Origin of the sequence: Streptococcus sp. SG1 (genome assembly GCF_030439935.1) — a bacterium.
Taxonomy (GTDB): domain Bacteria; phylum Bacillota; class Bacilli; order Lactobacillales; family Streptococcaceae; genus Streptococcus; species Streptococcus gordonii.
The window spans coordinates 173,015-230,685 of sequence record NZ_JAQFJC010000001.1 but is presented as its reverse complement, the minus strand read 5'-3'; the positions used below and the strand labels follow the sequence as shown (position 1 = coordinate 230,685).

Annotated in this window: 47 protein-coding genes (2 of these 47 running past the window's edge); 39 read left to right on the top strand and 8 right to left on the bottom strand. The window is 41.4% G+C overall.

Features of this window, described 5'->3' with window-relative positions; all coding sequences use genetic code 11:
• The 3 genes from PCY06_RS01075 to PCY06_RS01065 form a co-directional block, all read right to left on the bottom strand.
• Positions 1–48, bottom strand: partial view of a CsbD family protein gene (locus PCY06_RS01075; RefSeq protein WP_008808393.1) — the 5' end (the start) only. Its footprint begins 156 nt before the window's first position; the window shows 48 of its 204 coding nt (coding positions 1–48); the start codon lies at positions 46–48; its stop codon lies off the left edge, out of view.
• Positions 49–229: 181 nt separating this feature from the next.
• The gene (locus PCY06_RS01070) at positions 230–862 is read right to left on the bottom strand and encodes a DUF421 domain-containing protein (protein ID WP_105165080.1); all 633 of its coding nucleotides are present in this window, start codon (positions 860–862) and stop codon (positions 230–232) included.
• A complete protein-coding gene (locus PCY06_RS01065; RefSeq protein WP_082307200.1) occupies positions 859–1,311 on the bottom strand; it encodes a DUF3290 family protein in 453 nt (150 codons plus the stop codon). Before PCY06_RS01065 ends, PCY06_RS01070 begins: the two co-directional genes overlap by 4 nt.
• A gap of 288 nt (positions 1,312–1,599) precedes the next feature.
• Between PCY06_RS01065 and PCY06_RS01060 the strand changes: the two genes are divergently transcribed.
• From PCY06_RS01060 to PCY06_RS01040, 5 genes are all read left to right on the top strand, one after another.
• Complete coding sequence (locus PCY06_RS01060; RefSeq protein ID WP_048775562.1) at positions 1,600–2,148, top strand: DUF6609 family protein; 549 nt, start codon at positions 1,600–1,602, stop codon at positions 2,146–2,148.
• A 128-nt stretch (positions 2,149–2,276) separates the two neighbouring features.
• The gene (locus tag PCY06_RS01055; RefSeq protein WP_061601551.1) at positions 2,277–2,789 is read left to right on the top strand and encodes a GNAT family N-acetyltransferase; all 513 of its coding nucleotides are present in this window, start codon (positions 2,277–2,279) and stop codon (positions 2,787–2,789) included.
• A gap of 198 nt (positions 2,790–2,987) precedes the next feature.
• Positions 2,988–4,238 carry a dicarboxylate/amino acid:cation symporter gene (locus tag PCY06_RS01050; protein ID WP_061601550.1) on the top strand — a complete coding sequence of 417 codons (1,251 nt, stop codon included), beginning with the start codon at positions 2,988–2,990 and terminating at the stop codon, positions 4,236–4,238.
• Between the two features lie 14 nt (positions 4,239–4,252).
• Positions 4,253–5,191, top strand: a complete 939-nt coding sequence (locus PCY06_RS01045) for a RimK family alpha-L-glutamate ligase (protein ID WP_061601549.1) — start codon at positions 4,253–4,255, stop codon at positions 5,189–5,191.
• 278 nt (positions 5,192–5,469) lie between these two features.
• Positions 5,470–9,687 carry a GH32 C-terminal domain-containing protein gene (locus tag PCY06_RS01040; protein ID WP_082307199.1) on the top strand — a complete coding sequence of 1,406 codons (4,218 nt, stop codon included), beginning with the start codon at positions 5,470–5,472 and terminating at the stop codon, positions 9,685–9,687.
• A gap of 148 nt (positions 9,688–9,835) precedes the next feature.
• Here the strand turns inward: PCY06_RS01040 and PCY06_RS01035 are convergent, their stop codons facing one another.
• Positions 9,836–10,672, bottom strand: coding sequence for a helix-turn-helix domain-containing protein (locus PCY06_RS01035; protein ID WP_060970577.1), 837 nt, complete (start codon positions 10,670–10,672; stop codon positions 9,836–9,838).
• 86 nt (positions 10,673–10,758) lie between these two features.
• Here PCY06_RS01035 and PCY06_RS01030 point away from each other — a divergent pair, with 86 nt between their 5' ends.
• A complete protein-coding gene (locus PCY06_RS01030) occupies positions 10,759–11,793 on the top strand; it encodes a Gfo/Idh/MocA family oxidoreductase (protein ID WP_082307198.1) in 1,035 nt (344 codons plus the stop codon).
• A gap of 58 nt (positions 11,794–11,851) precedes the next feature.
• Here the strand turns inward: PCY06_RS01030 and PCY06_RS01025 are convergent, their stop codons facing one another.
• The gene (locus PCY06_RS01025; RefSeq protein ID WP_082307197.1) at positions 11,852–15,109 is read right to left on the bottom strand and encodes an LPXTG-anchored zinc carboxypeptidase; all 3,258 of its coding nucleotides are present in this window, start codon (positions 15,107–15,109) and stop codon (positions 11,852–11,854) included.
• A gap of 314 nt (positions 15,110–15,423) precedes the next feature.
• Between PCY06_RS01025 and PCY06_RS01020 the strand changes: the two genes are divergently transcribed.
• From PCY06_RS01020 to strH, 18 genes are all read left to right on the top strand, one after another.
• On the top strand, positions 15,424–15,690 hold the full coding sequence (locus tag PCY06_RS01020; RefSeq protein ID WP_011999901.1) for an ACT domain-containing protein: 267 nt from the start codon (positions 15,424–15,426) through the stop codon (positions 15,688–15,690).
• A 10-nt stretch (positions 15,691–15,700) separates the two neighbouring features.
• The gene (locus PCY06_RS01015; RefSeq protein ID WP_053794142.1) at positions 15,701–17,038 is read left to right on the top strand and encodes a PFL family protein; all 1,338 of its coding nucleotides are present in this window, start codon (positions 15,701–15,703) and stop codon (positions 17,036–17,038) included.
• A gap of 53 nt (positions 17,039–17,091) precedes the next feature.
• Positions 17,092–17,784 (top strand): histidine phosphatase family protein, encoded by a 693-nt coding sequence (locus PCY06_RS01010; RefSeq protein ID WP_082307196.1) that lies wholly within the window; start codon positions 17,092–17,094, stop codon positions 17,782–17,784.
• A 64-nt stretch (positions 17,785–17,848) separates the two neighbouring features.
• Positions 17,849–18,535 (top strand): histidine phosphatase family protein, encoded by a 687-nt coding sequence (locus tag PCY06_RS01005; protein WP_082307195.1) that lies wholly within the window; start codon positions 17,849–17,851, stop codon positions 18,533–18,535.
• 4 nt (positions 18,536–18,539) lie between these two features.
• Positions 18,540–19,337 (top strand): D-alanyl-D-alanine carboxypeptidase family protein, encoded by a 798-nt coding sequence (locus PCY06_RS01000; RefSeq protein ID WP_082307194.1) that lies wholly within the window; start codon positions 18,540–18,542, stop codon positions 19,335–19,337.
• Positions 19,338–19,455: 118 nt separating this feature from the next.
• Positions 19,456–20,040 (top strand): DUF3796 domain-containing protein, encoded by a 585-nt coding sequence (locus PCY06_RS00995; RefSeq protein WP_082307193.1) that lies wholly within the window; start codon positions 19,456–19,458, stop codon positions 20,038–20,040.
• Positions 20,040–20,252 (top strand): helix-turn-helix transcriptional regulator, encoded by a 213-nt coding sequence (locus PCY06_RS00990; RefSeq protein ID WP_045505620.1) that lies wholly within the window; start codon positions 20,040–20,042, stop codon positions 20,250–20,252. Before PCY06_RS00995 ends, PCY06_RS00990 begins: the two co-directional genes overlap by 1 nt.
• Positions 20,253–20,354: 102 nt before the next feature.
• On the top strand, positions 20,355–20,678 hold the full coding sequence (locus tag PCY06_RS00985; protein ID WP_061596137.1) for a PadR family transcriptional regulator: 324 nt from the start codon (positions 20,355–20,357) through the stop codon (positions 20,676–20,678).
• The gene (locus PCY06_RS00980) at positions 20,678–21,250 is read left to right on the top strand and encodes a DUF2812 domain-containing protein (RefSeq protein ID WP_061596136.1); all 573 of its coding nucleotides are present in this window, start codon (positions 20,678–20,680) and stop codon (positions 21,248–21,250) included. The genes PCY06_RS00985 and PCY06_RS00980 overlap by 1 nt, the downstream gene beginning before the upstream one ends.
• Before the next feature lie 23 nt (positions 21,251–21,273).
• Positions 21,274–22,131 (top strand): ABC transporter ATP-binding protein, encoded by an 858-nt coding sequence (locus PCY06_RS00975; protein ID WP_037622575.1) that lies wholly within the window; start codon positions 21,274–21,276, stop codon positions 22,129–22,131.
• Entirely contained in the window at positions 22,124–22,852 is a 729-nt protein-coding gene (locus PCY06_RS00970) for an ABC transporter permease (RefSeq protein ID WP_060970568.1), read from the top strand. Before PCY06_RS00975 ends, PCY06_RS00970 begins: the two co-directional genes overlap by 8 nt.
• A 162-nt stretch (positions 22,853–23,014) precedes the next feature.
• Positions 23,015–24,049 (top strand): heat-inducible transcriptional repressor HrcA, encoded by a 1,035-nt coding sequence (hrcA, locus tag PCY06_RS00965; RefSeq protein ID WP_011999912.1) that lies wholly within the window; start codon positions 23,015–23,017, stop codon positions 24,047–24,049.
• Between the two features lie 35 nt (positions 24,050–24,084).
• Positions 24,085–24,618 (top strand): nucleotide exchange factor GrpE, encoded by a 534-nt coding sequence (grpE, locus tag PCY06_RS00960; RefSeq protein ID WP_070494191.1) that lies wholly within the window; start codon positions 24,085–24,087, stop codon positions 24,616–24,618.
• A gap of 492 nt (positions 24,619–25,110) precedes the next feature.
• Positions 25,111–26,934, top strand: coding sequence for a molecular chaperone DnaK (gene dnaK / locus PCY06_RS00955; protein ID WP_045505634.1), 1,824 nt, complete (start codon positions 25,111–25,113; stop codon positions 26,932–26,934).
• Between the two features lie 23 nt (positions 26,935–26,957).
• Complete coding sequence (locus tag PCY06_RS00950; RefSeq protein ID WP_003026202.1) at positions 26,958–27,176, top strand: hypothetical protein; 219 nt, start codon at positions 26,958–26,960, stop codon at positions 27,174–27,176.
• Between the two features lie 61 nt (positions 27,177–27,237).
• A complete protein-coding gene (locus tag PCY06_RS00945; protein ID WP_070494189.1) occupies positions 27,238–27,870 on the top strand; it encodes a DJ-1/PfpI family protein in 633 nt (210 codons plus the stop codon).
• A 268-nt stretch (positions 27,871–28,138) separates the two neighbouring features.
• Complete coding sequence (dnaJ, locus tag PCY06_RS00940) at positions 28,139–29,272, top strand: molecular chaperone DnaJ (protein ID WP_070494188.1); 1,134 nt, start codon at positions 28,139–28,141, stop codon at positions 29,270–29,272.
• 227 nt (positions 29,273–29,499) lie between these two features.
• Complete coding sequence (strH, locus tag PCY06_RS00935; protein WP_082307192.1) at positions 29,500–33,075, top strand: LPXTG-anchored beta-N-acetylhexosaminidase StrH; 3,576 nt, start codon at positions 29,500–29,502, stop codon at positions 33,073–33,075.
• A 161-nt stretch (positions 33,076–33,236) separates the two neighbouring features.
• Here strH and PCY06_RS00930 read toward each other — a convergent pair whose 3' ends face one another.
• A complete protein-coding gene (locus PCY06_RS00930) occupies positions 33,237–33,710 on the bottom strand; it encodes an NUDIX hydrolase (protein ID WP_045634300.1) in 474 nt (157 codons plus the stop codon).
• Positions 33,711–33,811: 101 nt separating this feature from the next.
• Between PCY06_RS00930 and truA the strand changes: the two genes are divergently transcribed.
• From truA to recG, 13 genes are all read left to right on the top strand, one after another.
• Positions 33,812–34,561, top strand: a complete 750-nt coding sequence (gene truA, locus PCY06_RS00925) for a tRNA pseudouridine(38-40) synthase TruA (RefSeq protein ID WP_045634564.1) — start codon at positions 33,812–33,814, stop codon at positions 34,559–34,561.
• Between the two features lie 374 nt (positions 34,562–34,935).
• A complete protein-coding gene (locus PCY06_RS00920; RefSeq protein WP_301386950.1) occupies positions 34,936–40,767 on the top strand; it encodes a ZmpA/ZmpB/ZmpC family metallo-endopeptidase in 5,832 nt (1,943 codons plus the stop codon).
• A gap of 381 nt (positions 40,768–41,148) precedes the next feature.
• Positions 41,149–41,910 (top strand): bifunctional hydroxymethylpyrimidine kinase/phosphomethylpyrimidine kinase, encoded by a 762-nt coding sequence (locus PCY06_RS00915; RefSeq protein ID WP_082307191.1) that lies wholly within the window; start codon positions 41,149–41,151, stop codon positions 41,908–41,910.
• Complete coding sequence (locus tag PCY06_RS00910; RefSeq protein ID WP_082307190.1) at positions 41,900–42,382, top strand: ECF transporter S component; 483 nt, start codon at positions 41,900–41,902, stop codon at positions 42,380–42,382. Before PCY06_RS00915 ends, PCY06_RS00910 begins: the two co-directional genes overlap by 11 nt.
• A 12-nt stretch (positions 42,383–42,394) precedes the next feature.
• A complete protein-coding gene (locus PCY06_RS00905) occupies positions 42,395–42,958 on the top strand; it encodes a TIGR01440 family protein (protein WP_082307189.1) in 564 nt (187 codons plus the stop codon).
• Between the two features lie 88 nt (positions 42,959–43,046).
• Positions 43,047–44,330, top strand: coding sequence for a trigger factor (tig, locus tag PCY06_RS00900; protein ID WP_008808427.1), 1,284 nt, complete (start codon positions 43,047–43,049; stop codon positions 44,328–44,330).
• 160 nt (positions 44,331–44,490) lie between these two features.
• On the top strand, positions 44,491–45,078 hold the full coding sequence (rpoE, locus tag PCY06_RS00895; RefSeq protein WP_045505656.1) for a DNA-directed RNA polymerase subunit delta: 588 nt from the start codon (positions 44,491–44,493) through the stop codon (positions 45,076–45,078).
• Positions 45,079–45,228: 150 nt separating this feature from the next.
• Positions 45,229–45,912: a B3/4 domain-containing protein gene (locus PCY06_RS00890; protein WP_082307188.1), complete on the top strand. Its 684-nt coding sequence runs from the start codon at positions 45,229–45,231 to the stop codon at positions 45,910–45,912.
• A 352-nt stretch (positions 45,913–46,264) separates the two neighbouring features.
• Positions 46,265–48,781, top strand: coding sequence for a preprotein translocase subunit SecA (gene secA, locus PCY06_RS00885; protein ID WP_082307187.1), 2,517 nt, complete (start codon positions 46,265–46,267; stop codon positions 48,779–48,781).
• 22 nt (positions 48,782–48,803) lie between these two features.
• A complete protein-coding gene (locus PCY06_RS00880) occupies positions 48,804–49,835 on the top strand; it encodes a 3-deoxy-7-phosphoheptulonate synthase (protein ID WP_082307186.1) in 1,032 nt (343 codons plus the stop codon).
• 115 nt (positions 49,836–49,950) lie between these two features.
• Entirely contained in the window at positions 49,951–50,313 is a 363-nt protein-coding gene (acpS, locus tag PCY06_RS00875) for a holo-ACP synthase (RefSeq protein ID WP_045506039.1), read from the top strand.
• Entirely contained in the window at positions 50,303–51,409 is a 1,107-nt protein-coding gene (gene alr, locus PCY06_RS00870; protein WP_082307185.1) for an alanine racemase, read from the top strand. Before acpS ends, alr begins: the two co-directional genes overlap by 11 nt.
• Before the next feature lie 71 nt (positions 51,410–51,480).
• Entirely contained in the window at positions 51,481–53,496 is a 2,016-nt protein-coding gene (recG, locus tag PCY06_RS00865) for an ATP-dependent DNA helicase RecG (RefSeq protein WP_082307184.1), read from the top strand.
• A 251-nt stretch (positions 53,497–53,747) separates the two neighbouring features.
• Here the strand turns inward: recG and PCY06_RS00860 are convergent, their stop codons facing one another.
• Positions 53,748–54,710, bottom strand: coding sequence for an asparaginase (locus tag PCY06_RS00860; RefSeq protein WP_082307183.1), 963 nt, complete (start codon positions 54,708–54,710; stop codon positions 53,748–53,750).
• 63 nt (positions 54,711–54,773) lie between these two features.
• Between PCY06_RS00860 and PCY06_RS00855 the strand changes: the two genes are divergently transcribed.
• Positions 54,774–56,165: a Cof-type HAD-IIB family hydrolase gene (locus PCY06_RS00855; protein ID WP_082307182.1), complete on the top strand. Its 1,392-nt coding sequence runs from the start codon at positions 54,774–54,776 to the stop codon at positions 56,163–56,165.
• A 36-nt stretch (positions 56,166–56,201) separates the two neighbouring features.
• Here the strand turns inward: PCY06_RS00855 and PCY06_RS00850 are convergent, their stop codons facing one another.
• A complete protein-coding gene (locus tag PCY06_RS00850; RefSeq protein ID WP_011999938.1) occupies positions 56,202–56,654 on the bottom strand; it encodes a universal stress protein in 453 nt (150 codons plus the stop codon).
• 389 nt (positions 56,655–57,043) lie between these two features.
• Here PCY06_RS00850 and PCY06_RS00845 point away from each other — a divergent pair, with 389 nt between their 5' ends.
• On the top strand, positions 57,044–57,671 hold the 5' portion of the coding sequence (locus PCY06_RS00845; RefSeq protein ID WP_008808439.1) for a pyridoxal phosphate-dependent aminotransferase. Its footprint extends 587 nt past the window's final position; 628 of the gene's 1,215 nt are visible here — the first part of the coding sequence; it begins with the start codon at positions 57,044–57,046; its stop codon lies beyond the right edge, outside the window.

Genomic DNA, 57,671 nt, shown 5'->3' with positions numbered 1-57,671 from the left:
TTCTTTAACAGAACCTTTAGCTTGGTTAAATTTTTCTTCTAATGACATAGTGTCACCTCCATTAAGTGAATGATTTGTTTCTCTGAATTCAATACAGTTGATTTTAAAAATTAAATATATTCATCTCAGATTATTACGAGTATATTCTTTTTAAAATGATAAGTCAAATTATTGCTACGGTATTCTGAAAGCAGGAACGAGTCATTATTAGATAGCAAATAACGATGGGTTAATAGGTCACCACATTGATTTCGCCTTTGTCATATTCTGCAATGAAGATATCTGATACATCGTCAAATCCTTCTTTTTTGAGTTCATCCATTAACCATTCTTCAGTTTTACCAATAGTCTCTAAAATTTCAATCTGAACAACACCATCGGTAACGATAGGATACTTAGGATTTTCATCACCCATTCTCACGATGATTAATTGGCCATTTTGCTCGATGACAGCTCTTTTGACTTCTTTCAATTGAAAGACTCCTTGAGAACGTAATTTAAGAGCGACATCTGATGCTGAAAGTCCTTTTGAGCGACAAGCTTCTGGATCTAATTGTCCATTTTTGATGATGAGGGTTGGCTTTCCATCAATCAAGTGCTTGATGTAGGAAACATTGGTGCTAAGCCATTTTAATAGCAGGATAAGAATCGTCCAAATAATTAGAATAACAGCATATTGAAGGATTGTTATCGAACTATTGTAGATGACCCCGCCAATAATTCCACCAAGAATGAAGTTTTGTACCTGGTCTGTTGCCGAATTTGGCGCAAGATTTCCTTTTCCTGTTACATTAATAACAAAAACTAAGGAAACAAGTCCCAAAGCTAACTTAATAGCAATTGTGATAAAAAAGCTCATTATTTTTCAACCTCCACAAGTTCAACGTCTGACTTATATAATTCAATTTTTTCTAACAGATAGTTATCTTGTTCTGTTCCGCCAATGGCGCGGTAGAATTGTTTCCCAACCTTAATAATTGCCCCGTCAGTCATAGCCGAAGTATTGACATAAACTTCTTCTTTTTCAACTCCTAGTTCTTTTGAGACAATTTCAATAAAGTATAAGGAACTACGAAATTGATTATCATTTGATTGATTGTTTTGGAAATTACTAATGGTAATCAAAACAAAGGCAACTAAAGTTAAAATAGAAATAATGGATAATTCACGAAACTTGGTTCCTTGTTTGTTTTTATAAGCTTTAAAGGCGAAAAATCCAGTCACAAAAACCAACAAGGTTGATATAAGAATCATGGTCCAATTCTGTTGGCTTATCTGACTCAGTACATAGTCGTATGAATAGAATTTCATAAACATCACTCCTAATTTTGAATTCAAACTATTATAAAACAATTTGTTGCTTCTATCAATATATTTATTTGAAAAAGTAACTTGCTTCATCAAGGGATTGTATTACTTTTCGAAATTCATCTTCTGTCCAAAAATCAACATGATTTTTATGATTGAAATATTGGTGTTTTGAATTGTTAATTGTTACGATGTCATAATACCCTCACTCTATCACAAAAATTTTTAAATAAATAATAATCTAGTGGTATAATAAGAGAAATAATTTATTTGATGTTGCTGGGGGTATTTATGGCTTTTTTAAATTACAATAAAGATGAAAAGTTAGAATTTAATTATAAGAGAGCATGTGGACTATGGTTAATTGTAGTAGCGGTGATTATTTCAGTAGCTGCCTTAACAGGAGGAAAACAAATAATAAATATGCCAGTGTTTAGTATTGGGTATGTTATTAGTTTTTTCTCAATCAATATGAATAAAAAAGTATTGAATAGATTATCCAACGGTTCTTCAAATAAATTTCAAAATAAAGTATCTTTATATGCTATTTTTTTACTATTTATTTTAATGTTTTTACTAGGTGGTCCTTTTTTTGCGACTGAAAATTGGAGATTAATTTGGTTGGGTGCATTAATGGCAACCGCACTACATTTTTTTCCCTATTATTTTGTACATGGAAAATCAATGATATTTTTAGGTCTTATTTGTGTCATTAATATCTCTGTAGGATATATTTTTACGGATATTCCATTAGAGGTGATCGCATATATTGACTCAGCAATTAAGTTTGTATTTGGAATATATTTACTATTTTTTTCAAAGCCATCAAAACAGAGGTAAGGCATAGTTCGTAGTGTACTGTTGCAAAATTATTTGAGATATATGAAGAATTAGCAAAATAATAGGGGTGCTATTTTGGGAAAATATCAGAAAATATGGATGTAGATAATGATGGGAGGTGCTTTACATTGATAAGGTTAGAGCTACTTTCTGAAGAAAATAGTATAGATGTCTATTCTTTTGAAAAAGAAAATCGGGAGTATTTTGAACGAAATTTACCTCCTAGACCAGGTAACTATTTTGATCCAGAAGGCTTTAAAGAAATTACAAGGGAATTGTTAACGGAACAAACGAATCGGGATGTCTACATGCATCTTATTAGAGATTCGCAAGGTGCTATGGTTGGAAGAATCAATTTAAGTGTCTTAGAGAATGATCAAAAAACAGCGGAACTTGGATATAGGATTGGAGAAAATTACACTAATTTAGGCTATGCAAGCGAAGCGGTTAAACTTGTTTTAGACAAGGCATTTCATACTTATGGTTTAAATAAGATCGTTGCGGGAACGGCAACGGATAATCTAGCCTCTAAGAGAGTACTTTTAAAAAATGGTTTTACATTTAGTAAGATTATAGAAAATGACTTACAAATTCATAATGAGTGGGTTCATACAGCAGTATTTGAGATAACGAGACCATAATATCATCATTTCCAGTTTACTGACAGAACCAACGGAGTTATCGATCTATACAGACATTCAAGAATTTTCTCTTGGGTGTCTTTTTTAGTTATTTAACTCCCCATAAAATTCTTCTATTACTTTCATAGAAAATATATATTAGCCAGGTTGGGAGAATCATAGTAGAATAGCTATCAAAATAGAAAAAGGAGTTTGGGGATGAAAATTTTTTCTTTATGGTCAAAGGTTTCTTTAGGGTTGCAACTCTTGATTGCTTTGGTTTTGGGTGTTCTTGTTGCTCTTGTATGGCCGCAATTTTCGGCTTTCTATCAATTTTTGGGACAAGCTTTTATCAGTCTGATTAATATGGTGATTATTCCGCTGGTATTTCCGGTTGTGGTCGTAGCAGTGGCTGGTGTGATTGGTAAGAAATCTTTTGGGAAGCTCTTGACAAAGAGTTTGCTCTATTTCTTTGGGGTCACGACAGTGATTACCTTGATCTTTGTCTTTGCCTCTTATTATCTAGGCTTTGGTCAAGGTGTCAATATCGGTCAGACTGGAGGAAATATTGATGGGATTGCTAAAAGTATCCAGTTAAATGAGTTCTTTCTCAGTTTCATTCCGGCTAATATTGTTAAGTCGCTTTCTGAGGGAGCTTTGCTTCCAATCATCGTCTTTGCGATATTCTTGGGTTATGGTCTTGGAAGTCTTAAGGAAGACAAGTCACAGAAGTTTATTGATTTATTGCAAATTTGGATTGAAGCCATTTACAAAATTGTCGGTGTGATTATCAAGCTATCACCAATTGGGATTTTCGGTTTTATTGCCAAAGATGTAGCTACAACAGGAGTTGACAAGTTGGTTGGTTTGGGTCAATTTGTAGCAGGAACTTATCTGGCCTATGTGGTTCTAGCTTTAGTGATTTTTCCTTTGATTGCATTGGTTTTCGGAGTTCCTTATCTGACAAGCATTCGTCAGAACTGGAGCCTCTTGACTTTGGCTTTTGTCTCTGGTAGCTCCAGTGTTGTTTTGCCACCCCTGTTAAAAGATTTAAAGAAGCAGGGTCACGACGAACATGTCATCGACCTGGTTGTGCCTTTGGGGTATACTTTTAATCTTGAGGGAGCGGCTGTTTATTTCTCGGTAGCTACTATCTTTATAGCTCATGCTTATGGAATTGCATTTTCTATTTCTGGTCTCTTCTTTACCATCTTACTTTTAACCTTGGTTGGGAAGACTGCAGCAACAGTGCCTTCTGGAGCGATTGTTGTCTTGCTGGCTGCAGCACCTCAATTGGGATTGCCAGTGGAAGGAGTTGCCTTGATTTTTGCTGTTGATTTCTTTGTTAATGCTGGTCGTACTGCCCTCAATGTTCTAGGCCAGGCTTTGGCTGTGAGTGTGATTGAAAAAACAGAAGGTCACGTAGTGGAAGAATCAAAAAGTAGCGAACTGGCTGTTCGGTATTCTTAAAGGAGAGAAGACTTATGAGTCAAGCAAAAGTATACGTTATTCATGAAAATTTGGAGTGGACGCAGCACTTGGTTAAGTGGCTAGAGGAGAAAAATGTTCCCTATGAGCTGTGGGATTTGTCAAGTGGGATCTTAGATCTGCAGAGTCCGCCCCCAACAGGAATTTTCTATAATCGGATGTCAGCCTCTTCTCATACTCGGGGACACCGCTACGCACCAGAATTTACAGAGCAAGTTCTAGCTTGGCTGGAAGCTCACGGCCGTAAGGTCATCAATGGTAGCGGAGCTATTAATCTAGAAATCAGTAAAATTAAGCAATATTTGAAACTTTCTGAAGCTGGGATTGCTTCTCCAGAGACAGTAGCTGTTTTGGGGCAGGAGAATATTCTGGAAGCAGCTAGAAAACTCAATATTTATCCTCTGATTACCAAGCATAATCGCGCTGGGAAAGGTTTGGGTGTGCAACTCTTTAACAGTGAGGCAGAATTAGAAGCTTATGTAGACAGTCCTGCTTTTGAGCCTTCTGTGGATGGGATTACCCTACTTCAGGCTTATATCAAGCCAGCGGATGGTCGTATTCGTCGTTCGGAGTTTATTAACCAGAAGTTTCTTTATACAGTGTCGATTGATTCATCAGATGGTTTTCAGCTTTGTCCGGCAGATGGGTGTCAAATTGGACAAAGACCTGCTCAGTTGGAAACATCGGATAAGTTTCAGATCACAGATCCGCTACCTGCTAGTCAAAGACAGGCTTACGAGACATTTCTAGCTCAGGCTGGTATTGATGTGGCGGCTATTGAGTGGGTAGAGTCGGAGGCGGGTCAGATCTATGTCTATGATGTGAACACCAATACCAACTATAATCCGACAGCAGAAGAAAAAGCAGGAATTTTTGCTCATCAGCATTTGGCAGAATATCTAAAGAACGAGCTGGTAGCATCCTATTCAGAATAAATTTAAAACAAACAAAAGCTTTCCGTTTTGGAGGCTTTTTGTTTTTTCTTCATTTCTAAAATATGACATCTGTCATTTTGTTTTTGTGACAAACGTTAGATGAAGCGTTTACAAAGATTTGTTATATTTAGATTATTGAGATTGCTACTTTTTTATAAAGGAGTTAGGTGCTAAACAAGGTGTTCATTTTGAACAAGAAAAGGTGAAAGGAGTGCGTTATGTAGCAGTAATTTGGTTGTGAGGAGTCTGACTTTATTTTTAGAATATTGAGGTGCGTCATGAAAAATCATCAGGAAAAAGTGTGTAAAAATTGGTTTATGAGAAAAAGCGGTAAGCGTTGGGTTTTTGGGTGTGCCCTGCTGGCTTTTGGAGCTTTCTTATTAGATGGCGGTGGAGTGGTTTATGCAGATGAAGGTAAGGCTAATCCAGCCCCTGCTCAGGTCTTGCAGGCTGATTCATCAGCTGTCTCGGAGCCTGAAAGCGGGCAAACAGCTGTTCCTACAAGTAATGCCGATAAGACAGAAAACTCTGTAGCTGGAGAGACTGCTGCGACGGAAGCGAGTGGTCAGGATGCAGCAGTAGAGTCAGCCAATCAAAAGGCTGATAAGGAAAATCAAGCCACAGCAAATGCTAAAGAGACCAAACAGGAAGAAGACGAACAGCCAGCGGCGAAGGGAGTTGCTTCGGAAAAAATCCCTGCCGTAGAGACTGTAGATAAGCAGTCAGGTTTCAATACTAATTTGGCAGAAGCCAAGGGAGACAAAAATGGAGTTTGGGAAGTCCGGGAACAAGGTCTTTATAGTGATGCCAAAGGCAAAGGTGATAGTTTCCTTTACTCTCAAAGTCAGGGCAAGAATTTTGTTTACTCAACGGATGTAACTTTCCTCAGTAAGGAAGGGGCGGCAGCCCTCATTTTCCGCAGTAATAATAATCCGGATGACAAGAGCAGCTATGCAGTTAATATTGATGGTGGCAGCAACAATGTGAAGTTTTGGCGTTGGCAAGGCGGGCGTGATTATCAGTTTATCAATGAAAAACATATTGAGCCAACGGATGACAATAAATATCGGCTCAAGGTCGTTTCTATCGGCTCTTGGGTATCCTACTATGTCAATGATATTCTAGTGGCCAGCTCAGGAGATTACACGCTTCAGAGAGATGATAAGGGGCAGAATACTTATCTGTCAGAAGGTTATTTTGGCTTACTAAACTGGAACAGTGAGCTGCTTTTTCAAAATACCTTTTATAAAGAAATCACTCCTCAGTCTAATCCCGAGTTGGAGGATATAAGGGTGACTTCTTCGGTTGGGAAAGTGGAACAGAAAGGTCAGTTTACTGCTCCTATTACCATCCAGTATGTCAAACATGATGCTGAGACTGTAGACTTGACTGTCGTAGCGAAAAATCCTGCTGCCAAGGTAAGCGTGACTGATGCTGCAGGTAGGGTTTATAGTGATTTGAAGAATATCCCGCTGGCAGTGGGGGCAAACTATCTGACTGTAACCAGCACTGTGACCGATGCGGATGGGCAGGAGGTCAGCCTGACTTACCGGCTCAATGTCCATCGTCGGCAGGCAGATGAGGTATACTATAATGAGCTTTATCGCGGTCAGTATCACTATTCGGTCAAGGACGGTTGGGCCAATGATCCCAACGGGCTGGTTTATTACAAGGGAGTCTATCATTTCTTCTATCAGTTTTATGACGATACCAAGTGGGGACCTATGCACTGGGGCCATGCGACCAGCAAGGATTTGATTCATTGGGAAGAACAGCCGATTGCCTTTTATCCGGATGCTAATGGGGCTATGTTCTCAGGATCAATAGTAGCAGATACCACCAATTCCTCTGGTTTGTTTGACAATGGCCAGGGCGGTTTAGTCGCACTGATTACTGCCGACGGAAATGGTCAGCGCATCAAGTTAGCCTACAGTAAGGATGAGGGCCGGACTTGGACGAAGCTTGATCAAATTGCAGCTGACTGGACGGACGATCCGCTGCAGTCTCAAGATTTTCGTGACCCCAAGGTCTTCCGTTGGGAGGGTAAATGGTTTATGGTCGTTGCAGGCGGACCGCTGAGAATTTATTCGTCTGATAATCTGCGTAATTGGAAGGTGGAATCAACTTATGCGGATCTCCATACGGAGTGCCCAGATCTCTATCCTCTACTGGCAGATGATGGTAGCCTAAAATGGGTCCTGTCTCGTGGCGGGCGCTCCTATAAGGTCGGTGATTTTAGACAGATGGAGGGCAAGTGGACTTTCGTCCCAGATGCTGAGTTTGTTCAGGCTGATCAGGTCATGAACTTTGGTAAAGATTCTTATGCGGCCATGACTTACTACGTTCAGGACTTTGGTAGTAAGGCTAATCCAACCCTACCCGACATTATCGCGTCTAACTGGATGAATACCTGGGAAGATTACTGTAATCTGGTAGCCGATACCGTCGGTCAGAAGTTCAACGGGACCTTCAATCTTAACCTCAAACTAGGCCTTATCAAGCAAGACGGAAGCTATCGGCTGACTCAGACGCCAATAGCAGCCTATCAGTCTCTGCGTCAGGGAGACAAGGCTGTGTTGTATAAAGACGTAGAAGTTAGTGAGAAGAATGGGCTATTGAAAAATTTTTCCGGTGATCAGTATGAAATTGTCTCTACTTTCCGTCCGAGTGAAACGACCAAGAAAGTCGGTTTTAACCTGCGGATTGGAGATGGAGAAGTGACTAGAGTTACCTATGATTTAGAAAAGGAAACTCTCTCTATTGACCGCAGCCAGTCCGGCATTCTTCTCAGTAATAAATTTGCTCAGGTGGATAGTCAGTCTGTCAAGCGCAATGCGGATGGTAGCATAGATCTGCATCTCTATGTGGATCGCTCCAGCCTAGAAGTCTTTGCCAAAGGATATACTGTGGCGGGTGCCAATCAGATATTCCCTGCACCAAATAGTCTTGCCGCTAGTGTGTTTGTAGAAGGTGGTGCAGCTAAGGCTGACATTGCTCTTTATCCGCTGAAGGGAGTCTGGAAAGACAAGCAGGCAGTGACCAAACCACTGGAACTAGTGCAGGCTTCTCCTGTGACAAATAATATTTATGTCGGCGATACTTTGGATTTGAAAGCATATATCATGCCAGCAAGTGTCTCTCAAGCGGTCAGCTGGAGTGTGGATCAGCCAGACCTGGTCTCTGTCACGAAAGATGGCAACAAGCTACGAGTGACTGCTCTGCAAAGGGGTGTGGTCAAGGTAACGGCAACCTCTAAGGAAAATCCAAGCCTTTCCAAGGTCTTCACCATCAATATTAGCCGTAATGACTTTAAGACCAATGTTCCAGATCTAAAAGCTGTTTCCGGTAAGTGGTATGTCGACGGTGAAAGTCTCTATAATCAGAATACCAGCGCCAATGATTATTATATGGGAGGTCAGAAGATTCCTTTCCCTGAGTATAACTTGGATGTGGAGCTCAAGTATCAAAAAGGCTTGATTAATATTTTCTATGCGTCTGAAAATGTTGACCCTCGCAATGCCTATTCTATTCAATTTGGCGATAATGATAAGATTAGACTTTACCGCTTTATGGGGGAGACGATTGCAGAAAATAGCATGAATAGCAAGCATCTTAATGACGGCCAGTTCCACCATGTTAAGCTAGTGAAAACTAAAAATGGTGTCAGTGTATCTGTGGACGGTGTAGAATACCTGAACCACCAATTTGATGCGGTTGAGCCTTATTATAATGATGCCTACGTCGGTCTGGGACTCTGGGATGGGGATTTGGAAGCTCGCAATTTCTTTGTGACCAATCTTCATGCCCCAGCAGTTAATAAGGCTTCTCTGCAGAAAGTGGTAGACAGTACGGCTAGTCTAGATCCAAGCCTCTACACAGATGAGACAGTTCAGGCTTACCAGTCAGCCTTGGCTCGAGCCCAGTCTCTCTTGGCAGATGAAAAAGCGGAGCAGGCAGATTTAGATAGAGCAGAACAGGATCTGAAGACAGCTCTTGCTGCTCTGGCTGTGAAACCAAGTCATCAGGTCACTCCGGAAGAAGGGATAAAGGACCTAGTGGAAGAAAAGCCGTTCTTAGAAATCGTAATGGAAGAGATTGCATATCAGACCCGAGAACAGGAAAATCCAGAACTGGAACAAGGGCAGCGGCGAATACTTGTAGCCGGCCAAAAGGGTCAAAAGCGAGTCTTTGTAGAAGTCTTGAACGGTCAGAGAACTGTCCTCGGTCAGGAAGTGCTTTCTCTAGCAGTTGACGAACTAGTAGAAGTTGGCAGCAAGGTGGTGGCTGAAAGTGCTAAACAGCCTTTGACAAGGACCCAGCCTCAAGCTCTCAATCAAGGTGAGGAAGAGAAAGTTATTCCGTCGCCAAGATTGCAGCCAGCTCCCGACTCAGCCCTGCCTAAGACTGGCACTCAAGAAGACAAGTTTCTGCCTCTGGCTGGTTTAGCTTTTCTGGGAATGGGTCTTCTAGCTGGAAGAAAGAAACAAGAAGACTAAGGTGCTAAGCAATGGTTATTTGCACATAAAAAGGATGGGTGTTTTCCCGTCCTTTTTTGATATAATTACGGTTTATGAAATGATTAGTTTTTGGCTAAGCATGCTGCAGTATCTGGCAAGAATTCCGATACATCCATCGGCTTGCATTTTAATTCTCTATCTTAACTTGCATCCGGATGAACATATCGCGGTGCTGCTCCTGGAGTTGTGGCTGTTCATGAATGACCTCGCAGATATAATCGCCCACAGGAGTATATCCAGCTTGGGTCAGAGCTTGGTGAAAATGTGGCAGAGCTTTAAGTTCATCTGCAAAGGAAGAGCAGTAAGCAACAGCATAATTTCCTGCCGGTAGCAACATTCGATTTAAGTGAGGGAGTTCATTGGGAGTATGATGGAAGAGACAGAGTTGCTTTGAAATCCATCTTTCTTTTTGGAAATCTTCTTGTTTCATAATGGAGCCAACACGGCTGAAATGAGCGAAAAAAGGACTGTAACGCAGGATTTCTTGCTTGAAGCAGCGGAGAGCAAGTTCGTATTCTTCACTTTTCATTTGATAAATATTTTGAGCAATTTCAAAAATAAGCAGCTGCCGTTCAGGAAAAGTTTGGATTTCCAGTTCTTGCTCGCTCTGTTTTTCGCCATAGATACGGGCACCAGACCGAAAGATTTCGATTTCTTGGATTTGTTTTTCTAAATTCTCTTTTTCCTCTAGAAGGCGCTGATAGCGCTCTTCGATAAGCTGGTGCAGTTGAAAATGGTCTTTGTCAGATAGGATTTCTTTGATGTCTTCTAGAGAAAAATTCAGTTGACGCAGGTACTGAATGGAGTCAACCAGAGAAGATTGATTGATGTGGTAGTAGCGATAGTTGGTTTCTGGATCGACTTTATAGGGTTTTAAAAGACCGATTTGGTCATAGAATCGTAGAGTTTGGATGGAAATTTGATTTATTTGGGAAAATTCTCCGATACGCAAAATTTTTTTCATTTTTTAAAACCCTCTATTGACTCTCTAGTTACTAGAGATATTATACTATAATTGTGAAAATAATAACAATTAATGGAGGGTTTGCCATGAGAAATACAAAAATTCGTGCTGTCCAGTATGGCTGCGGCAAGATGTCTAAAGTGATTTTCAAGTACCTGCTGGATCACGGTGTAGAAATTGTCGGAGCTATTGATAACAATCCTGCTGTAGTAGGACAGGATGTTGGTGATTTTGCAGAGCTAGGCTATAAGACTGGTGTCATGATTTCTGATAATGCTGAACGTGTCTTTGAAGAGTGTGACGCAGACATTGCCATTGTCACCATTGCTTCCTATATGCCGGAAATGTATGATTTTTTTGAAACAGCCATCAAGCATGGAGTTAATATCATCACGACCTGTGAGGAAGCGATCTATCCTTGGACGACGTCGCCATCCGAAACAAACCGCTTGGACAAGCTGGCTAAAAAATATGGTGTCACTGTAATGGGTTCAGGCATGCAGGATATTTACTGGATTAATATGCCTTGCTTGGCTATGTCTGGCCTTAATCACATTCAAAAGGTGAAAGGGATTGTCAGCTATAATGTGGAAGATTATGGTCTGGCTTTGGCAGAAGTGCATGGTGCTGGTTACGATTCAGAGCGATTTGAAAAGGAAATTGCCAGTGCTGAGAGTCTGCCGTCCTATATGTGGAATGCTGCTGAAGCTATTTGCTCTAAGATGAACTGGACCATTCAGGATATTTCACAAAAGAGTGTTCCTTACATTTTGGACGAAGATGTTTATTCTGAAACGCTGGGACGTACAGTTCCGGCGGGGCAAGTAACGGGTATGTCAGCTGTGACAACCATTCATACCCATCAGGGAATTGAGTTAGAAGTAGAGTGTATTGGCAAGGTCTATCGTGAAAATGACGGAGATATGTGTGATTGGGAAATTACTGGTGAGCCAAATCTAGTCTTCTCAGTCAGCAAGCCTGATACTGTAGCCTTGACCTGTGCCACTATCGTCAATCGAATCCCTTCTGTGTTAGATGCACCGGCAGGTTATGTGACTTCAGAGTTGGCGCGTGACTTGGCCTATCCGACCTATCCACTTCATACCTATGTGGAAAAATAACAAAGCTTATAACTAAAAATACACCTCCCGCATCAATTGGGAGGTGTGTTTTTAAGTATTAGTCTTCCTTTTTCTTCAAAAGGAAGAGTCCAGCAGAGCAAGCGATTAAAATACTTGCTAGCTTGAAGCCTTCAGTCATTTCCTGTGTTCCAGTTTTTGGAAGAGAGTCTCTGCTATAGGTCAAAGGAATCTCTTGAACAGGCTCAACTTTAGTTGCGGGTTTAAAATCAAGTCTTGTTTGATTTGGAGCTTGATAAGTCTTGCTTGGAGCCTGGTAAGTAGGAGGTGTTAATGGCTGAGGTTTAGGAATTGGATTTGGAGTTGGACTTGGCAAAATATAATCTGTCAAGTTTGCCAACTGACTACCAAAAACAGCATTCGAGATCCAACGGTAGAAGTGAATTGTATGCAAGCGGTTGGTAGGATTTCCAGCATATACAAATAATGGATTTTCGTTGTATTTCCCAGAGATAGCTACAATTTTGTTAGCCAGTTTTTCGTTGCCTGGCCACCATCCAGCTATATAGTAATCACTGCCAGCGATTGTTGCCAAAGTTTTGAAGTTGGCTGGAGCCTTGGCAATCCAGTTTCCTGAGTTAGAATAGAAGAGGTCGTTCTTATTATAGCCACTAGTCAGTGGGTCTTGATCATCTATAATTGCTTTCATGAGGCCTTCAAAATCACTGCCACCAGAGAATTTTTCAGCGTCAAATCCGTCGATAAGCCCCAATTTTTCGAGTCTTTGCATAGCAGAACCACCAACGACGATGGTTGGCTTGAGACCGACCAGGGATTTGTCAAAATTATTGCTTTCTAAAACAACAACATCAGCTTCCTCTGGGGTATCGACAAGATCAAAGCCTAGATTTTTTAGTGCTAGAGCTGTATGTGTAGGCGAATCAACACCTGCCCAATAAAATTGATGAGGAGGTGAATAGACTTTCAGGGCTTTCAGGCTTGGGCCGTTAGGAACCTTATAGAGTGCATCCCCGTAGATGGCATAATCTCCCAGCAAGTTTTCGAATGTCGGTGTATCAACGATATATCCATCGTCTGTTAGATAGACTTTCTTTCCTTGGCGAATGGCTTGGTTAACTGCTTTTACGGCACTGTCAGATGTATTTGCAATCACATAGTAAGGAGCTGAGTGGTTAATTTCGCTTGTACGAGTAGCACGAAGAGCTGTTACGTCTCCTAATTTTCCGTCAAAGAGTTTATCTTTGAAGACTGCTTCCGCTTTAAAGCCACGCATGTCTGGGAAATTCACTAAAAGTTCGGCATACATAGCTGACCAAGCGGATTCATTAGAACCTTTATAAAGGATATGGTTGGCATAGCCTCGTTTAGCTTGGGCCATATCAACAACCAGGTCCCCTTTCTTATAGTTGCCTACATCTTCCTTCAATTCTTTAAGAGTGACACCATTTCTCTTGAAGTATTCAATCATATTGAAGGCTTGTTGGGAGTCGTTGTTTTTATCAAGTCCCATTGGAATGACATAATAGTCAGGGAAGAATTTCTTTTGACCATTCTTGATCCGTCCAACGACCTTACCATCAGGTCCTACTAATTCATTCTCTGCTTTAGGATCTTCTATCTTATTGATACCTCTGAGATAGAAGTTGAGGCGCATTTCCATTAATTTATCAGGGTTTTGAGATAAGTAAGAAATACCGCCCAATACTGCGTGGTATCCAGCTTTATAGGACTCTTGATTTCCTTCAGGTATTTCGATTGTATGTCCTAAGATACCATGGTACATAGCGTAAACTCCAGTATAGCCTGAGAAGGAATCGTCCCAGCCATCACCCCAGTCTAGTTTAGGGATAATATAGCTGTCATACTTAGAGTTAGCAACGCCGGCACGTCCCATGTGGTGGGCGTTTTCCAGCATATTTTCTGACAAGAGGTCATATTCGAAGTTGGGATCATGAGGTGGTGTTGCTGGTTCGATCAAGAATTCTTTAATGAATCCATGGATGTCATAAAGAGCAATAGGATTCCATTTATTGATGAGACCAGCGACAGTTCGAGTTTCAGGGTTGGCCTGATAACTTGTGTCCCGGTTTGGGTCAATTCCATTAGCGAGTGCACGAGTATTGGCAACATCTCCGTCCGGATTTTCTGTGAAGTCAAATAAGAAAATAAATTTCTTGAGGAGTTCCTTGACACTAAGAGTAACATTTTTGGCAAGGCCATTGGCATCAGTTGTCTGGAAAGAAATGGTATCTTTAGTGGCAAAAGTATTGAAAAGTCCGGTGATGATGTCGATGGCGGGCTGTTCATCAGCATGGGTATTGTTGATCAGGACTGGGAGCTTATAATCCAGTGTACCGTTCTTTAAGGCAGCCAGCATTTCGGCAGGTTTTGTGAGGGCTTTTGGATTGGTTGTATTGAGGTAGTCATCGATGCTCTTTTGATCGGAGCTAATGATGCCCAGTTTGACATCTCGTCCTTGCGCGCTCTTGCCAATCGTTTCGATTTGGACCAAACGATCATCTTTAGCTTCTTGCCGACTTTTTTCGATAGAGGCCAGCATTTCGTCGTGGGTATGGAAGTCTTCATATGGTCTTAGGACAATGTTTTTGCGAATAGTAAGTCCTAAATCTTCACTGACCCCGACTAATTCATGATTTCCCATAAAATTGCGGTAGGTTCTGCGAATATTGTTGGGTGTTCGTAAACTCAGATCTTGGCCAAATAGTTCGTTAAATTTCAGAGATAGCTTGAGGTCGTTTCCTTCGGCTTTTTCTTCTATGGTAACAAAAGGATCTCCGGAGAAGGTACCGTCTTCCATTTTCCATGTTTTCCACTCGCTAATTGGCTTATTATCAAGTGTCCAGTTAATTTTGTTGGCTTTGGCACCTTGTTCTTGAACGGTTTCCTCAATGCTTGCTTTTTCAGACATATAAACCTTACTGTCCGCAAGCTGAACTTTTGAGTCTTCGCTACTTGCTGCACGTGTTTCAGACTTATCAGGTGCAGTAGTGTTTTCAGAGCTAGTTTCCTTTTTGTTTTCTGCTCCTGTGGCTGGGCTAGTAGCCGTTTCGCTTGTAGTCTTATCCGATTCGGCTACAGGCTGAGTTTCCTTATTAGCAGTATCTGCCTGAGGTTGATCAGAATGATCTTCTGTTTTCTCGGCACTGACCGGAGTAGGATTTTCGACAAGACTACTTACAGGACTTGCTTCTTGTGGCGCTTCAGTCGGATTTAGCGTATCGGCAGCTACGTTTCCTTGGGCTAGAACAGCTAGAAGGGTTGCGGCTGACAGGCTAAGAACCTGAGTATATAAGCGTTTCTTATAGGTGTCTTTCATAAGAGACCTCCTTTGTAATGTGTTCTTTAATCTTACTATATCAATTTTTGTAATCGTTTTCAAGAAAAAGCATAGATAAAAAATATGCTTTCAATAGACAAATCTGAGAATCTTGTCTTGCAATTCCATCTATGAGCCTTGTCGAACAAGAAATGACGGGCTTATTTTATATGGATGAATTATGGATTCCTGCCTAAAATAGAAGAGTGAGAAGAAAGCATGTATAAGCTCGTCTGAGGAATTTCTACAATTCCATGCAAAATCACATCTTTTATGCTACAATAATACAAACAAAAAATGGATTGGAGTCGACAATGAAAGCAATTATTACGGTTGTTGGGAAAGATAGATCAGGGATTGTTGCGGGAGTCTCAACTAAGATTGCAGAGTTGGGATTGAATATAGATGATATTTCACAGACAGTTTTGGATGAATTTTTTACGATGATGGCTGTTGTTTCAAGTGAAGAAAAACAAGATTTTGCAGCTCTTCGTAGTGAATTTGAAAGCTTTGGTCAGACTCTTAACGTCAAAATCAATATTCAAAGTGCAGCTATTTTTGATGCCATGTACAATATCTAAGGAGTGAAGGATGGATATTAGACAAGTTACAGAAACCATTGCCATGATTGAGGAGCAGAATTTCGACATTCGGACTATCACCATGGGTATTTCACTCTTGGACTGCATCGATACAGACATTGATCTGGCTGCTGAGAAGATTTACCAAAAAATCACGACCAAGGCTAAAAATTTGGTGGCAGTTGGGGACGAAATTGCTGCAGAGCTCGGGATTCCTATCGTCAACAAGCGGGTCTCAGTGACTCCGATTTCTCTGATCGGAGCGGCTACGGATGCTACAGATTATATTCCTTTGGCTAAGGCTCTGGATCGAGCGGCTAAGGAAATCGGAGTAGACTTTATCGGTGGTTTCTCTGCCTTGGTCCAAAAGGGCTATCAAAAAGGCGATGAAATTCTCATTAATTCTATTCCACGAGCTTTAGCGGAGACGGACAAGGTCTGTTCTTCTGTCAATATCGGTTCAACAAAAACTGGTATTAATATGACGGCAGTTGCAGATATGGGACGGATTATTAAGGAAACAGCCCAACTGTCTGACATGGGTGCAGCTAAATTGGTCGTCTTTGCCAATGCGGTAGAGGACAATCCTTTCATGGCGGGTGCCTTTCATGGTGTCGGTGAAGCAGATGTGGTCATCAACGTCGGTGTTTCAGGACCTGGTGTTGTCAAGCGGGCTTTGGAAAAGGTTCGTGGTGAGAGCTTTGATGTGGTGGCTGAAACAGTCAAGAAAACGGCCTTCAAGATTACGCGTATCGGTCAGTTGGTTGGTCAGATGGCTAGCGAGCGTCTGGGCGTTAAGTTTGGGATTGTTGACTTGAGTTTGGCTCCAACGCCAGCAGTCGGAGACTCAGTGGCCCGTGTTTTGGAAGAAATGGGCTTAGAAACAGTAGGTACCCATGGCACAACAGCAGCGCTTGCCCTGCTCAATGACCAAGTCAAAAAAGGTGGTGTTATGGCCTGCAATCAGGTTGGCGGACTATCTGGTGCTTTCATCCCTGTGTCAGAAGACGAGGGCATGATTGCGGCTGTACAAAATGGCTCGCTCAATCTAGAAAAGTTAGAAGCTATGACAGCCATCTGCTCAGTAGGTTTGGATATGATTGCCATCCCTGAGGCGACACCGGCTGAAACTATCGCAGCCATGATTGCCGATGAAGCAGCGATTGGTGTCATCAATCAGAAGACAACAGCTGTGCGGATTATTCCAAAAGGCAAGGAAGGCGATATGATCGAATTTGGCGGGCTCTTGGGAACAGCTCCGGTTATGAAGGTCAACCAAGCTTCGTCAGCTGCCTTTATTGCGCGTGGTGGACAGATTCCAGCGCCCATTCACAGTTTTAAAAATTAATAAGAAAATCAGGTCTGTGCAGACAGGCCTTTTCGATTGAACAAGGAGAAGAGATGACAAAAACGAGATTATTTATCATTCGGCATGGGAAGACAATGTTTAATACCATTGGTAGAGCTCAAGGTTGGTCCGATACTCCTCTGACAGCTGAAGGGGAACGTGGTATTCGAGCGTTGGGGATTGGATTAAGAAAATCAGGCCTTTCTTTTGTAAAAGCTTACTCAAGTGACTCGGGTCGAACCATTCAGACTATGGGGATTGTGTTGGAGGAACTTGGCTTAACTGGGCAAATCCCTTATACCTTTGATAAAAGAATCCGAGAGTGGTGTTTTGGCAGTTTTGATGGTGCTTATGGTGGAGAACTTTTCCACGGTGTCATTCCTCGTGTTTTGAAGACAGATAACTACAAGGAACTTAGCCTACCGGACTTAGCGAATGGCTTGGTTGAAGTAGATACTGCAGGTTGGGCGGAACCATGGGATAAACTCAGTGGTCGAATTTTAGAAGGTTTTGAAGCTATTGCAAAAGATGTTGAGGCTTCAGGTGGTGGTAACGCTTTGGTAGTCAGTCATAGTATGACAATCGGTACACTTGCTTATTTAATTGACGAAGAGATTAAGAAAAATCCTGGTGTTGAAAATGGAAGTGTGACGGTTGTCGAATGTGCTAATGGAAAGCTATCCATTGAAAGTTTGGGAGATGTGTCCTATCGTCAAACTGGTGCAGAGGTTTTAAATAGTCGCTGACAGGAATGGTCTTGATTTTTTCCTAAAAGTGGTATAATAAAGGAAGAATAAGGGAGGCAAGTAAATGTCAAAAACAAGATTGTATATCGTCCGTCACGGTAAAACCATGTTTAATACAATTGGTCGAGCTCAAGGTTGGTCGGATACCCCTCTGACAGATGAAGGTGAACGAGGAATTCGAGAGCTAGGATTGGGACTAAAAGATGCTGGTATAGACTTTAAGCGGGCTTATTCAAGCGATAGTGGTCGGACTATTCAAACTATGGGAATCATTTTAGAAGAGCTGGGTTTGAGAGATAAGATCCCTTACCGTACAGACAAACGCATTCGTGAATGGTGCTTTGGTAGCTTTGATGGGGCCTATGACGGTGAACTCTTTATGGGTGTTATGCCCCGTGTCTTTCATGTCGAACATGTTCATCAACTTAGCTATCCGGAATTAGCAGAAGGATTGGTAGAAGTGGACACAGCGGGCTGGGCAGAATCTTGGCCTAAACTCAGTGGCCGTATTTTAGATGGTTTTGAGAGTATTGCTAAAGAAGTTGAGGCGCTAGGAGGAGGAAATGCTCTGATTGTCAGTCATGGTATGACGATTGGAACCTTCGCTTGGTTGATTGACCACGCAACGCCTCGAGGTTTAGGCCTGAACAACGGCAGTGTAACTGTAGTAGACTACGAAGATGGTAAGTTTACGATTGACCGGATTGGTGATATGTCTTATCGTGAAGTGGGCGCCAAAGTAATGGAGTAATAAGTTGAAACACGCTAAACATCTAAGAGTAAAAAGGAAATCCAAGGCTAAGAAGGTTGGTTTGACGATCTTACTATTACTTATCTTGACCCTAGTCATAGGTGGGACGGTTATTTATTTCCGCCCATCCGTATTGAAGAATCTTCTTAGCTATGTTCAGGTTTCGAGTCAAGTGAGTAGCTCTACTAAGCCAAGTAGCTCTAAGTCTTCAAGATTAACAAGCTCTGATTCTGATTTACCCAAGGTGTCCTCAGCGGATTGGAATTTAGTCTTGGTTAACCGTGATAATCTACAGGAGGAAAAGACGCCATCTTTGACTCAGGTTGGGGAAATCCGGGTGGATAGTCGTATTGCTGAGAATACCCGGCAGTTCCTTGCTGCGGCTCAGACCATAGCTCCAGGAGAAATACTAATTTCTGGTTATCGGAGTCGTGCAGAGCAAGAAGAGCTCTTTAATGAGAATGTTGCAGCAGAAGAGGCTAAGGGTGTGTCGCATGAAGAGGCTGTTAGTGCTGTCCAGAAACAGATTCAGCTTCCAGGAGCTAGTGAACATCAAACAGGTTTGGCTATTGATATGAGTGTTCCTGAAGGGCTGGAGGATGAACCAGCTGCTAAGATAGCTCAGCTGGCCCCACAATATGGCTTTGTCCTTCGCTATCCCGAAGGCAAGAGTAATATTACTGGAGTTGATTTTGAACACTGGCATTACCGTTATGTCGGCGTAGAGAACGCCCAGTATATGCAAAAGCACAATCTAGTTCTGGAAGAGTACATCGCATTACTAAAGGCAGCAGAAAAATAAATCAAGTAAGTCAGGTTTTCCTGGCTTTTTTTATCGAGAAATTTGCATTATGATGACTAATGTGATATATTTATAACATAAGATGTGATATATTTATAACACTACAGGAGGGTTTGTCATGAAAAAAGGTCAAAAGTTAGTCTTGTTACTACCTTTGTGGATTCTGGTCTTATGCGGAGATTGGGCGGTTTTATCTGGGATTGTTCGATTTAGCTTGCTGGAAAAGTTGATATTAATTGGTGGTACAGGGATTGGTCTGTTTTTTGCTACTTGGGGAGTATTAAAAAGCAAACGAAATGAAGTTAGAGAGAGGAAGGTCTTCTCTATTAAAGAAAAATTAAATGGCATCCTCGTTTTATCTGCTTCGTCCATCTATACACTAGGCATCTGGCTCAGTACGCCATCTGCTGGTCTTTTAAAGGAAATAGTGATGGCAATAGGCCTTCTAGTGCAGCTGATTTTTCTTGTTTACTTTATCTCAAGAAAAGCAGATGAGCAAGCAGATGAGCGTTTTTATGCAAATCTATCTAAGGCTGCCATGACAGCATTTGCTAGCAGTATAGTCGTTCTGTTAACCTTAGCCTTACTTTTAACGATCATGAAGGAGCTGTATATTCCAGGGGGTATCTTTTTTATAGTAGCAGGGGTGCTGGTCTTACTTTTCAATTTTGTATTCATGTATTTGGAAAGTAGAGGGGCATGATGGGGAAAGCAAGCAACCTTATTACAAGTTTGAAGTCTATTCGAGAATCTCATGGCATGACCCAGCAAGAGTTGGCAGAGCGTATTGGTGTCAGGCGAGAGACGATTTTGCATCTAGAAAATAATCGTTACAATCCTTCTCTCGAAATGGCTCTAAAAATTGCACGAGTCTTTGATTTGAAAATAGAGGATCTATTTGAGCTAAAAGAATAATTTAAGCAAGATTCCTATATAAAATCTTGACAACTATATCGGACTGCGATATAATAAATGTATCAAGATTCGATATATCGAAGTGAAAGGGGAGAGAAAAAGATGAGTGGATTAACAGAAAAGCTCAGGCGAGTTTATGCACCGATGACGGAGACGGGATTCTATATTCTCTTTTGTCTCCAGAAAGAAAGGCATGGCTACAGTATTACTCAAAAAGTCAAGGAATTGACAGAAGGTCAGTTGTCAATTAGTCCAGGAACCATGTATGGAACCTTGTCCAAAATGGAAAAGGATGGTCTGATTGCCTTTGTTCGCGAGGAAGAAAAGAGGAAACTCTACCAGATTACAGATCTTGGGCAGAAGATTTTGAACTTGGAAATTCAGCGGATTGAACGCCTTTACCGGAATAGTAAGGAGGATGTTTGATGGGAAAGAAAGTCGTCTACAGGATCTTTACCATTGCAGACTACGATAGAGAAGCGGCTTATTTAAAAAAGATGCATGGCCAAGGCTGGAAGTTGAAAAAAGTAAACTATTCCCCTTTTATAATTGCAGTTCGTTATACTTTTGAAAGAACTTCACCTCAGGAAATGGCTTATCAATTAGATTTTCGTCCTATAAAGAAGGCGGAGCGAGACTCCTATTATCAACTGTTTGATGATTGTGGCTGGGAGCATATTACAAACTTTAATCAGTTTTCCTATTTCCGCAAGCCAGTTTCTCAGCTTGATGCAGAAAGTGACCTCGAGATCTATAATGATGCCTGGTCTAAGCTAGAAATGGTCAAGCGTTTGCTTGTATGGCGGTTTTTCCCAGCCATTGTAGCTTTGTTTTTTGCTACTTATTTAGTTTTAAGTGTAGCTCAAAAAGGTTCAGATGTAAGTTGGTTAGTAAAATGTATCTTATTAATAGATACGGTATTGTTACTTATTTTATTTGGTCAACTGGTTCATATCGGCTTGAGTTTCTGGAGAATGAAGCGGGAGCTCAAAGACTGATAAGTTTTTTATCAATTGTTTTTATGAAAGCGAGGATAATGATGAAAAAAACGATTATTGAAGTTCAAGGCTTAAAAAAGAAGTTCAAGGAACAAGAAGCCTTGGCAGGAATTGATTTTTCCATTCAAGAAGGAGAAATTTTTGGTTTTCTAGGACCATCTGGATCAGGAAAAACAACGACCATTAATATCTTGACTGGGCAGCTAGAGGCAGATGCTGGAACAGCTCATGTGCTGTCTAAAACGGTTGAGGATTTAAAGGTAGAAGTCCTGGAGCAGATAGGGATTGTCAGTGACGCTAGTGGCTTTTATGAAAAAATGTCGCTTTACAACAATCTTAAGGCCTATGCTATGATCTTTGGTGTGGATATGAAGAAAGTCGATGAGCTTCTTCAAAAAGTGGGGCTCTATGATAGTCGCAACAAGGTGGCTGAAAAACTATCTACAGGTATGAAACAACGGATGCTATTGGTCCGTGCCTTGATTAATCAGCCCAAACTGCTCTTTTTAGATGAGCCGACCAGTGGTTTGGATCCGTCAACTTCCCGAACAATCCATGACTTGCTACTGGAACTAAAAGCTCAGGGAACAACTATTTTTCTGACAACTCATGATATGCAGGAAGCTACACTTTTGTGCGATCGTTTGGCCTTATTGCATAAGGGTAAGTTGGTCGAAGTGGGTAGCCCGCATGAGATTATCCAAAAGTACAATACAGATAAGAAAGTTCGTTTAGAATATGTAGATTTGACAACGAAGACGGTGGCCTTTGAGGAATTGCAAGGAGGCATGGATCTGTCAAATGTTATCAGTATTCATTCTTGCGAACCAACTTTAGAAGATGTTTTCATCACTTTGACAGGAGGTACCTTAAATGTCTAATAAATTAAAAGGTATGATTTGGCTGAGAGGTCAAGAGACATTAGCAAATAAAAGTATCCTATTACAAGTTCTCATGCCAGTTTTCTTCGTTTTTCTCTATAAATTTATTTTTTCTCTGAATGGAGCAGGTAAAGAACTGGGAGCAGACAGACTAGCTATCTTGTTAATGAATATTTCTTTGCCCTTCTCTTTAGCCATGTCTGTTGGGACACCCATTATTATCATTTTAGCTGAGGAAAGGGAAAAACATAATTTGCAAAGTTTGCGCTTGGCTGGTGTGACAGCGGGTCAATACATTCTCTCCGCTTTAATCTGGCCGGCGATTATTGGGATTTTTTATATCGTCGTTACCCCGATTTTGATAGGAGCCAAGCTTTCTAATCAGGTATTCAGCTATGGTTTGGTTCTCTTGTTAACCTTGCTAGTCTTAATTTTCTTCTTCTTAATGGTTGGTCTGTTTTGTAAAAATCAAGTCATGGCTCAATCCCTTAGTGTTCCGGCTATGCTCTTGGTAGCTTTTATTCCTATGTTTTCAAATATGAATGAGGATTTATTTAAGGTTCTGCGTTATAGCTTTTTGGGCCTCTTTACTATTTTTATGAAAGATTGGTCTAACTTCCAATTTTGGAGTGGAGAACTTTTGGCTCTCGTTCTCTGGCTACTTCTTTTTGCAGGACTTTCCTTCTACTTAATGAGTCACATGAAATCCTTGGATGATTAAACTAGGTCTTTAGACTGATTTTTAGCACTCTTGTAAAAAGAGTGCTAATTTTTTGAGTTTTTATCTTGACATTGTTTCGGAAGAGTGTATAATAGAATCATGAGTTAGCACTCGAGGTTATCGAGTGCTAACAAAGAAGGGATCTTGAATGGAGGTGGTACCGTGGTAACGGAGCGTCAAAATGAGATTTTAAATTTGATTATTGATATCTTTACCAAGACTCACGAGCCAGTAGGATCTAAAGCTTTACAGGATTCTATCAATTCGAGTAGTGCTACTATCCGAAATGATATGGCAGCTCTAGAAAAACAGGGACTATTGGAGAAGGCTCATACATCTAGTGGTCGTAAACCTAGTGTTGCTGGTTTTCAGTACTTCGTCAAGCATTCGCTATCTTTTGATCGTCTAGCTGAGAATGAACTTTATGAGGTTATCAAGGCCTTTGACCATGAGTTTTTCAACTTGGAGGACATTCTTCAACAGGCAGCGGACCTTCTAGCTAAGCTGAGTGGTTGCACAGTTGTTGCCTTGGATGTCGAACCCAGTCGGCAACGTTTGACAGCATTTGATATCGTAGTACTCAGTCAGCATACGGCTCTAGCAGTCTTCACTCTAGATGAGTCCAATACTATCACCAGTCAGTTTATGATTCCGCGCAACTTCCTAAGAGAAGACTTGGATAGGCTTAAAGCTTTGGTTCAGGAGCGATTTTTGGGACAGACAGTCTTGGATATTCACTACAAGATTCGGACGGAAATTCCTCAGATTATCCAGCGCTATTTCACTACGACAGATAATGTCATTCATCTGTTTGAGCATATCTTCGGTGATATTTTCAAAGAGAATGTTATTGTGTCCGGCAAGGTTGGCTTGTTGAATTTTTCAGATTTGAAGGCCTATCAATTCTTTGATGATTCACAGAAGGTGGCCTTTGAGATTAGAGATAGTCTAGCCGAGGATCAGATGCAAAGTGTGCGCGTGGCAGATAGCCGAGAAAGTTGCTTGTCTGATTTGACCATTATTTCTAGCAAATTTCTGATTCCTTACAGAGGATTTGGAATTTTAGCAGTCATTGGACCAGTCAATCTCGACTATCAGCGAGTGGTCAGCCAGGTTAATGTGATTAATCGTGTCTTGACTATGAAACTGACGGACTTCTATCGCTACCTCAGTAGTAATCACTATGAAGTTCACTAATTACAGTATAATCATTCCTAAAAAGGAGGTGCCTTGTGGCAAAACATAAACATAAAGAACATCCAGAAGATGTAGAAGTAAAAGAAACTGTCGAAACAGCTGAGCAGGCTGAATCAGCAAGTCCCGAAAAATCAGAATTAGAACTAGCAAATGAGCGGGCAGACGATTTTGAGAATAAATATCTCCGTGCTCATGCAGAAATGCAAAACATCCAACGCCGTGCCAATGAAGAGCGTCAGCTCTTGCAACGCTATCGTAGTCAAGATTTAGCGAAAGCGATCTTACCTTCTTTGGACAACCTTGAGCGTGCTCTTGCTGTTGAAGGATTGACAGACGATGTCAAAAAAGGATTGGAAATGGTGCAAGAAAGCTTGGTTCATGCTCTCAAAGAAGAGGGCATCGAAGAAATTCCGGCCGATGGAGAATTTGACCATAACTATCACATGGCTATTCAAACAGTGCCAGCTGATGACGAACATCCAGCAGATACCATCGCACAAGTCTTCCAAAAAGGCTACAAACTCCATGACCGCATCCTAAGACCGGCTATGGTGGTAGTATATAACTAAGATATAGAGCCCGAAAAAGCTCACAGTAAAAATAGGGGATTGACGAAGTGTTCGATGAACACAAGGAAATCTATCTTTTTTACCCAGAGCTTAGGGCGAGTTCGATTAGGCGGTAAGTCATAAATCTGTGATTTCGTTGACGTACCCCCGCAAGGCTGATTAGGCTGGTCACGAGAGTTTCGAAGTGAATTGCCAATCAGCTACTGCGTATCATTTCGACTTCTCATGTCGTAACTTACATAATAGAAAACTCGTCCGAAATGACAATAAACTATGAAGAAAGATAAGAGGCAAGTTTGAGGCTTGCAAGGAAGATATTTCCCACCGTGGTGAAAGTTTCAGTAGCCCGTGCTACTGAAACAGGGGATTTTTGAGACAATAGGCTCAAAAATAAGTGATGAAATCCCGGAGGGAGTTGCTCACGTCCCCACCACTTAAGGGGAATATTAAGAAAAATCAAAAATAGAATATAAAACTTAAGGAGAAAAACACATGTCTAAAATTATCGGTATTGACTTAGGTACAACAAACTCAGCAGTTGCAGTTCTTGAAGGAACTGAAAGCAAAATCATCGCAAATCCAGAAGGAAATCGTACGACTCCATCTGTAGTATCATTTAAAAATGGCGAAATCATCGTTGGTGATGCTGCAAAACGTCAAGCAGTAACAAACCCAGATACAGTAATCTCTATCAAATCTAAGATGGGTACTTCTGAAAAAGTTTCTGCCAACGGTAAAGAATACACTCCACAAGAAATCTCAGCTATGATTCTTCAATACTTGAAAGGCTACGCTGAAGAATATCTTGGTGAAAAAGTAACTAAGGCTGTTATCACAGTTCCAGCTTACTTTAACGATGCGCAACGTCAAGCGACTAAAGACGCTGGTAAAATCGCTGGTCTTGAAGTAGAACGTATCGTTAACGAACCAACTGCAGCAGCTCTTGCTTATGGTTTAGACAAGACTGACAAAGAAGAAAAAATCTTGGTATTTGACCTTGGTGGTGGTACATTTGACGTATCTATTCTTGAATTGGGTGACGGTGTCTTCGATGTATTGGCAACTGCAGGAGACAACAAACTTGGTGGTGACGACTTTGACCAAAAGATTATCGACCACATGGTTGCAGAATTTAAGAAGGAAAATGGCATCGACTTGTCAACTGACAAGATGGCTCTTCAACGTTTGAAAGATGCAGCTGAAAAAGCTAAGAAAGACCTTTCAGGTGTGACTTCAACTCAAATCAGCTTGCCGTTCATCACAGCAGGAGCTGCAGGTCCTCTTCACTTGGAAATGACTCTGACTCGTGCGAAATTTGATGATTTGACTCGTGATCTTGTAGAACGTACAAAAACTCCAGTTCGTCAAGCACTTTCTGATGCAGGCTTGAGCTTGTCAGAAATCGACGAAGTCATCCTTGTTGGTGGATCAACTCGTATCCCAGCTGTTGTAGAAGCTGTTAAGGCTGAAACTGGTAAAGAACCAAACAAATCAGTGAACCCTGATGAAGTGGTTGCCATGGGTGCGGCTATCCAAGGTGGTGTGATCACTGGTGATGTCAAAGACGTTGTCCTTCTTGACGTAACCCCATTGTCACTTGGTATCGAAACAATGGGTGGCGTCTTCACAAAACTTATCGATCGTAACACTACTATTCCAACATCTAAATCACAAGTCTTCTCAACAGCAGCGGACAACCAACCAGCCGTTGATATCCACGTTCTTCAAGGTGAACGCCCAATGGCAGCAGATAACAAGACTCTTGGACGTTTCCAATTGACAGATATCCCAGCTGCACCTCGTGGAATTCCTCAAATCGAAGTAACATTTGATATTGACAAGAACGGTATCGTGTCTGTTAAGGCCAAAGACCTTGGAACTCAAAAAGAACAAACAATTGTCATCCAATCTAACTCAGGTTTAACTGATGAAGAAATCGACCGTATGATGAAAGATGCAGAAGCAAACGCTGAAGCAGATAAGAAACGTAAGGAAGAAGTAGACCTTCGTAACGAAGTTGACCAAGCAATCTTTGCAACTGAAAAGACTATCAAGGAAACTGAAGGCAAAGGCTTTGATGCAGAACGTGATGCTGCCCAAGCTGCCCTTGATGACCTTAAGAAAGCGCAAGAAGACAACAACTTGGACGAAATGAAAGCAAAACTCGAAGCTTTGAACGAAAAAGCTCAAGGACTTGCTGTTAAACTTTACGAACAAGCCGCAGCAGCACAACAAGCTCAAGCAGGAGCAGAAGGCGCACAAGCAACAGGAAACGCAGGCGATGATGTTGTAGACGGAGAGTTTACTGAAAAGTAAAATAATTTATAGGAGGGGAGTTTATGTCAACTATTTACACTACTAATGAGTGGAAGGGACACGGAAAGAATTACTACTGGAATGAATATCGTTTAGAAGGCGATACAGTTGTAAAATATAAGTGTTCTCGCAGTAAATTTTTTGATGGCGATGAAAATGTCTGGAGTGAGGATGAACATGAGGTTGAATCTTGGAGTCTTGATGATGATTCAATGCCAGATTGGTTGAGAAACTATCTATAAATTTTTTTAACAGAGGTTGCAACCCAGCCTCTGTTTTTCGGTAAGATAGAGGGCGATGCTTATGAAAAAAGCACTTTGTATCATTTATCCTAATTTTTCACTTTATGAAGTAGTTGGTCTGACCAGTACTTTAGCTCTATCTTTTGGTATTGAAATCGATTATGTTGGTTCAGATAGAAATGTTATAAGGTCGGAAGATGGATTAGCCTGTCAACCTACTAGAACACTGGATGAAGTAGTTATCGAAGACTATTCTTGTGTGATTTTGCCAGGGATGATAAATATTGCCCCTGCTTTGCACGATGAAAAATTGATTTCTTTCCTAAGAAGTTTGAATCAGCAAGAGATTTTGATTGCAGCTATTTCCTCAGCGCCCATTTTATTGGCGAAAGCAGGCTTATTGAAGGACACGAAATTTACTGGTGGGATTTGGCAAAACTTCTTTGACTATTTTGAATTTCTTCCACGGGAAAATTTCAAAGCTAAAGCTGTCCTGCAAGATAAAAATATCATTACTGCTGTCGGCTTTGCACACCAAGAGTTTGCAAGAAAAGTGCTTCTTAGTCTAGGCTTGGTAGGTAATGCTGACAACTATTTTAAAGAACGGAATCAGTATTCAGAAGAGGAATTGATATTCAATTTGTCAGAAGAAGAATTTGCTGAGATGAAACAGAGCATAAAAAACAACTTCTAAGAATTTTCTTAAAATTTAAAGAAAGGAACAAGGGTGTTCGCAACTGAACACGGGTTCCAAAAATTCTAATTCAATATAAAAGAAAGGAACTGAACCCGACCTAAATCGAGGGTTGGTTTCGAAAACATTATAGAAAGGAACAAGAGTGTTCGCAACTGAACACGGGCTACGGGCTGTGCCAAAAAGATAGTTTTTCCTAGGACACTGGTGTCCGTTGTCAAAACTCCTATTTTGGCTGTGCCCGCTAACGCCCTTTGTATCTTAGATCATGAACAATACAGAATATTATGACCGTCTAGGTGTCTCAAAGAATGCTTCACAGGATGAAATAAAGAGAGCCTATCGGAAATTATCAAAAAAATATCACCCAGATATTAATAAAGATCCTGGGGCAGAAGATAAGTACAAAGAGGTCCAAGAGGCTTATGAGACTTTAAGTGACGAGCAGAAAAGAGCGGCCTATGATCAGTATGGTGCTGCTGGAGCCAATGGTGGTTTTGGCGGTGGCGCAGGTGGCTTTGGAGGCTTTGATGGAGCTGGCTTTGGTGGTTTCGAAGATATCTTCTCAAGTTTCTTTGGTGGCGGTGCTTCGCGAAATCCAAATGCTCCTCGTCAGGGTGACGATCTTCAATATCGTGTAAATCTCAAGTTTGAAGAGGCTATTTTTGGTACTGAAAAGGAAATTAAGTACAATCGGGAAGCGTCTTGTCGTACATGTAGCGGATCAGGTGCTAAGCCAGGGACAAGTCCAGTGACTTGTGGACGCTGTCATGGCTCAGGTGTCATCAATGTAGATACGCAAACTCCTCTGGGCATGATGCGTCGTCAAGTGACCTGTGATGTCTGTCATGGACGCGGAAAAGAAATTAAGGAACCTTGTACGACCTGTCATGGAACAGGACATGAAAAACAAGCCCACAGTGTCCATGTTAAAATCCCAGCAGGTGTGGAAACTGGCCAGCAAGTTCGCTTAGCAGGCCAAGGAGAAGCAGGTTTCAATGGTGGCCCTTATGGAGACTTGTATGTAGTCGTCAATGTCGAACCAAGTGATAAGTTTGAGCGAGATGGATCTACTATGTACTACAAGCTCAATCTAAACTTCGTTCAGGCCGCTCTTGGAGACAGTGTGGATGTTCCAACCGTTCACGGGGATGTTGAGCTCAATATCCCAGAAGGAACTCAGACTGGCAAACGATTCCGCTTGCGTGGCAAGGGAGCTCCTAGTCTCCGTGGTGGAGGTATGGGCGACCAGTATGTTACTGTTAACGTTGTGACCCCAACGGGACTGAATGACAAGCAAAAAGCAGCGCTCAAGGACTTTGCGGCTGCAGGAAATATCAGTGTAAACCCTAAGAAAAAAGGCTTCTTTGACCATATTAAAGATGCTTTTGATGGGGAATAAAAGAAAGGTAGAGAGTGGACTGAAGTTGTAGTTCGCTCTCTTTTTTAGATTTAAGATCTTTGGAAATGCTACTTTAAAATATAGGTATCTGAATTAAATCTCTTTATCATTAAATTATAGAATCTTGCTGAAGGCTCATTGCAGAAAAGGAGGTAATAGCCTATAATGAAGAAAAAGAAACCGTTTACATAATCGGTTTTTCTATTTATCAAAAAGGAGATTTTATGATGGTCTTTCATAGAGAACAGCGTTTTTCTATTCGTAAATTTTCAGTTGGAGCGGCTTCTGTTCTAATTGGAATCACTATGGCTGGACAGGTTGTTTCGGCAGAAGAGCTTCCAACTACGCAGTCAAATGTTGTCGCTCCAGCAGATTCTACTGAACCCAAAGCTACAGAAGAAGTGGCAACCTCTAGTCCCGCACAAGATAAGTCTACAGCAGAGGAAACGTCCGGAGCAAATCCTGTAAACAATAGTGAAGCAACTCCATCAACTTCTGCTCCAGCAGAATCTAATACAGATACTCCTAAGCAAGACAAGACCCCTGAAAAAGATGCTACTGGAGAAGCAGAAAAAAGAAATGATTCTGAGGAGAAAGCTGGCTTACCTACTGATGCACCAAAGGGTCAAGAGTCAGACCGTGTTGATGAAAAACTTGCCATGCGCAAAATGATTTCAGTTGATGCAGGTCGTAAATATTTTAGTCCAGAACAATTGAAAGAAATTGTAGACAAGGCTAAGCGTTATGGTTTTACAGACATGCATTTACTGTTAGGAAATGATGGACTGCGTTTCCAATTGGATGATATGTCATTGACTGTGGGCGGTAAGACCTATTCTAGTGAAGATGTAAAAAAAGCCATTGAAAAAGGGACCAACGATTATTATAATGATCCAAATGGCAATCACTTAACACAAGCTGAAATGACAGACTTGATTGATTATGCTAAACAACAAGGAATCGGTCTTGTTCCGACAATCAATAGCCCGGGCCATATGGATGCGATCCTGAATGCCATGAAGGAGCTGGGAATTAAAAAACCTAATTTTGACTACTTTGGCAAGGAATCTGCTCGAACAGTTGATTTAAATAATCAGCCTGCTGTTGATTTCACAAAAGCCTTGATTGAGAAATATGCTGCATATTTTGCTGGTAAGACGGATATTTTCAATATTGGTTTAGATGAATATGCTAATGATGCGACTAATGCTAAAGGGTGGCAAGTCTTACAAGCGGATAAGTATTATCCAGGAGAAGGTTACCCAGAAAAGGGCTATGAAAAATTCATCGCTTATGCTAATGATCTAGCTAAAATTGTTAAGCGAAATGGTCTGAAGCCAATGGCCTTCAATGATGGTATTTACTATAATTCTGATCAAAGTTTTGGTGAATTTGATAAGGATATTATTGTGTCTTATTGGACTGGTGGCTGGGGAGGCTATGATGTTGCTTCTTCCAAACTTTTGTCTGAAAAAGGGCATAAGATTCTAAATACCAATGATGCTTGGTATTATGTTCTAGGTCGAAATGCAGACGGCCAAGGTTGGTATAATCTAGATCAAGGGTTGAAGGGAATTGCTTCTACACCGATTACAAGTGTTCCTAAGTCTGAGGGGGCAGATATTCCAATTATTGGTGGTATGGTGGCTGCATGGGCAGATGAGCCTTCAGCGCGTTTTTCCCCATCTCGGCTTTACAAGTTGATGCGTCGCTTTGCCGACCAAAATGCTGAGTATTTTGCTGCCAATTATCAAGATGTAGAAAAAGAATTGGCAGCAGTCCCAAGTGACTTAGCTTCTAAATATACACCAGAAAGTATCGCTCGACTTAAGGAAGCAGAAAATGCTGTTAAAGAATTAGACAGCCATCTTAGTCGAAGCAAGCAAGAAGAGATTGATCTTGCGGTTGCTCGCTTAAAAGAAGCCCGTGAGCATCTCCAGCCAACCCCTGATTATCAAAAGGTGCTAGATGCCCAAGCTGAAAGAGAAAAACTAGCTAAGAGCAAGGTGATTTCTATTGACGCTGGTCGGAAATATTTCTCATTGGATCAGCTAAAGAGAATCATTGACAAGGCTAGTGAATTGGGATATTCAGATTTGCATCTGCTAGTTGGAAATGACGGGATGCGCTTCATGTTGGATGACATGACCGTTGAAGCTAACGGTAAAACCTACACAAGTGATGAAGTGAAAGAAGCAATCTTGGCTGGTACCAAGGCTTACTACGATGATCCAAATGGAAATGCCCTCAGCCAGAAAGAGATGGATGAGCTGATTGCTTATGCCAAAGGAAAGGGGATAGGCCTTATTCCAGCACTCAATAGCCCAGGCCATATGGATGCCCTTTTGGTCGCTATGGAAAAACTAGGTATTCAAAATCCTCAGGCTTATTTTGATACACTATCCAAAACAACCCTTGATTTGGAAAATGAAGAAGCCAAGTCCTTTACCAAAGCTTTGATTGGAAAGTATATGGATTACTTTGCAGGCAAAACCAACATTTTCAACTATGGAACGGATGAATATGCCAACGATGCTACCAATGCTCAGGGTTGGTATTATCTCAAATACTACAACCTCTATGGTAAGTTCGCAGAATATGCTAATTCTCTAGCTGCTATGGCAAAAGAGAGAGGTTTGCAACCAATGGCCTTCAACGATGGCTTCTACTACGAAGACAAAGACGATGTTGAGTTTGATAAGGATGTCTTAATCTCCTATTGGTCTAAAGGCTGGTGGGGCTATAACCTGGCATCACCACAGTATTTAGCAAGTAAGGGCTACAAATTCCTCAATACCAATGGGGATTGGTACTACATTTTGGGACAAAAACCGGAAGATGGCGGTGGTTTCTTACAGAAAGCACTTGATAATACTGAAAAGACACCATTTAATCAACTAGCTTCTACCAAGTACCCAGAAGTAGACCTTCCAACAGTCGGTAGCATGATTGCCATCTGGGCTGATAGACCGCAAGCTGAATACAAGGAAGAAGAGATTTTCCAATTAATGACTGCTTTTGCTGATCATAATAAAGACTATTTCAAGGCTAATTATGGCCCTATTCGGGAAGAAATTGCTAAAATTCCAACCGATTTAACCATCTATACACCAGAATCTGTTGCAGCTCTAAAAGCAGCTCAAGATGAGGTTGATTGGGAATTAAGCCGGATGAAGCAAGAAGAGGTGGATAAACTAGCAGCTAAACTAAAAGTTGCTCGCGAAAATCTCAAGCTAATCACCTACAATGGCAGCGCTGATGAGGAAGAAGTTCGCGCTCTTGTGGAATATAAACCATATCTTGATATTCAAACAGAAGAGATTGCCTTTGAGACAAAAGAAGTAGCAAATCCAAACCTTGAAAAAGGTCAACGCAAGATTTTGCAAGTGGGAATCAAAGGTGAAAAAACGAATTTAGTTGAAATATCTGCCCAGGACGGTAGTAGCAAGCTTGTGGAAAGTTTCGTTTCTAAGGATGCTGTAGCCGAAATTGTGGAAATTGGGACAAAAGAAGCAGATTCAGCAAAAATGGGTGGAAGGCAGGTTCAACCAGCCCCGTTGGTTACTCCTTCTGTTAAGGGATCATCACCTATTAGCCAAGTAAGTAAGAAAGAAGAGGGTCTAAAACCGACTCAAACTAAGCAGCCAATAGCTGAACAAAAATTATCTCAACCATCTGCCCAAGCAGTGGCTAAGGACAATAAACTTCCGCAAACTGGAACAACTTCAGCTTGGCCTATAACTCTTCTGGGAACAGCTTTAGCTATGATCGGTTTGGGTGGACGCAAGAAAAGGAAAGGATGATTTATTATCGTTCTAAAAATCGAGTGTAAACCTAGGCTTAAATAATTATTTGGACAAGAATAAAGACGAGGTCAAAGAAAATAGTTTGGCCTCGTCTTTTTGTTTATGACATTATGGGGAATAGGCCCTCTAAGGGGGGTGCTAGCTTAGGTTCTTTTTCTTCACTCGCCTGGTTTTCCAGTTATGATGTGTTGAATTCCTTGATGGATATGAGGGAGCAGTTCAGGTAGAAAATTAGGATAGGCTGTTTGGTGTTGGAGTTCTTCCAAAGGGATCCATTCGACAGTTTCATTTTCTGAAAGACTAGGGAATTGCTGTCCTTTTGGTTTCATCAAGTAATAAAAGCAAATTTCGTGACAGTCTAGTCCTGCCAATCGTCCTGTTTCCTGCCGGAAGAAGTTTTCATGGATAAATACTAGCCGATCAATCTCGTATTCTTGACCGGTTTCTTCTTGGATTTCCCTTTTGACAGCTTCCTGGGAGGATTCTCCCAACTGAATAGCACCTCCGAGTGGATAGAAGTAGCTTTCGTCAGGGTTGGTCATGAAGGCTACGGCTCCTTCTTCTATGATAAGTGCTGCGGCTTTGTATCTGAAACGTCTATGTTCTTCTTGAAAGCTGATATCTGCTAACATTCTTCCCTCCTTTTTTAGAATTAGTATATCATTTTTTTGTTGATAATGGCATAATGAAAATGTTCTTGCTACTACTAGCTTTTCCTGCTACAATAGGTCTTATGACTAGATATAAAGCGATTATTTCCTATGATGGACATGACTTTGCTGGTTTCCAAAGACAGCCTCATGCTAGAAGTGTCCAAGAAGAGATTGAAAAAACCTTGACTCGAATTAACAAAGGCCAGCCTGTGGTCATTCATGGTGCAGGTCGAACAGACAGTGGTGTTCACGCTCTGGGACAAGTCCTACATTTTGATTTACCAGAAGAGCGGGATGAAGAGAAATTGCGTTTTGCCTTGGATACACAGACGCCAGAAGATATTGATTTCATCAGTGTGGAGCGGGTATCGGATGATTTTCACTCTCGCTACAATAAGCACAGCAAGACCTATGAATTTTTGGTGGATATCGGTAGACCCAAGAATCCTATGATGCGCTATTATGCCACACATTATCCTTATCCTCTGGAGCTGAGCCTGATAGAAGAAGCGATTACTCAGCTAGAGGGGACGCATGATTTCACAGGTTTTACTGCTTCGGGGACCAGTGTGGAAGACAAGGTTCGGACCATCACTGAGGCCAAGGTCCGCTATGATGCAGAGCGTAATTTTCTGGTCTTTACTTTTTCGGGCAATGGCTTTCTCTATAAGCAGATTCGAAATATGGTTGGCACACTTCTCAAAATCGGCAACAAGCGTATGCCAATAGAGCAGATCCAGAGGATTTTAGCGGAGAAAGACCGTCATCTAGCAGGGCCAACTGCCGGTCCCAATGGCCTTTATTTGAAAGAAATTAGATATGAAGAATGAAGCTGAGATAATGGTATCTTGGCTTTATTTGATTGGGAGTAGCTTTCTAGAAAAGAGACTAAAAGATTCTTCTCTGATACATTTTTATTTCTATCTGGGAAGTCTCTTTAAAATGTCATATGGAATAGGTGTGAAATGACTATTTGGAGCGATTTTTAGCGATTCTACAAAAAAAGCTGAAAAATTCTCCATTTTTTAGTAGTTTTTAAAGAAATAAATAGCTTTTTCAGGAAAAATCTATTGTAAAAAACATCTAAAAGAATTATGATAATACTATGTGTATAAATGCTGTCTTTTAAAGGCTGATAGGGAGTTGGCTAGTGAAGACTTGGGGAGAAAATTTATACATCCAAACAAATAATGGGAGTTATGAAGTGAAGGATTTTAGAAAAGTACAGGAGAAAATTCAGAAATTTTCGATTAGAAAATTATCTGTTGGTGTAGGTTCCGTTGCAATTGCTGCTTTGATTTTTGGTAGCTTTTTGACTAGTCCAGCTGTTGCTGCTGATGAAGTTGGAAAGACTGGTCAGGCTCATTACACTTATGTTGAAGAGCAAGAGTTAACTGAGCAGGAGAAGGAACTGATTAAGCATGAGCTTCCTTCCGATTTGCAATCAGGTGAGAATTATTACCTGATTTATCGTAAGCAAGGGAAACCAACAGTTTTGCCTCAAACAGGAAATAATGGTCAACCGCTTCTTGGCATGCTAGCTGGGACGGCTATTTTGGCTGTCTTGGTGTTTTCCCGTAAGAAGACTGGCAAGTTGGTGGGAGTGCTTTTGATTGGAGCGTTAGGACAGAGCCTTTTGCTTTCACCTCAAGTTTTTGCACTAGAAAATAAAGAGTTGGTTTCTTATAACCGTCAAGTTCCAATTTCTTCAGGTGTTTCTGAGGCTGATTTAGCCATTGAAGGCTACGACTATATCGGTTACTTTACTGCTTCTGATTTGCATTCTTTGAAGGGGGTGGCACCGGCCTCTCTGACTGAGGAAACTAGTCTTAAACATCAGCTAGCAGTATCAGGAAATTCAAAAACTGGACTGGATGCTAGAGGTCAAGAAAAGCAAACAGAGCTTATAGAAGAGGAAAAACCAGATCAAGATATTTCAAGTCAGGCAGGAAGCATCTCTGGTTCCACCCCTAACCCATCTTCTCAAGTATTACCTCCAAATAAGGAAACATCAAAAGAAGAAAATAAAACAAATCCGAATCAGTCTGAAAAAAGCAGCAGTAGCAAGGGAGAACCAGAAGTTCAACCAGAGCAACCAGCTTATACCGGACCGGTTGGTACAGCGGGAGATACAGCCCCAGTAGAGCCTGCGCTTCCAGCATACACAGGGTCAGTAAATGGCGAACCAGAAGTTCAACCGGAGAAACCAGCTTATACTGGACCGGTTGGTACAGCAGGAGATACAGCCCCAGTAGAGCCCGCTCTTCCAGCATACACAGGATCTGTGAATGGCGAACCAGAAGTTCAACCGGAGAAACCAGCCTATACCGGACCGGTTGGAACAGCGGGAGATATAGCTCCAGTCGAGCCTGCGCTTCCAGCATACACAGGTTCTGTGAATGGCGAACCAGAAGTTCAACCGGAGAAACCAACTTATACAGAGCCGATGGGTACAGCAGGAGATACGGCCCCAGTCGAGCCTGCGCATCCAGAATACACGGGTGGTGTTAACGGGGAATCAACAGTTCAAGCTGAACTGCCTAGTTTGCATACAGAGGTCAAGCTAGAAACAATTGAACCAAAGGTTGTTCACAAAACTGATGATAGCAAGTATCTTGATGAAGAGACAACTGTAGAAGGAACTCCAGGCCAAAAAGAAATTGTAACCAGCTATGAAGTCTTGGATGGCAAGCGGATATCGGAGCCACAAATAACTGAGCGCACCTTGCATGAAGCAGTTGATACAGTGGTCACTCGAGGCACTAAGACTCGCGTTAATAAAGAAGAATTAAGTAAGCAGCTAGCTTTAGCAGCGGCTGTGGATCCTGCAGTTTACACCAATCAATCCTACCAGCAATTGCAAGCAATTAAGAATATGGCTGAGTCGGTTTATCAAACTTCGTCGAGTCAAGATGAAGTAGATGCAGGTGTCAACCAACTCAAGCAGGCTTTAGCCGACTTATTGGCTCTTAAAACAGCGCCAACTCTGACTGTTTCAGCGGTTAAGAAGGATGAATTGCAGAAATCAGCGCAAATTCAATACCAGCTGACGGACAGGGATCAAGCCTTTACTAGTGCTCATGTTCGCCTGAAGAAGGATGGTCAATTAATAGCAGAGCAAAACTTGGCGACCGGTCAGTTGACTGCCAGCTTCAGTGGTTTGGACTACTATACACCTTATGATATCGAGACGACCCTGTCTTATGACTTAGGAAATGGCTCTGAAAGCAAAGAGTTAGCTCGAGAGACAGTTCAGCTTGACCTGAAGAAGGTGGAACTCAAGTCCATCACTAATGTCGCCTTGATGAAGGTTGAGAATGGCCAGACAAAATTGATGCCTACTTTGGCTGAAAAACCAGCAAATCTGGATCAATATTACCTGCACTTTACATCCGATCAGTTCAAGGACACTGTATTGCCGGTTACCTCTATTGAGGAAGTGGTCGTTGATAACCAGCCTGTCTTCAAGATCAAGGCTCAGCTACCAGACTTGTTGCAAAGAAGTGCAACTGGTCTTCAAAACAGCTTTGATTTCTATCTGGAAAAGGCCAAGAAGCGTGAAGGGAATGTCTATTATGACTTCCAAGACCTCTTGGACGGTATCAAGGAAAATCCTTCTGGAACCTTTATTTTGGGTCGCAGTATCAGTGCCAAACTGATTGATAAACCTGCCAACAGCAAATCTTACTTGCCAGGTGAATTCAAAGGCCAGCTGATTGGTGGGCAAAATGGTGAGCGCCATGCGATTTTAGACTTGGCGCATCCTTTATTTGATACGATTACTGGCGGAACGGTCAAGGATATTGACTTTAAGCGAGTTAATATGGTTTATCCAGATTCGCAAGCGGGCGATACAATTGCGACAATTGCTGCTCGTTTGAAGAATAAAGGAGTAATCGAAAACGTCAATGTCCAAGGCTACTTGGAAGGAAGAGACCATATAGCCGGTCTGGTTAACAATATAGAAGGCCAATCTCGAGTTGAAAATGTCTCCTTTAAGGGCCAGATTAAGTCTAAAGGCGGAAACTCTGTAACAGGTGGTATTGCAGGCAGCAACTCTATGTCCTTGGTGAAACGCGCCTACGTTGAAGCGGATATTTGGGTGCACAGTGCTCGTAATGCAGGTATGTTGGTTGCTCAAAACTTCACTGACAATTCAGGCTCAGGCTGGGGCAATTGGGGCAAATTGATGCAGTCCGTTGCCAAAGGTAAGTTGGAGGATGCAGGCTCAAGAAATGCTGCTGGTATCTCTGCTTCCATTTGGCCATATGGAACTATCAATGACACTGTCAGCTATGCTACAGTAGTGAATGGTAAAGAGCTCTTTAGCTCTGATAATGAGATTACCGATGCTTGGATGGGACAAAAACTCCAAAACCTCTTTGGCGTACAGGGACAAAGCTCTGGAACCAAGACAGGAAAAGACGTCAAGTTCCGCCGCTTGACAGAAGCTGAAGCCGAGCAAAAAGTCAAGAGCTATCGGATTACGGCTCTTGAAGAAACCAGTGCAAATGAAGTAACGACTGAGAAACTAAATGCTGCTATCCTGAGAACAAGTACTTATCAAGATAAGCCAGGTTACAAGGCAGAAAATGAACAGCTTTATCAGAACCTAGAACGTTTTATGCCTTTCTACAATCAAGAGTTCTTGATCCACGAAGCCAATAAGCTGGTGGATGCTGGTAAGGCGGGCGACCTGTTGACCAAGAAAGTCTTAGCAGTTCAAGCCCTGAAAGGTAACCAGTTTGTTGCTGGCGGAACGGATGCAGATAAGATCATGGTTCATTTTGCAGACGGAAGCAAGACTATCTACAATCTTCAAAATCAAATACAATTTGAACAGACTGCTCTGCCGGAATATCAGATTGCAGAGCTTGGTACAGTCTATACTCCAAATCACTCAACGGCTGTCAAAGAAGACTTGCTGGCTCAGTTGACTGAGAGCTTGAAGAGTTTCGAACTGTACAGCGATGAAGTCTATCGTTCTGTTGGTCTGCCTAATGATAATGACAAGGTCAACAAAGTGAAGCGCCTCTTCCTAGATGAATCTTTGGCTGAAGTGAAAGCAAACTTGCAGGATATGCTTGGTAAGCTCTTGGCCAATGAATGGACAAGATTCCATGCTGACAATCCAGCAGCTAATGAAGCTTTGAAAACTAAAATCGAAGAAAACAAGACTGCTATCATGCTCGGTCTGACCTACCTCAACCGTTATTACGATCTCAAGTTTGGCGACTATAACCTCAAGGAGCTGGTGCTCTTCAAACCAGATTTCTATGGAGAAAAAGTACCATTGCTGGATCGCTTGATTAAGATTGGTCGTTCGACAGAAAATCAACTGAAAGGGGCAGACAATGTCAATATGTTTGCACGTCAGTTGAAGGCTGAGTCCAAGTCTAGTGATTTGGTAGCTTACTTGGATTACAACCGTCGCCTGCTGACTGACTTTGCGGACATGGATTCATGGTTCAAGGATGCAACTCGAGGCTTTATTCAGTTTGAAGAACGCCAGTCAGAAGTCGAGGAGATTAAGTCTGCTAAGTATCGCGTCTTTGATAACCTCAACTCTGAATATTTCAGCAACTATATCCTTCCACTTCTAACCTTGAAGAATACGCGCTTAGCCATTCTGTCAAACTATAGCACGATGGCCTTTGTCAACAGAGATAAGCGCCGGTCATGGTCTGATGAACGATTTAATGCACGCATCAAGGAAGTAGCGACCCAGCATCGAAATCACGTAGATACTTGGTACAAGCTTCTCTCAGATGATATCAAGTCCAGAATGGTCAAGCAAAATGTAACGGCTGTATGGGATGGTTTTGATGTGGAAGGACGTGGCTGGATTGATGTCAACGGAAATGATAATAAGGGCAATCCTTATGCTCCATCCCGCGAGTTCTTTAACCTAGTTGGCGGCAGAGCTGGTGGCTGGTACAAGTCAAATGGCTACGGTGCCCATGCTGCTGGTTCAATCCGTGTGAACTTCGAAGCCTTTGACCTCTTGACGGAATACGGTGTATCCGTCTTCACGCACGAACTCACCCACGTCAATGACGGCTATATTTATCTGGGCGGACATGGCAGACGACAAGGTATCGGACCAGAAGGCTATGCCCAAGGGTTGCTCCAATCACCTGTTCCTGGTCAGCCAGGCTGGGGTGCTCTGGGTCTCAACATGGCCTTTGATCGTCCAAATGATGGCAGCCTCATTTTCAATAGCTCGCCAAGTCTCTTCAAGAACCGAGCAGACATCGACCATTACATGAAGGGCTATAATGATACTCTCATGCTGCTGGATTATCTTGAAGGTCAAGCAGTTGTGGATAAAGGAAATGCAGCTGCGGCTAAATGGCTCAAGAAGGTTGAGCCTAAGATTGTAGATGCTCGAACTCAATATGATGTCGTGAGAGAGTTGACAGCAGAGGAGAAAGCGGCCATGTCAGTTTCATCTGTAAATGACTTGGTTGACCAAGGCTTGCTTTCTAACCGTGCAGTTGACAATAGAACTTATAATCCTGCTGATTACGACTCTAGTTACATTGCGATTGACTTTATGACGGGTATCTATGGTGGCGGTCAAAACAACACTGGAGCACCAGGCGCCTTGATGTTCAAGCATAATACCTTCAGAATCTGGGGTTACTATGGCTATGAAAAAGGCTTTGTAAGCTATGCTTCCAATAAACACCGTAAGACAGCCAATGAGCAAGGTGTGACTGGTTTGAGCGATAACTTTATCATCAAGCAAATTTCTGAAGGCGAATTTGAAACCATGGAGGCCTTCAAGAAAGCTTACTTCAGAAAAGTTGTGGATAAGGCACAAAGCTCAGGTATTAAGCCGGTGACTATCAACGGAAAAGTCTATAGTACTTATGAAGAACTGAAAGCTGGCTTTGCAGAAGCTGTTGACAAGGATCTGAAGAAGTCTCGTGTCGATGAACGGGTAACCAAGGACTTCAAGTATGCTGTCTTTACACAATTACTCAAGAACACCAACAGCTTTATGGACGAAAACTCTATTTGGGGTTCTTAAGAAAAAGTGTCAAATTTGTTGCGTGTATAATTGCAAATAATGACCTTTAGCAATATGCAATCAATAACCCATTTGGATTAGCTCTGTTTGTGTCGTCACTGACAGTCTGATTCAGATGGGTTATTTTCTTGCGTATTAGTGATTCCTAACATCAGCCATCTCCGATTGTTATACTCTATTTTCAAAAATCTGTCCCCAGACAGTTCCTGTTTTTAGTCCTTGCTGGGGTATTTTTTTCCTGCTAAAATAAACACATAGCACCTTATAAAGCTATTGTTTCGCTGGATTTACGTAAAAAATAGTAGATTTCAGAAGAGAAGACCGCCATCTGGCAGAAGGGCAATAGCAGGTTCAAACGGTATTATCTAAAGGAGATTCGTTATGAAGGATAAACTCATTTTAGCCCTATCGGGTAATGATATATTTAGCGGTGGCGGACTACATGCTGATTTAGCTACCTATACAGTCAATGGTTTGCATGGTTTTGTAGCTGTGACCTGCCTGACTGCGATGACCAACCAAGGATTTGAGGTCCTTCCGGTTGAAGAGGAGGTTTTTACTCAGCAACTATCCAGCCTCAAAGATGTTCCTTTTTCTGCTATTAAAATAGGGCTTTTACCCAATCTAGCAATAGCAGAGCAGGCATTGGAATTTGTCAAGCAGCATGCGGACATACCAGTAGTGTTAGACCCTGTCCTGGTCTGCAAGGAAAATCATGATCTGGAAGTTAGTGCATTGAGAGAAGAACTCATCAGGTTCTTCCCTTATGTCAGCATCATCACGCCTAATTTGGCAGAAGCTCAGCTATTGACCCAAAAAGAAATCAAAACTCTGGAGGACATGCAGGTAGCAGCGAAGGAGCTTTATGATTTAGGAGCCAAGCATGTGGTGATAAAGGGTGGCAATCGCTTGAGCAAGGAGCGGGCGGTGGATGTTTATTATGACGGCCAAGATTTCAAAGTATTGGAATCGCCAGTGCTAGCTAGCAACAATACCGGAGCAGGCTGCACATTTGCTTCCAGCATTGCCAGTCAGTTGCTTCTAGGCAAGTCTCCTTTTGCCGCGGTTCAATTTTCTAAGGATTTTGTTTACGGAGCGATTCAGCGCTCAGATCAATATGGGGTGGTTCAATATGAGAAATAATCAAGTTAAAAAATTAGTTATCTTAGCTTTCATCACAGCTCTGTCTGTCGTTTTGGGGAATTTTTTGAAAATCCCTACGCCTACCGGCTTTTTGACCTTGTTGGATGCAGGGATTTATTTTACAGCTTTCTACTTTGGCCGCAAGGAAGCGGCTATTGTCGGAGGGCTTTCAGGCTTTATGATTGACCTGATTGCCGGCTATCCTCAGTGGATGTTCTTTAGTTTGATTTGCCACGGACTGCAGGGGTTCTTTGCTGGTCTGGAAGGTAAGAGTCGCTATCTTGGTCTAGTTTTGGCCGCAGTTTCTATGGTTGGTGGCTACGCCCTCTTTGACAGTATCATGAATGGTGTTGGAGCAGGTCTAGCTGGGATGTTGGGTAATTTTATGCAGAATGCTTTTGGTTTGGTAGTCGGTTACGTCCTTTACAAAGCTTTTCCAGCTAGTTTGAAAAAGATGGTTACAGTGAAATAAGTGAGGTGAGACATGGACTTAGATAAGATTGGAGCAGAAACGCGTCAGATTCTTCAAGATGTTCTAGATAAAGCGTCCTTGGATGAGGGTGATGTTTTTGTTCTGGGTCTATCCTCTAGTGAGGTTATGGGAGGTCATATCGGCCGAAATTCCAGTCTAGAAGTAGGGCAGGTCATTGTCAAAACAATCCTAGATATCTTGGAAGAGAAGAGGATCTTTCTAGCAGTTCAGGGATGTGAGCATCTCAATCGGGCTTTAGTGGTTGAAAGAAGCTTGGCAAAAAAGAAAGGTTTAGAAATTGTTAACGTTCTCCCCACTCTTCATGCAGGGGGAAGTGGCCAATTGGCAGCTTTCCAGTACATGAAGGATCCTGTTGAGGTGGAATTTATAGTAGCTCAGGCTGGTATAGATATTGGAGATACTGCTATTGGTATGCATGTCAAGCATGTTCAGATTCCTATCAGACCAAAGCTAAAATCAGTGGGTGCTGCCCATGTTACAGCTTTAGCTAGCCGTCCTAAGCTGATTGGCGGTTCAAGAGCAGCTTATAGCGAAGATAAAATAAGAAAAGACTAATAGTAAAAAAATATTATATAATTTTGAAAAATTTTTTAAATATGCTATAATGGAGTGTATTCAATAAATTTTAAGGAGAAATGACAGAATGTCTGTATCATTTGAAAAAAAAGAAACAAATCGTGGAGTTTTGACTTTCACTATTAGTCAAGAACAAATCAAACCAGAATTGGACCGTGTGTTTAACTCAGTAAAGAAAACAATCAATGTACCAGGTTTCCGTAAAGGTCATCTTCCACGTCCTGTTTTCAACCAAAAATTTGGTGAAGAAGCGCTTTACCAAGATGCTTTAAACAACTTACTTCCAAATGCTTATGAAGCTGCTGTGAAAGAAGCTGGTATTGAAGTTGTAGCACAACCAAAAATCGATGTCGTTTCAATGGAAAAAGGTCAAGATTGGACTATTTCTGCTGAAGTTGTTACAAAACCAGAAGTAAAATTAGGTGCTTACAAAGACCTTGAAGTATCTGTAGAAGTTTCAAAAGAAGTAACAGACGAAGACGTTGATGCACGTATCGAACGCGAACGCAACAACTTGGCTGAATTGGTCCTAAAAGAAGGTCCAGCAGCTGAAGGTGATACAGTGGTCATTGATTTTGTTGGTTCAGTTGACGGTGTTGAATTTGACGGCGGAAAAGGAGATAATTTCTCTCTTGGACTTGGTAGCGGTCAATTTATTCCAGGATTTGAAGATCAATTGGTTGGTCACAAAGCTGGCGAAACAGTTGATGTGGTTGTAACTTTCCCTGAAGACTACCAAGCAGCTGATCTTGCAGGTAAAGAAGCTAAGTTTGTAACTACAATCCATGAAGTAAAAGAAAAAGAAGTTCCAGCTCTTGACGATGAACTTGCAAAAGATATTGATGAAGAAGTAGAAACTCTTGATGAATTGAAAGAAAAGTACCGTAAAGAATTAGCTGAAGGAAAAGAAGCTGCATACAAAGATGCAGTTGAGTCAGCAGCAATCGATCTTGCGGTTGAAAATGCAGAAATCGTAGACTTACCAGAAGAAATGGTTCATGAAGAAGTTCATCGTTCAGTAAACGAATTCCTCGGCAACATGCAACGCCAAGGAATCTCGCCTGACATGTACTTCCAAATCACTGGTACTACTCAAGAAGACCTTCACAAACAGCACGAAGCTGATGCAGAAGCTCGTACTAAGACAAACTTAGTGATTGAAGCTATTGCAAAAGCAGAAGGATTTGAAGCAAGCGCTGAAGAAATCGAAGCAGAAATTTCTTCACTCGCAAACGACTACAATATGGAAGCAGATCGTGTTCGTCAACTTCTTTCAGAAGATATGTTAAAACATGATATCACTATCAAGAAAGCTGTTGAAGTCATCACAAGCACTGCTAAAGTAAAATAATGATTTGAAAAGTCCTAGTTTGACTAGTGACTTTTCGTTTTTCTAAAAGGGAAAAAGAGCAAAATTCTTTTGACGAAAATTCAAAAATATCGTACAATAGAAAGTAGCGAAAAAATACAAGAGGGCGAATGTCCTTTATCAGCTTAAAAGGAGACCAACTTTGGAATTAGAAGTATTTGCTGGACAAGAAAAAAGTGAACTTTCTATGATTGAGGTAGCGCGTGCGATTTTAGAATTGCGTGGTCGTGACCATGAGATGTATTTTAATGACCTTGTCAATGAAATCCAAACTTATTTAGAAAAATCAAACAGCGAAATCCGAGAAGCTCTACCATTGTTCTATACTGAGCTAAATGTTGACGGAAGCTTTATTCCGCTTGGTGACAACAAATGGGGCCTTCGTTCTTGGTATGCAATTGATGAAGTGGACGAGGAAATTATCGCGCTTGAAGAGACTGATGAAGAAGATAGTCCGAAATCACGGAAGAAAAAACGCGTTAATGCCTTTATGGATGGTGATGAGGATGCCATCGACTACAGCGATGATGATCCAGAAGATGAGGATTCATACGAAGCAGATCCTGCGCTCAACTATGACGATGAAAATCCAGACGATGAGAAGAATGAAGCAGACGCTTATGATGCTGAAATCAATGAGATTGCTCCGGATGATCTAGACGAAGATGTTGACATCAATGAAGAAGATGATGAATTTTCTGACGATGATGCAGAGGGTGAAGAAGAATAAAAAGAGAGACTGGGGGCAAAAAAGCTCCAGTCTTTTTTGTCAGAATTGTAAATACTAGTCAGAGGGATTTTTTTTAGCCTTGAAACAGACTTAAGAAAGTCGTATAATGATGGGGAATAGATAGAAAATAGCGACAGGGAGGGTGCTGCGATGAAATTTATCCTGGATCGAAGCCTATGTGACTTAGGAATTGAAAGTGTAGTCATTGGTATTGCTAAAAATGTCAATCCGCATGCAGAATTATCTCCAACCTTTCTAAAAAAGAAAAAAGAAAGAGAAGAGTGGGCTCTAAACTGTGACCTGGATCAGGTTCTCCAATCACCGATTATTCAAGGCTATGAAGATATCTTGCAACGTGTAGGTCGCAGTGTCAAGAAAAATCCTCCAACCGTTCCAGCTCTGATAAAAAATATCCGCCATCGCGGGTCTCTTCCTGCTATCAATACGATTATCGATATTTATAATGTAGAAGCCTTGCAATCCCTGTTAGCTATTGGCGGACATGATTATAATAAAATTGGAGAAAAGATTGAGTTCACTGTCAGTCAAAGAGAAGACAGTTTTCTGCCAATTTTGTCTAAGGAGAAACACGTAGCTAAAACAGACTATGTCTATCGCGACGACAAAGGGATTTTAGCTTGGTTAGATATTCGAGATAGTGACCTCTATAAGTTTGATGATGATACCAAAGATGCAATTTTTATCATTCAAGGGAATGCGAATACTTCCGTTGAGATGCGTTTGGAAGCCTTGAAGCGAATCCAGTCTGACTTAAAAGAATGCATGCCAGATATGAAGTTTGAAGCATTGGTTATCAAGCAAGCTGAAGATTGATTTAGTAGCGGGGAATAGACATTATCGGTTTCAGTTTGAAACATTGCTCTCCTATATTTCGTATAAAAAGCCTCTTGGTTGAAAGAGGCTTTTTTCTAACAAAAAGGACAGTTGATTCGATAGAGGGTGTGGAAGGAAAAAATGCTATAACTGACCGGAAAAACTTATCATTATTTATCTTCAATGCTTACTTTGGTACGTGAAATAAAAGTAGAGTTAAATTGTGGGAATGAATCAAAGAGAAGGCTTTGTTTTGGTATAAAAATGCTTAAGTTTCTTGAAAGTTATAGGAGAAAATGCTATAATGAAAAGAACATTCTAAAATCAGAAAGATTATAAAGTAAGGATAAAAATGGCAAATATTTTAAGAACAATTATCGAAAACGATAAAGGTGAATTAAGAAAATTAGAGAAAATGGCAAATAAGGTCATTGCTTATAGTGACCAGATGGCTGCCTTATCCGATGAGGAGCTAAAGGCTAAAACAGATGAATTTAAACAACGTTATCAGAATGGCGAAAGTTTAGATGACTTGCTCTATGAAGCCTTCGCAGTTGTTCGTGAGGGCGCGAAGCGTGTTCTTGGTCTCTATCCTTATCCAGTACAGATTATGGGGGGAATTGTTCTCCATCATGGTGACGTACCAGAGATGCGTACAGGTGAAGGTAAAACTCTTACTGCGACCATGCCTGTTTACTTGAATGCCTTGGCAGGAGAAGGAGTTCACGTTGTAACGGTCAATGAATACCTGACAGAGCGTGATGCGACAGAAATGGGTGAACTGTACTCTTGGTTAGGGCTTTCAGTTGGTATTAACTTGGCTGCTAAATCTCCAGCTGAGAAGAGAGAGGCCTATGCTTGTGACATCACCTACTCAACGAACTCAGAAATTGGCTTTGACTACCTTCGTGATAACATGGTGGTTCGTGCTGAAAACATGGTTCAGCGTCCACTTAACTATGCCTTAGTTGATGAGGTGGATTCCATTCTGATCGATGAAGCTAGAACCCCTCTGATTGTTTCTGGACCAGTTTCATCTGAAACTAATCAGCTTTACCACATGGCGGATAGCTTCGTTAAGAGTCTTAACAAGGATGATTATATCATCGACGTGCCATCAAAAACAATCGGCCTGTCTGACTCTGGAATTGACAAAGCTGAAAGCTATTTCAAATTAGATAATCTATATGATATTGAAAATGTGGCACTGACTCACTTCATTGATAATGCCTTGCGTGCTAACTATATCATGATTTTGGACATCGACTATGTGGTTAGCGAAGAACAAGAAATTCTAATCGTTGACCAATTCACCGGTCGTACCATGGAAGGACGTCGCTATTCTGACGGACTTCATCAGGCCATTGAAGCTAAGGAAGGTGTTCCGGTTCAAGATGAAACCAAGACATCTGCTTCTATTACCTATCAAAACCTTTTCCGTATGTATAAAAAACTGTCTGGAATGACTGGTACAGCTAAGACTGAGGAAGAAGAATTCCGCGAAACTTATAATATCCGTGTTATTCCAATTCCAACTAACCGTCCAATTGCTCGTATTGACCATGAGGATTTGCTGTACCCTAGTTTAGAATCTAAATTTAAGGCAGTTGTAGAAGACGTGAAAGAACGCCATCTTAAAGGACAACCTGTTCTGGTCGGTACGGTTGCAGTTGAAACCAGTGACTATCTTTCTAAAAAGCTGGTTGCAGCAGGAATTCCTCACGAGGTATTGAATGCTAAGAACCACTATCGTGAAGCACAAATCATTATGAATGCTGGCCAACGCGGTGCAGTTACAATTGCAACCAATATGGCTGGTCGTGGTACCGATATTAAGCTGGGAGAAGGTGTTCGTGAATTAGGCGGACTCTGTGTGATTGGTACAGAACGCCATGAAAGCCGTCGTATTGATAATCAGTTACGTGGACGTTCTGGTCGTCAGGGAGATCCAGGTGAATCTCAATTCTATCTATCTCTTGAAGATGAGCTGATGCGTCGTTTTGGTTCTGAGAGAATCAAAGCTGTCTTGGATCGTTTCAAACTGAGCGAAGAAGAGTCTGTTATTAAGTCTAAGATGTTTACGCGCCAAGTTGAAGCGGCTCAAAAACGGGTTGAAGGAAATAACTATGATACTCGTAAGCAAGTCCTTCAGTATGACGATGTGATGCGTGAACAGCGTGAAATCATCTACGCTGAACGTCATGATGTTATCACAGCTAATCGGGATTTGGCTCCAGAGATTCACGCTATGATCAAACGAACTATTGATCGTTTTGTTGATGGAAATAGCAGAGCTCCTCAAGAAGAAAAATTGGATTCAATTTTGTACTTTGCTAAGTATAACTTGGTTCCGGAAGAGTCGATTTCATTGAACGATCTTCAAGGTTTATCTGATGAGGAAATCAAGGCTAACTTATATGAACGTGCTTTAGAAGTCTACAATAGTCAAATTGCTAAACTTCGTGATGAAGAAGCTGTTCGAGAATTCCAAAAAGTATTGATTCTACGTGTTGTAGACAACAAGTGGACAGATCACATTGATGCATTGGATCAGCTTCGTAATGCTGTAGGTCTTCGAGGTTATGCTCAAAATAATCCTGTTGTTGAATACCAATCTGAAAGTTTCAGAATGTTTAACGATATGATTGGTTCAATCGAGTTTGATGTGACTCGTCTCATGATGAAAGCACAAATTCACGAGCAAGAGCGTCCTCGTACGGAGCATAACATTGTAACAACAGCAACACGAAATATCTCAGCGCAAGAATCAGACCTGCCAGCAGATGTTGATTTGGCAAAGGTTGGCCGGAATGAACTATGCCCATGTGGCTCAGGTAAGAAGTTTAAAAATTGCCACGGCCGTCGTTAAAAAAGATTGAGGGGGAGTTGGAATGACATTTACAACAAGAGGTCCTATTGTTGACGTAGAGCAGGTTCGTACCTTGTCTCAGCTTGATGAAAAAGCTTTGGCAACGAAGCAAGTTCGCGACCAAGAGTTGGCTGCTATTCTCAGAGGAGAAGACAAGCGGATTTTATTGGTCATAGGTCCTTGCTCCTCTGATAATGAAGAAGCAGTCATAGAATATGCTGAACGTCTGGCTGCCCTTCAGGAAGAAGTAAAAAAACATGTTTTCATTGTTATGCGGGTCTATACAGCCAAACCCCGTACAAATGGTGATGGTTATAAAGGTTTGATTCATCAGCCTGATGCAGCAGGAGCTCCAGATTTAATAGCTGGTATTAAGGCAGTTCGCCATTTGCACTACCGTGTCATTACTGAGACAGGCCTGACTACGGCTGATGAAATGCTCTATCCTGAAAATGTATCTCTAGTAGACGATTTGGTTTCCTATATGGCTGTAGGAGCACGTTCGGTTGAAGATCAACAACACCGTTTTGTTGCTTCAGGTTTGTCTACTCCTGCGGGAATGAAAAATCCGACTTCAGGTAATTTAGCTGTGATGTTTAATGCCATCTATGCTGCACAAAATAAACAGACCTTCCTATATCGTTCTCAGGAAGTGGAGACATCAGGTAATCCTCTGGCCCATGCCATTCTTCGTGGCGCAATTCATGCCAATGGTAAGAATGAGCCGAATTATCATTATGAACATCTTCTTGAAGCGATTGCTACTTATGAAAAGTTAGGTTTGTCCAATCCTTTCATCATGGTTGATACGAACCATGACAATTCAGGCAAGCAATATTTAGAGCAAGTGCGGATTGTTCGCGAGACTCTTTTAAATCGAGACTGGAATGAAAAGATCAAGCAGAGTGTTCGTGGCTTTATGATTGAATCATATTTGGAAGATGGCCGACAAGATCAGCCAGAGGTCTTTGGAAAATCCATTACAGATCCTTGCTTGGGATGGGACAAGACTGAACAGTTGATTCGAGAAATTTATAGCCATTTAGAAAAATAACTCTATTATTGAAATGAAAGGGACCGTTTGGCAAAAGAAAATGTCGCCAATTGGTCGGAATGCAGCAAGCTCAGTTGGATTTCCAGCTGAGTTTTGTCTCATTCTGAGAACAAAGATGATTATAGGACATGGAATTGATATAGAGGAGCTATCTTCTATTCAGCGGGCCTATGAAAAAAATGCTCGCTTCGCAAAAAAAGTCTTGACAGAGAAGGAATGGCTTCGTTTTGAAGAACTTTCTGGCAAGCGAAAGATAGAATATTTGGCCGGTCGCTGGTCAGCTAAAGAGGCTTTTTCCAAAGCATGGGGGACAGGAATTGGCAAGCTTAGTTTTCAAGATTTAGAAGTCTTGAATGATGAAAGAGGTGCTCCAGTATTTACGAAGACCCCTTTTTCTGGGAAGGTTTGGGTATCTATTAGCCATGCAGGTACCCTAGTGATGGCTAGCGTTATTTTGGAGGAAAGAGATGAAAACTAGTATACATAGGCCAAGTCAAGCACTTGTTGATCTGTCAGCAATTCACTTTAATATTGAGCAATTAAAAGCTCATTTGCCTCAAGATGTTGAAAAATGGGCTGTCGTTAAAGCTAATGCCTACGGCCATGGTGCAGTAGTTGTTTCAAGTTATATTGATGATATTGTAGACGGATTTTGTGTCTCAAATATTGACGAAGCTTTGGAATTAAGAGAAGGCGGCCTGGATAAAAAAATCTTAATTTTAGGTGTCTCAGCCATAGAGGTAGTCCCTCTGGCGGTTGAACACAAGATTACATTGACAGTGGCTAGCTTAGAATGGCTAGATTTGTTGGAGGCTTCAGGCTTGTCTTTGCAAGGTTTAGTTGTTCACCTGAAAGTGGATTCTGGTATGGGCCGGATTGGCTTTAGAGATATCCAGTCACTTCAGATAGCTATCAATCGTCTCCAGTCAGCTGGTGTTCAGGTAGAAGGAATCTTTACTCACTTTGCAACAGCTGACGAGGCAGATGCTAGTAAGTTTGAAGAGCAATTAGTTTGTTTTAAGGGAATCTTAGCGGACTTAGATGATCTTCCACCGATTATTCATGCTAGCAATTCAGCTACTTCTCTTTGGCATGCGGACACTGTTATGAATGCTGTTCGTTTGGGAGATATTATTTATGGTCTCAATCCTAGTGGAAGTGCCCTTGAACTGCCTTATGAGATAAAACCAGCTCTTTCTTTGGTTTCAGAATTGGTTCATGTCAAAGAAGTAGAAGCAGGGGCTGATGTTGGTTACGGAGCAACCTACACAGCGGATGAAGGACAATTTATTGGAACAATTCCACTGGGTTATGCAGATGGCTGGACTAGGGATATGCAAGGTTTTGACGTTCTCATTGATGGTCAACGTTGTCCAATAGTTGGTCGAGTATCCATGGACCAGATTACAGTTCGCTTGCCGAAGAAATATCCTCTGGGCACACCAGTTGTTTTCATTGGTAAGAGCGGAACAGAAAGTATCTCGGCGACTGACGTTGCTGAGAAACGAGGAACGATTAACTATGAAGTGGTTTGTTTGATTAGTGATCGGGTACCAAGAATTTACAAGAATTAATTAGTTTAAGCCTCCTTGATGAAATATGTAGTTAGAGAAAGCCATTTGATGCTAGAACTGAAAGAGGAACTATGAATTTACACCAACCCTTATCGGTTCTGCCGGGAGTAGGACCGAAATCAGCAGAAAAGTTTGCAAAGCTTGGTATTGAGACCTTACAGGATTTACTACTGTATTTTCCTTTTCGCTATGAAGATTTTCAAAGCAAGCAGGTGCTTGATCTAGAGGATGGAGAAAAGGCCGTCATTTCTGGTATAGTTGCGACACCAGCAAATGTTCAGTATTACGGGTTTAAACGCAACCGTCTCCGTTTTTCAATCAAGCAAGGGGAAGTCATCCTAGCTGTCAATTTCTTTAACCAGCCTTATTTGGCGGATAAGGTTGAAGTGGGGGCAAATATTGCTGTTTTTGGAAAGTGGGATAAGGCTAAAGCTAGCTTGACTGGGATGAAGCTCTTGGCTCAGGTCGAAGACGACTTGCAGCCAGTTTATAGGGTGGCTCAAGGGATTAGCCAGACAAGTCTGATTAAATTAATTAAAACAGCTTTTGACCAAGGCTTGGATTTACTGATTGAAGAAAATTTACCCCAGGTCTTGTTGGAACGCTACCAATTGCTATCTCGAGCAGAAGCAGTGAGGGCCATGCATTTTCCAAAAGATTTGGCAGAATACAAACAGGCGCTACGTCGTGTCAAATTCGAAGAATTGTTCTATTTCCAAATGCAACTTCAGGTGCTTAAAATGGAAACAAAGGATGTCAGCAATGGTCTGGCCCTTGCTTGGCAGGAAGAGCAGCTACAAGAGAAAAAAAGTCAGCTACCTTTTCCTCTGACAGGAGCTCAGGAGAGGGCTTTGGCTGAAATTTTGTCTGATTTGAAGTCGCCTGCTCACATGAACCGACTCTTACAGGGAGATGTTGGAAGTGGGAAGACAGTAGTGGCTGGTTTGGCCATGTATGCTGTCTATACAGCTGGCTACCAATCGGCTTTGATGGTGCCTACTGAAATTTTGGCAGAGCAGCATTTTGAAAGCCTCAGTCAGCTCTTTCCTGATTTAAAACTAGCTTTATTAACTGGAAGTATGAAAACAGCTGAGCGTAAAGAGACTTTGCTGGCTATAGAGCTTGGTCAGGTTGATATGGTAATTGGGACCCATGCTTTGATCCAAGATGGAGTTCAATACCATCGCCTAGGACTGGTTATCGTAGATGAACAGCATCGCTTTGGGGTTGCTCAACGTAGAATTTTGCGGGAAAAAGGAGATAATCCGGATGTTCTCATGATGACTGCTACCCCCATTCCCAGAACTTTGGCCATTACGGCTTTTGGGGATATGGATGTGTCCATTATTGATCAAATGCCAGCGGGACGAAAGCCCATTATTACCCGTTGGGTCAAGCATGAGCAACTCGAGGTCGTGCTTGATTGGATAAAAAAAGAATTAGTAAAGGGTGCTCAGGTTTACTTTATTTCTCCTTTGATTGAGGAATCAGAAGCTCTGGATCTAAAAAATGCTATTGACTTAGAGGAAGAATTGCAAGCTTACTTTGGGGGAGATGCCCGAGTTTCTCTCCTTCATGGTAAGATGAAGAGTGACGAAAAAGAGGCTATTATGCAGGCCTTCAAGAATAAAGAGGTAGATATTTTAGTGTCTACAACTGTCATTGAAGTGGGTGTTAATGTGCCCAATGCAACGATTATGGTTATCATGGATGCTGATCGTTTTGGGCTCAGTCAGCTGCATCAGTTGCGCGGGCGTGTGGGGCGTGGTGATAAGCAATCCTATGCCGTTCTTGTCGCAAATCCAAAAACAGAATCCGGTAAGAAACGTATGAAAATCATGACGGAAACGACAGATGGCTTTGTACTTGCTGAAGAAGATTTAAAAATGCGTGGTTCAGGAGAGATTTTTGGAACCCGTCAGTCCGGTATTCCTGAATTTCAAGTGGCTGATATCGTAGAGGACTACCCTATCTTGGAAGAAGCGAGAAAGGTAGCTAGCCAAATTGTGCAGAATAAAGAATGGAGGAGGGATCCTAACTGGCATCTAGTGGCTCTTCATTTAGATAAACAAGATTATTTGGATTAAGCTTCTTGAAAGTTTTTTATAAGAATGTCTTAAGTTTTACTGCCTATAATAAAGTCAATCAAAAGAAAAGAGGTATTGATCATGACAGTAAATATTCACGTAGATTATAAAAAAGTTTTCAAGGATTCGGAAAAGATTTTTTCTACATACGGTAGTAAGTAGGTAGAACATCTATTTTTCATTACCCCTCCTTTCATAATCCTGATGAAAAATAGTAAACCAGTCGAGATTTAATCTCGGCTGGTTTTTGTTTATCCTTCTAGATACTCTTTTAGTTCTTGGCCTGAAAGTCCTGCATTGAGAGCAATGAGGAGTTTAAGACGGGCCTTAGGTGCATTTAGTTCTTTGATGAAATAGACACCGGATTCGTGAAGCTGTACACCACCACCAGGATAGGCATAGACAGGTTCAGCAATACCGTTAAAGCAGCGAGAAACCAAGGCAACAGGGATTCCTTGCTTAATGAAAAAGGTTAATTTTTCAGCGACTTCCTGAGGGAGGTTACCTGCTCCAAAAGCCTCAATAATCAAACCATCTAGCTGACTATAATCAAGCATATCTAGTAATTCAGTCTTCATGCCAGCGTAGGCAGGGATAATAGGGACACAGCCGGTGATCTTGTCTAAGTCAAAACGAACACGTGGCTCAGCTGTTTTAAAATATAGAACCTCTTGTTTCATGATAAGTCCAAGGGGGCCGTGGGTTGGAGTTTGGAAGGTGCTGACATTTGTGGTATGAGTCTTGGTAACGTATTTGGCAGCGTGAACTTCATCATTCATAACGACTAAGACGCCCTTACCGTGAGCTTTCTGGTCAGCAGCTACACGTAAAGCTGAAAGATAATTATAGACTCCGTCGCTACCTAGCTCATTTGAACTACGCATGGCACCTGTGAGGACGACTGGGATGTCAGGGATTTCCATAGTGTCTAGGAAATATGCTGTTTCTTCAAGGGTATCGGTCCCGTGGGTAATGACGACTCCATCAAAATCCTTAGAAGAGGTTTTGATTTTTTTATAGAGTCGAAGCATATGTTCTGGTGTCATATGGGGGCTAGGGATATTGAAAAAATCGAGAGCTGTAACTTGGATGCCTTCCAAGGGGACAGTAACATGATTCATAGGATTTTCGTCGTTTGTTACGACTTTACCAGTTCCATCAGCTTGCATAGAAATGGTGCCACCAGTATGCAATACCAATATTTTTTTGTTCATAGATGAGCTTCTTTCCAAATTGTGTTATAATTTATTTTATCATAAAAGGAAAGAATAAGAAGTATGGAAGTAAAAGCTGTTTTTTTTGATATTGATGGTACCCTGGTCAATGACAGCCGAACTGTCCTCAAATCAACAGAGCAGGCTATTCAGAGTCTGAAAGAACAAGGTATTTTTGTCGGTTTGGCCACAGGAAGAGGTCCCTTTTTCGTTCAATCTTTCATGAAAGATTTGGATTTGGATTTTGCAGTTACCTATAATGGCCAGTATATATTTTCAAAGGAAAAGGTTATTTCTGCGACCCCTATTGATAAGTCTAGTCTTCGAGAAATCATTGATTATGCCAAAAAGCATAAAAAGGAAATTGCTCTTGGAACAGAAACAGATATGGTTGGCAGTCATATTATGCGCTTTGGCATGAGCAAATTCTCTCAGTGGAGTAGCCGCTTTGTGCCTAAAGGTTTTGCACGTTATATTAGTCATGGCTTTAACAGGGTTGTTAGTAAAGCTCTTCCACAACAGAAAGACGATCTGTTAGATATTTCGCGAGAGCCCATTTATCAAGTGGTGATGTTGGCTACACCTGAAGAAACTCAGGCTATGGAGGAATATTTCCCAGATTTGAAGTTTACTCGTTCTAGTCCTTATGCGGCAGACATCATCAATGGGGATACCTCAAAGTTGCAGGGTATTGCGCGTGTAGGAAAAGAATATGGCTTTGATATTAACCAAGTGATGGCTTTCGGAGATTCAGACAATGATCTTGAAATGCTGTCGGGAGTAGGAATGTCAATTGCAATGGGAAATGGAACCAGTAAGGTTAAAGAAGTTGCCAAGCATACAACGACCAGCAATAGTCAAGACGGGATTCATAAAGCCTTGGAGCATTTTGGTATTTTAGCAAGTGAGAAAGTCTTTACTAGTAGTGACCATCATTTTAATAAGGTTAAAGAATTTCATGGAGTCATGGATAAGAAGACTCAGGAAGAACCGATCGCATGGACGCCTGAAGGAGCTCGCCATCGGGCAGCCTTTAAACTTGAAGAATTAGTGGAATTTTTGCGTGCTTCAAGTAGTTCAGAAGAAGAGTTTGACGAGGCAGTTGCCCACTTGCACGATGCTCTAGACAAGGCAGCTACTAAGGTTAAGGGGAAGAATCCAGCAGAGATTTCTTTAGTTGGTCAAGTAGATGCCTTGATTGATACACTCTACTTTACTTATGGAAGTTTTGTTTTAATGGGGGTGGACCCAGAGCGCCTTTTTACAATTGTCCATCAAGCCAATATGGGTAAAATTTTCCCTGACGGTAAAGCCCATTTTGATCCAGTAACTCATAAAATTTTAAAGCCGGATGATTGGGAAGAGAAATACGCGCCAGAACCCGCCATTAAAGAAGAATTAGAAAGACAGATAAAAGCCTACGAAAAAAATTGTGCTTCCAAAGAAAAAAACTGAGATCAACTCAGTTTTTTTATGTCTAAAACAAAATGTCTATAAGGTTTTTTCGCTATCACGGACAACGAGCAAGTCAACTTTAGCATGGCGTAGGATATACTCAGATGAAGAACCGACCAATAAACGCTCAAAAGCATTGAGACCTGTTGCTCCAACCATGATTAAGTCAACCTTTTGTTCATCTGGAATTTCTGTTGCTAGTAAAGTTTTAGGATTTCCAAGTTCAACTACAGTAACAACATCACCAACACCAGCCTCACGAGCTTTCTTTTCATAGCCAGCGACTAATTTCTTTGCATCTTCCTGCAGTTCTTCATATACTTCAGCATCAAATGTTGATACACTTTGAAGAGCGCGAGTATCAATAACATGAGCAATGGTTAAGCGAGATTTGTTTCTAAGCGCAACATTGACTCCTTTTTCAAATGCCAATTCTGCTTCACGGGAACCGTCAATTGCAACTAGAATATTTTCATATTTTTGTAACATAAGCCTACCTCCATAAAGATGCTAAGAAAGTTTCAGCAGTTTAGGAACCTGTTGAAAACGATGGTTAAGAAAAACCTGGCTTTCAACTTGAATTCTATTTCATAAAATATGAAGATTGTTTTAAGAGTTCCAATCCTTGCTGAAAATTCTCTTATATTTATATTGTAAACCTTTTCATGAAAGAAGTAAAGCAATTTTCGGTAAGAAGGGGAGAAATTCTCGTTAAAAAATGAAAAGAAATCAAGGCTCAAATAGCTGAACGAAGAGCAAAGAGCTTCCCTTACAGGAATTTATAATCATTTTTTCTATCAATATTTTTGTGATATTTTTTGGATTTTTGAGAAAAATTGAGTTATAATAAGACGATTGATTGAAACGAGGAGTTCAAAATGAAAGAATACAATAAATCTGTCAAACTAGAGCATGTAGCATATGATATTCGTGGCCCAGTTCTCGAAGAAGCTATGCGCATGCGAGCGAATGGTGAACGGATTTTGCGTTTAAATACTGGAAATCCAGCTGAGTTTGGCTTTACTGCTCCAGATGAAGTCATTCATGACTTGATTATCAATGCTCGTAGTAGTGAAGGCTATTCTGATTCTAAGGGATTGTTCTCAGCTCGGAAGGCTATTATGCAATATTGCCAGCTCAAAAATATTCCTAACGTTGGAATTGAAGACATTTACCTAGGAAATGGTGTCAGTGAGCTGATTGTAATGTCTATGCAAGGCCTGCTAGACAATGGAGATGAAGTTCTGGTTCCTATGCCGGATTATCCATTGTGGACAGCAGCAGTGAGCCTAGCTGGCGGAAATGCAGTTCATTATCTTTGTGATGAAGAAGCGGATTGGTATCCAGATATTGATGACATTAAATCAAAAATTACTTCAAACACCAAAGCTATCGTTGTGATTAATCCAAATAACCCAACAGGAGCCCTGTATCCGAAGGAAGTGTTAGAAGACATTGTTGAAGTTGCCCGTCAGAATGATTTGATTATCTTTGCAGACGAGATCT

What these genes read in the sequence shown, in the direction of transcription:
- PCY06_RS00995 (WP_082307193.1), top strand. Translation starts at nt 19,456, where the DNA reads ATGAAAAAAGGTCAAAAGTTAGTCTTGTTACTACCTTTGTGGATTCTG.
- PCY06_RS00915 (WP_082307191.1), top strand. Translation starts at nt 41,149, where the DNA reads ATGAAGGATAAACTCATTTTAGCCCTATCGGGTAATGATATATTTAGC.
- PCY06_RS00855 (WP_082307182.1), top strand. Translation starts at nt 54,774, where the DNA reads ATGGAAGTAAAAGCTGTTTTTTTTGATATTGATGGTACCCTGGTCAAT.
- alr (WP_082307185.1), top strand. Translation starts at nt 50,303, where the DNA reads ATGAAAACTAGTATACATAGGCCAAGTCAAGCACTTGTTGATCTGTCA.
- PCY06_RS00905 (WP_082307189.1), top strand. Translation starts at nt 42,395, where the DNA reads ATGGACTTAGATAAGATTGGAGCAGAAACGCGTCAGATTCTTCAAGAT.
- PCY06_RS01030 (WP_082307198.1), top strand. Translation starts at nt 10,759, where the DNA reads ATGAGAAATACAAAAATTCGTGCTGTCCAGTATGGCTGCGGCAAGATG.
- PCY06_RS00890 (WP_082307188.1), top strand. Translation starts at nt 45,229, where the DNA reads ATGAAATTTATCCTGGATCGAAGCCTATGTGACTTAGGAATTGAAAGT.
- PCY06_RS00990 (WP_045505620.1), top strand. Translation starts at nt 20,040, where the DNA reads ATGGGGAAAGCAAGCAACCTTATTACAAGTTTGAAGTCTATTCGAGAA.
- PCY06_RS00860 (WP_082307183.1), bottom strand. Translation starts at nt 54,710, where the DNA reads ATGAACAAAAAAATATTGGTATTGCATACTGGTGGCACCATTTCTATG.
- dnaK (WP_045505634.1), top strand. Translation starts at nt 25,111, where the DNA reads ATGTCTAAAATTATCGGTATTGACTTAGGTACAACAAACTCAGCAGTT.
- recG (WP_082307184.1), top strand. Translation starts at nt 51,481, where the DNA reads ATGAATTTACACCAACCCTTATCGGTTCTGCCGGGAGTAGGACCGAAA.
- PCY06_RS01005 (WP_082307195.1), top strand. Translation starts at nt 17,849, where the DNA reads ATGTCAAAAACAAGATTGTATATCGTCCGTCACGGTAAAACCATGTTT.
- PCY06_RS01045 (WP_061601549.1), top strand. Translation starts at nt 4,253, where the DNA reads ATGAGTCAAGCAAAAGTATACGTTATTCATGAAAATTTGGAGTGGACG.
- truA (WP_045634564.1), top strand. Translation starts at nt 33,812, where the DNA reads ATGACTAGATATAAAGCGATTATTTCCTATGATGGACATGACTTTGCT.
- PCY06_RS01060 (WP_048775562.1), top strand. Translation starts at nt 1,600, where the DNA reads ATGGCTTTTTTAAATTACAATAAAGATGAAAAGTTAGAATTTAATTAT.
- PCY06_RS01020 (WP_011999901.1), top strand. Translation starts at nt 15,424, where the DNA reads ATGAAAGCAATTATTACGGTTGTTGGGAAAGATAGATCAGGGATTGTT.
- PCY06_RS01035 (WP_060970577.1), bottom strand. Translation starts at nt 10,672, where the DNA reads ATGAAAAAAATTTTGCGTATCGGAGAATTTTCCCAAATAAATCAAATT.
- PCY06_RS01010 (WP_082307196.1), top strand. Translation starts at nt 17,092, where the DNA reads ATGACAAAAACGAGATTATTTATCATTCGGCATGGGAAGACAATGTTT.
- PCY06_RS00945 (WP_070494189.1), top strand. Translation starts at nt 27,238, where the DNA reads ATGAAAAAAGCACTTTGTATCATTTATCCTAATTTTTCACTTTATGAA.
- PCY06_RS01040 (WP_082307199.1), top strand. Translation starts at nt 5,470, where the DNA reads ATGAAAAATCATCAGGAAAAAGTGTGTAAAAATTGGTTTATGAGAAAA.
- PCY06_RS01015 (WP_053794142.1), top strand. Translation starts at nt 15,701, where the DNA reads ATGGATATTAGACAAGTTACAGAAACCATTGCCATGATTGAGGAGCAG.
- PCY06_RS01065 (WP_082307200.1), bottom strand. Translation starts at nt 1,311, where the DNA reads ATGAAATTCTATTCATACGACTATGTACTGAGTCAGATAAGCCAACAG.
- tig (WP_008808427.1), top strand. Translation starts at nt 43,047, where the DNA reads ATGTCTGTATCATTTGAAAAAAAAGAAACAAATCGTGGAGTTTTGACT.
- PCY06_RS00930 (WP_045634300.1), bottom strand. Translation starts at nt 33,710, where the DNA reads ATGTTAGCAGATATCAGCTTTCAAGAAGAACATAGACGTTTCAGATAC.
- secA (WP_082307187.1), top strand. Translation starts at nt 46,265, where the DNA reads ATGGCAAATATTTTAAGAACAATTATCGAAAACGATAAAGGTGAATTA.
- PCY06_RS00950 (WP_003026202.1), top strand. Translation starts at nt 26,958, where the DNA reads ATGTCAACTATTTACACTACTAATGAGTGGAAGGGACACGGAAAGAAT.
- acpS (WP_045506039.1), top strand. Translation starts at nt 49,951, where the DNA reads ATGATTATAGGACATGGAATTGATATAGAGGAGCTATCTTCTATTCAG.
- dnaJ (WP_070494188.1), top strand. Translation starts at nt 28,139, where the DNA reads ATGAACAATACAGAATATTATGACCGTCTAGGTGTCTCAAAGAATGCT.
- strH (WP_082307192.1), top strand. Translation starts at nt 29,500, where the DNA reads ATGGTCTTTCATAGAGAACAGCGTTTTTCTATTCGTAAATTTTCAGTT.
- PCY06_RS00985 (WP_061596137.1), top strand. Translation starts at nt 20,355, where the DNA reads ATGAGTGGATTAACAGAAAAGCTCAGGCGAGTTTATGCACCGATGACG.
- PCY06_RS00980 (WP_061596136.1), top strand. Translation starts at nt 20,678, where the DNA reads ATGGGAAAGAAAGTCGTCTACAGGATCTTTACCATTGCAGACTACGAT.
- PCY06_RS00880 (WP_082307186.1), top strand. Translation starts at nt 48,804, where the DNA reads ATGACATTTACAACAAGAGGTCCTATTGTTGACGTAGAGCAGGTTCGT.
- PCY06_RS01025 (WP_082307197.1), bottom strand. Translation starts at nt 15,109, where the DNA reads ATGAAAGACACCTATAAGAAACGCTTATATACTCAGGTTCTTAGCCTG.
- PCY06_RS00970 (WP_060970568.1), top strand. Translation starts at nt 22,124, where the DNA reads ATGTCTAATAAATTAAAAGGTATGATTTGGCTGAGAGGTCAAGAGACA.
- PCY06_RS00910 (WP_082307190.1), top strand. Translation starts at nt 41,900, where the DNA reads ATGAGAAATAATCAAGTTAAAAAATTAGTTATCTTAGCTTTCATCACA.
- PCY06_RS00850 (WP_011999938.1), bottom strand. Translation starts at nt 56,654, where the DNA reads ATGTTACAAAAATATGAAAATATTCTAGTTGCAATTGACGGTTCCCGT.
- PCY06_RS01050 (WP_061601550.1), top strand. Translation starts at nt 2,988, where the DNA reads ATGAAAATTTTTTCTTTATGGTCAAAGGTTTCTTTAGGGTTGCAACTC.
- PCY06_RS00975 (WP_037622575.1), top strand. Translation starts at nt 21,274, where the DNA reads ATGAAAGCGAGGATAATGATGAAAAAAACGATTATTGAAGTTCAAGGC.